The following is a 57,671-nucleotide window of genomic DNA, read 5'->3' as shown; positions in this document are numbered from 1 at the left end:
ACGGCCGGATCGTCGGCGTTCAGGATCACCACGCCGGAAGCCGGAACAGACTGTGGCAGTTCGGATTTGGTTTGGGCAATGGCTTCGCGTGAGCCGAACTCGCCCAGGTGCGCGGTCCCGACGTTGAGGACCACACCGATTGACGGTGTGGCGATTTCGGCGAGCGCGGCGATGTTTCCGGGATGGCGGGCCGACATCTCGAGAACCAGGTAATCGGTGTCGGCCGTCGCGCGCAGCACCGTCCAGGGGTGCCCAAGCTCGTTGTTGAACGACCCGGGCGGGGCCACCACCTCACCCAGCGGCGCCAGCACGGCGGCCACCAGGTCCTTGGTCGAGGTCTTCCCCGAAGATCCGGTGATGCCGACGATCCTCAGGCCGCCGGCCACCAATTCGGCGGCGACCACCCGGGCCAACTTGGCCAGCGCGCTCAGCACCGCCGCGCCGGACCCGTCGACGTCGTGCTCGAGCACCCCGGCCAGCCCGCGGTCCCGGTGCGCCACCGGCGGTTGCGGGGGCACCACGATGGCCGGGACCCCGACCGGTCGCGCCGCGAGTACGGCGACCGCACCGGCGGCGACCGCCGAATCCGCGAAGTCATGCCCATCGGTGCGCGCTCCCGGCAGCGCCAGGAACAGCCCGCCCGGCTTGACGGCGCGTGAGTCGAATTCCACCGTCGAGGTGACGTGACGCTGCGCGGCCTCGTGCGGGGAGATGTCGGACAGGGTGCCCCCGACGATGTCGGCGATCTGGGAGACGGTCAGGTCGATCACCGCTGTACCCCGTCGAGATCCCGCAACGCCTCTGCCAGCTCCACCCGGTCGTCGAAGGGGCGGGTGTGTCCGCCGGCGCGCTGCCCGGTTTCGTGGCCCTTGCCCGCGATCAGCACCACATCACCGGGACCCGCCCAGGCGACCGCGTGCCTGATCGCTTCGCGTCGGTCGGCGACCTCGACAACCTCTGCCGCGCAACCACTCTCGATCGCGCCGGCCAGGATTTCCCGGCGAATCGAGGCCGGGTCCTCACCGCGCGGATTGTCATCGGTGACGACGACCAGGTCGGCCAGCTCGGCGGCCGTGGCGCCCATGGGCGCCCGTTTGCCCGGATCGCGCTCGCCACCGGCGCCGAAGACCACCGCCACGCGGCGACCCGGACGCTCCAGCGTGGTCAGCACCGCACGCAAGGCGCCCGGCTTGTGGGCGTAGTCGACCAGCGCCAGGAAGTCCTGGCCGACGTCGATCTCTTCCATGCGTCCCGGCACCCGGGTCTGCCGCAGTCCCGGCGCCGCCTGCTCCGCCGACACCCCCACCGCGTCCAGAAGAGCCAGTGCCACAAGGCAATTGGCGACGTTGTAGTGGCCGGGTAGCGGCACTCCGATCTGATGCCGAGCGCCGGCGGGATCTACGACGGTGAACTGTTGTCCCCCGGCCCCCATCGGGGCCACGTCGACGGCGCGCCAGTTCGCGGGCTGCCCCTCGGCGCTGACGGTGATCGCGTCGCCGGCCCGAGCCGCCATGGCCCGCCCGGCCTCGTCGTCGACGCACACCACGACGCGGCGCGCCCGCAGCGGCGAATCCGGTTCGAACAGCAAGGCTTTAGTGTTGAAGTAGTCTTCCATGGTTGGGTGAAAGTCGAGGTGATCGCGCGACAGGTTGGTGAAACCACCCACCGCGAAGCCGGTTCCGTCCACCCGGCCCAACGCCAGCGCATGGCTGGAGACCTCCATGACGACGGTGTCCACGCCCTGTTCGGCCATGGCCGCCAGCATCGCCTGCAGTGCGGGGGCCTCCGGAGTGGTCAGCGCGCTGGGGACGTCGGCGCCGGCGATGCGAAGGCCGATGGTGCCGATCAGCCCGGCCGTGCGGCCGGCCGCCCGCAGACCGGATTCGACCATATAAGTGGTGGTCGTCTTGCCGGACGTGCCGGTGATGCCGATGACGGCCACCCGTTCGGACGGATTCCCGTACACCGCGGCGGCCAGCCCGCCGAGCACGCTGCGCGGGTCGGGGTGCACCAGCGTCGGGACAGTCGGGGTGCCGGCCGCGGTCATCTCGGCGACTCCGCCGGGATCGGTGAGTACGGCGACCGCGCCGCGTTCGATCGCGTCGGCAACGTAGCGGGCTCCATGGGTCGTCAGACCGGGCAGTGCGGCGAACAGGTCACCGGGCAGCACATCCTGGGCGCTCAACGTCACCCCGGTGATGGTCACGTCGGGCACGGCGGTGCCCTGACCTGGACCGCCGGCCGCCGACGCGACCTGTTCGGCGAGCGCGGGCAGCTGCGCGCCCGCGGCGGCGCTGGGGCGCAACCCAGTGGGCACCGGCACCACTTCTCCTCACACCTCCCTCCGACGCTGCGTCATCCTCATGATCGGCCATGACACCCTACCTAGCCGCAACGGCCATGAGGCGATCCGCGCGCCGATGGAGCCGGCGGGCGGCGCGACGGGGGTTTAGCGCCCCGGCTGTCTGGCGGCGACCCGCTGCGCCCGGCTCCGCCGCCCTGGCGATCGCCGCTAGGTGGCCTGCAATGTCAGCGGCGGGCCAGGGTCGGGCGACAGCGGCACGTTCTCGCGCTGCATGAGCCAGCCGGCGATGTTGTGGAACAGCGGGGCCGCCGAGTGACCCGGCGTGCCGTCGGCGTTGCGCTCCGGGTTGTCCATCATGATTCCGATGACATACCGGGGGTTGTCGACGGTGGCCATTCCGGCGAACGTGATCCAGTAGACGTTGTCGAAATAGCAGCCGCAGGCCGGGTTGATCTGCTGCGCGGTGCCCGTCTTGCCGGCCATCTGATAGCCCGTCACCGCGCCTGCGGACCCGGTGCCCTGCTGGTAACCCATCGGGTCCTTTTGCACGACGGCACGCAGCATGTTGCGCACGGTCTGCGCCGTCTGCGGCGACACCACCCGCACGCCTTCCGGACGCGGCTCTTCGGTGCGCGTGCCGTCGGGGGCGATGGTGGCCTTGACGATCCGTGGCGGTACCCGCAGCCCGTCGTTAGCGATCGCCTGATACATCCCGGTCATCTGCAACAGCGTCATCGAAAGACCTTGCCCGATGGGCAGGTTCGAGAAGGTGCTGCCCGACCACTGGTCGATCGGCGGCACCAGTCCGGCGCTCTCACCCGGCAGGCCCACGTTGGTGCGTTGCCCCAGACCGAATTTGCGGACCATGTCGTAGTAGCGCTCCGGGCCGACGCGCTGCGCGAGCATCAAAGTGCCTACGTTGGAGGACTTTCCGAACACGCCGGTGGTGGTGTAGGGCATCACGCCGTGGTCCCACGCGTCGTGGATGGACACCCCGCCCATCTGGATGGTGCCGGGAACCTGCAACACCTCATCGGGATTGGTCAGGCCGTACTCGATGACCGACGACGCGGTGATCACCTTGTTCACCGAGCCGGGCTCGAACGGCGAGGACACCGCCAGGTTGCCCAGCTGTTTGTCGCCCTGACGCCCGATGTCCTGGGAGGGATCAAAGGTGTTGTCGTTGGCCATGGCCAGCACTTCGCTGGTCTTGGCGTCGAGCACGACAGCCGAAACATTGTGCGCGCCAGACACATTCTTGGCCTGCTGAACCTGCTGCTGCACGTAGAACTGGATGTCGTCGTCGAGGGTCAGCTGGACCATCGAGCCGTTGACCGCCCGATGCCGGTTGCGGTAACTGCCGGGGATGACCACACCGTCGGATCCGCGGTCGTAGGTGACCGATCCGTCGGTGCCGGACAGCACCGAGTCCATCGCCTCTTCCAGTCCCAGCAGGCCGTGACCGTCCCAGTCGATGCCGCCGACGATGTTGGCCGCCAGCGACCCGCCCGGATACTGGCGCAGATCCTGGCGTTCGGAACCGACCTCGGGATATTTGTCCGAGATCGCGCTGGCGACAGCGGGATCGACGGCGCGCGCCAGATAAACGAAGTTGTCGTCGGTTTGCAGCTTCTTCAAGACGGTCGCCGAGTCCGGCTTGTTTCCCAGGCGGCTGGAGACCTCTTTGGCGATATCGCGCAACCGCTGCTGCGGATCGGGGGCGGTCGAGTTCTTGGCTTTGGCTTCCTCCAGTTGTTTGCGGATCCGTTTCGGCTGAAACGTCAGCGCACGCGACTCGATGGTGAAGGCAAGCTGGTCTTTGCGGCGGTCGATGATGCTGCCGCGCACCGCTTTCTCCACATCGGTGACCTTGAGCTGACCGGCGGCCTGGGCGCGCAGCGACGGGGCGTTGGTCACCTGCAGGACGAACAGCTGGGCGGCGGCCATCAGCATCAGCACCAGGATGACCACGTTGCCGGCCCGATGCCGGAAGACGAATGACCCGCCGCGGCTGGTCAACTCCACGATCTGGCGAGTGCGACGCTCCCGCGCCGAGTGTCCGGCCGCCACCTCGACGTTCTTGGCTTGCTTGGCTTTCCGGAATCGCTTCCGCTCGCGAATGTCTCGGCTGACGTCGGCTTGCTGAGGCTTCACGCGCCGCTTGGGTTGCCGTACGCCCTTGGCCTCCATGTCCTTACGGGGACCACGTGTCGGACGCGCGGACTGCGACCGTCGTGCCCGCGGGGATTCACCGCGGCTCACCTGGGCGCACCTGGCGGCGCGACGACCGCAGGCCCGGGCAGGCCGTTAGCCGGCGCGCCGGGAGCAACCGGTTGAGCCGGCGCCGCCGGACGACCCAACTGCAACGGGACCGGAATCTCGGCCGGCAACGGCGCGGGCACCTGGCCAGGAGCCGGAATCGGCAGCCCGCCCAAGGGAATCGGTACTTCGGCCGGGGCTGGAGGGGTCGCAGGTCGGGCCGGCACGGGTAATCCCGGCGTCGGCAAACCCGGCAGCACACCGGGTGCGAGTCCGGTGACCGGGCCGGCGGGTGCAGCGGTGGCCGGTGCAGCGGGCATGCCGGGCAATGCACCCGTCGCCGGTCCGCCTGGCATGCCGGGCAGCGTACCCGTCACCGGCAGCCCGGGGGCGGCAGGCGCGCCGGGCACCGGGGGCACCGCCGGCGCTAGGTGTTGACCGCCCACCGTCGACGCACCGTCGGGAGCGCGCAGCAGCGCTTCGGGCCCGGACCTGGCCGGGGCGGGTCCGCCGGGGACCGGCTCCGCCCGGGTCGAGACCTCCGGGGGAGCGGCCGGTGGCTTGGGAGGCTGCGGCGCTTCGTCGGGAAGCTTGCTGTTCAGCGGCGGCGGCGGAACGCCGTCGGCCGGCTTGGGTGTGCCGACCACCACCCAATTCCCGGACGGGTCCTGGACCAGGTGCGCAGTGTCCCGGCTCGGGATCATGCCCTGCTTGCGGGCCGCCTCCGCCAGCGCCGGGGCGGCCTCCGCCTCGCGCACGTCGCGCTCCAGCGCTTCCTTCTGCTGCTGCAGCAACCGGGTCCGCTCCCTGGCATGGCTCAACTTGTAGGAGCGCTCGGCGGAATCGGTGGAGAGCCACAGCGTGAGCCCCAGGCCGACGCCCAGCGCACCGATGATCAGGACGACGAACGGAACCTTGCTGGCCAAAGTCCGCGGCCGCAGGTCGATCGATGCCAGGCGGGCGGCCAGCCGTTCGGTCAGGCGAGGACGAACCACCTTGGGCGCTTTGGCTTTCCGCGCCTTGGCACGCGCCTTGGCCTGGCTGGCGCTCTTGGGCCGCGCCTGCCGCTCAACCGGCCGGGCGATAGGGCTGGTCTGCGGTCCGGACTTGGGCGCGCGGGCTTCGCGCGCGGGCGCCGAGCTCCGGCCGCTTCGGGTGCGCCGCGCCGATCCGGATTCGGCCGCCGAACGAGTGCCCCGCCGGGCAGAACCGTCGCGTCCGCCCCGACGGTCGCCGCCGCGGCGTTTTGACGTCTCGCGTTCTGCTCTCATGCGTCGCCTTTCCCGCTAGCCTGCTCTGATTGCATTCGTTGCAGCGCCCGCAGCCGCACCGCGGCACTGCGTGGATTGCGTTCGACCTCGGTGCCGTCGGCGCGTTCGGCGCCGTGTGTGAGGGACCGGAATCGCGGCTCATGGCCGGGAAGCTCGACCGGCAGGTCCACCGGGGTGCGCGACGCGACCGCCTGGGCGAAGAGCCGCTTGACGATCCGGTCCTCCAGCGATTGGTAGGCCATCACCACGATGCGCCCGCCGACGTCCAGCGCGTGCAGGGCGGCCGGGAGCGCGCGGCGCAGCGTGTCCAGTTCGTCGTTGACCGCGACCCGTAGCGCCTGGAACGTGCGCTTGGCCGGATGTCCGCCGGTGCGCCGGGCCGCGGCCGGAATCGCTTCGTAGAGCAGGGCCACCAGGTCCGACGTCGACGTGAACGGGTCACGGGCACGTCGGCGCACGATGTGCGCGGCGATGCGACGTGCGAACCGCTCCTCGCCGAAGCGGTGCAAGATGTTCGCCAGCTCCGCCTCGTCGTAGGTGTTGACGATGTCGGCCGCGGTCAGCGGCGACGAGGGGTCCATCCGCATGTCCAGCGGTGCGTCCTGGGCGTAGGCGAAGCCCCGCTCCGCGCGATCCAGCTGCATGGACGACACCCCAAGGTCGAACAGCATTCCATCCACTGATTCGGTTGCCGCATAACCGGATTGGGCCAACGCCGCCGCGATGCCGTCGTAGCGCGTGTGCACCAGCGTGACCCGGTCGGCGAAGCGCGCCAGCCGTGCCCGGGCGATGTCCAGCGCGCTGGGATCGCGGTCGAGTCCGATCAGCCGTAACCCCGGCAGGTCGGCGAGGAACCGTTCCGCATGCCCGCCCGCGCCCAGGGTGGCATCGAGCAGCGTCGCCCCCGACCCGTCGGTGTGGTGACGGGTCAGCGCGGGTGTGAGCAGTTGGACGCAGCGTTCCAGCAGGACGGGGACATGCCCGTAGTCGTCGGAGCTCGAATTCTCATTCACCGCAACGCCTCCACGGATCTGCCGGCACCCGTCGGCCCCCCGGACCCCCATGAGACGGGTCCTCGCACCGCTTCGGGTTTGTGCCGCCCGGACGGGCCTTACCAGGTGCGGCGCCCCTGCATCGAGGTCTCTGACCGAAGACGCGAACCTGGCGTTGGGGAAGTACGCCAGGGTCGGTTCGGGCAGAGGCCACGTTGCACGGGCATGCGCCTCAGATAATGTCGCCGAGTGCTTCATCGCTGGCCGCGGAGAAGTTCTCTTCGTGGGTCTGCTGGTAGTCCTGCCAGGCCTGCGCATCCCAGATCTCCAGGTTGTCGATCGCGCCGATGACCACGCAGTCCTTCGAGAGGTTCGCGTAGCGCCGGTGATCGGCCGACAACGTGATCCGGCCTTGCGCGTCGGGATGCTGCTCGTCGGTGCCGGCCGCGAGGTTGCGGAGAAACGCCCGGGCCTCGGGGTTGCTCCGCGAGGCCTTGCTCGCCCGGCGGGCCAGTTGCTCGAATTCCGCCCGCGGATAGACGGCGAGGCTGTGGTCCTGGCTCTTGGTGACCATCAACCCCCCTGCCAGTGCGTCGCGGAACTTGGCGGGCAGCGTCAGCCGCCCCTTGTCGTCGAGTTTGGGCGTGTAGGTGCCGAGAAACACCAGCTCACCTCCCCTATGGGGTCACCCAAACACTGCAGCCACCATACCCCACAATCCCCCACTCCGCCCCATTTCTGAAGTGTCGTCGGGCCATTTTCAGGGTTATCCGTCGTCAGTGCCCCGTCAAGGTGTCGCGTGGGGTGTGTCGAGGGCATGCCCGGGCGTGTTTCGCGCCATCAGGAGAACCACTCGTACCAGGCAAAACGCGCATTGTGGGGCGTAGTGGGGAACTCTAGTGGGGCGCGGTGGGGCATGAACGCTGCGACGCGCCTCGGTTAGGGCTCTATTGAGCCGCAAAACGGCATCGACGGTTGCGTACGCTTCAGAGGCGGACGTTAGACGCCACCGAGCCCTGGAAAAACAAATCGAGGCAGCCGGTGGCTACCCCGAATGTGTGAATGCGCCTAGTCGTCGAAGCGGCGGCGGAACCGATCCTCCATGCGGCTGGTGAACGAACCCCCGCCCTTGTTGCGGCGCTGACGCAGCGAAGTGGGAGCCGGCCCGGAATGATCGGCCCTGCCGGACAACCGGGGACCCGTGATCGCGAAGATCACTCCGCCGAACATGACGATGAACCCGAAGACGCTGAGAATCGGGAAGTTTCCGATCATCGTCGCCCTGAACGCCACCCCGGAGACCAGCATCGCCAGACCGATGACGAACATTGCCACGCCCTGCAGCCGCCGACGGGCGGTAGGTGCGCGAAACCCTCCGCCGCGAACACTTGACGCGAATTTGGGGTCCTCGGCGTAGAGAGCGCTCTCGATCTGATCGAGCATCCGCTGCTCATGATCGGAGAGTGGCATTCGTCCCTCCTTGCCGGCGGTGTGGCACGTGACTATCGGTAACACGCGGATGCCCGTTGCGGGGGCAACTAATTGAATGATACGAGGTCAATCTGCCCCATACCACTGGTTCGCCGCCGATTCTATCCCGGCCGCCTCGCGGCGCTCGGCCAGACCGGAACAGCCGTGCGCTACAACCGGCTTCCCGAACTGGGACGGTTCGCCGGTCCGGTGCCACGACCGCCCGTCCGGCCGTCGCACATGGGTCCGATAATGGGCAGTAGGAGCCCGGTCAACAGCGACCACACCGAGGCGCCGCATGAGCCTTGATGACCGACGAGGAGGGAACCGCGAGTTGGCGATATTCCTCATCGATCTGCTTCCCAACGACATGGAGCGTCGCCTGGGTGACGCCCTGACGGTGTACGTCGATGCGATGCGCTACCCACGGGGCACCGAGAACCAGCGCGCCGCGATGTGGCTCGAACACATTCGGCGACGGGGCTGGCAGGGCGCCGGCGTCGTCGAAACCCAGGAACCCGAAGACGCAGGCGCACAACTGCCCGCTGCGGAAGACTTGGCCAGCGCGCGGCTGCTCGGGGTGGCCTACGGCTACCCCGGCGCGCCCGGGCAATGGTGGCAGCAGCAGGTCGTGCTGGGTATGCGGCGCGGCGGCTCGCCGCCCCAGGAGATCTCCAGGCTGATGGACAGCTACTTCGAGTTGACCGAGTTGCACATCCATCCCCGCGCCCAGGGCCGGGGTCTCGGCGAGGCGTTGGCGCGACGGCTGCTGGCGGGTCGCGCCGAGCAGAATGTGCTGCTCTCCACGCCGGAAACCAATGGTGAGCCCAACCGCGCCTGGCGACTGTACCGGCGCCTGGGTTTCGCCGACGTCATCCGCGGCTACCACTTCGCCGGCGACCCGCGGGCGTTCGCGATCCTGGGCCGCAAGCTTCCTCTCTAACACCCGAAGTCGGCACACATCGGAAGACTCCACCTAAGTGGCACATCGGATCTGGCACGATGACCTGGTGCGAGCCAGCTCTCCCCCGTCCCGCCGCCGAGGATCCCGAGTGTTTCGAGCTCGGCGGCGCCGCCTGACGGCCATCGCGATGTTGCTGCTGCTGGTGCCGCTGGCCACCGGATGCCTGCGGGTCAGGGCTTCGCTCACCATCTCCCCCGATGACCTGGTGTCCGGCGAGATCGTCGCCGCCGCCAAACCCAAGACCTCCAAAGACACCGGTCCACAACTGGACAGCAATAACCTGCCCTTCAGTCAGAAGGTGGCGGTGTCGAACTACGACAGCGACGGCTACGTCGGCTCGCAGGCGGTGTTCTCCGATCTGACGTTCGCGGAGTTGCCGCAGCTGGCGAACATGAACTCCGACGCCTCCGGGGTGAACCTGACGCTGCGCCGCAACGGCAACCTGGTGATCCTGGAGGGCCGGGCGGACCTGACCTCGCTGACTGACCCCGAAGCCGACGTCGAGCTGACAGTGGCCTTCCCCGGCGTGGTGACCTCCACCAACGGCGATCGGGTCGAACCCGACGTGGTGGCTTGGAAGCTCAAGCCGGGCGTGGTGACCGCCATGTCCGCCCAGGCCCGCTACACCGACCCCAACACCCGGTCCTTCACCGGAGCGGTGGTGTGGCTGTGCATCGCGTCGTTCGCGGCCGCGGGCGTGGTGGGCCTCTTGGCCTGGGTCAGCCGGGACCGGTCACCGCGGTTGACCGCGCCGCGCGACCAACCGCCGCCCGGCTAGCTGGCCCTGCCGAGCGGCGACCAGTAGGCGAGCATCTCCGCGAACGTCTGGAAGGCCGGCCCGGAATTCCCGTAAGTCGCCTCGAGATGGATGCTCAGCGGGAAGCCGAGCTCGGCGACCCCGTCGATGACGCGCTTGTAGAGGTCGACCATCTGCTGGCGCTTCTGCGCCGGTTCGCCGGCTGCCAGCGTCTTGACGAACTCCTGCTCGCCGGCCACCGCCGGATTGCCGGGATCCTGAATGAGCCAGTTGATCAGCCCGACCCGGCTCTCCATCTTCGGCACGAAGCCGAACGACAGCAGGATCTCCGGCCGGTGGTCGGTCGTTTTGGCGAATTCCCTCAGGAAGCCGACGATCGCGTCGGAGTACAACAGCTGGGTCATACCGTAGGTGGCGCCCTGGTCGCACTTGAAGTTGAACCGCCCCTGTTCGCCGTCTCGGGTGGGGATCAGGATGACGCCGCGGTTGGTCACCAGCTCGCGGTAGATCGACAGGGCGTCGGTGGGGGCCACGCCGGAGCCCTCGCCGTCGTTCATGGTGCGCGGCACGCCGACGAAGACAACGCCTTCCATGCCGGCCGACGTCAGCTCGGTCAGCCGCGCGCGCAGCGACGGCTCGTCCATGAACGCGGTGACCTGCGTGCACAGGCCCTTGATTCCGGGCAGTTGCGGCTTGACGACCGACCAGAAGTCGAGCACGTCCAACTTAGGCTTCATCTGAATGGGACGGTCGTCGTCCTCGGCGATGATCCCCGGAATCATCACGTGCCGGATCCGGCCGTCGAGGCCGGACTCGGCGGAATTCCGCACCACTTTCTGCGCCTCTTCGAGTGCCCGCTCCCGACCTTCGTCGGCGTTCGGCGGCACCAGCTCGAGCGCAATGGTGTTGAGGGTCACGCGGCTTCTCTCCATCTGACGACTATTGGCCCGGGCGCCGGAGTGGCCGCGCAGATTCCGCGCGAGCCCCAGCGCACCCGCCAGCATAGGGGCGGGTTAATGAGGCAGGCGAAGCAACTGGGTCCAGCGGTCCGGGTCATGTGCGAGGCAGCACAGGTGGCGCGGCGAATACACTGATCGGGCCTTAACACCCAGCCAGCCGAGCAGAAAGGGGTGCCGCGCTGAGCCTAGGAGCTTCAGAAGCAGCGGCAACCGTCGAGTTGACCGGCGCCATCACCGACCAATTGCGGCGGTACATGCATGACCGGCGCACCGAGACCGCGTACATCGGTGACGACTACGGCGGTCTGATCGCCGCGCTGGAAGATTTCGTGCTGGGCGGGGGCAAGCGGCTACGACCCTTGTTCGCCTATTGGGGCTGGCGCGCCGTGACCACCGAAGCCCCCGATGAGCAAGTGCTGCTGCTGTTTTCCGCACTCGAGTTGCTGCACGCCTGCGCGTTGGTGCACGACGACGTGATCGACGACTCTTCGACCCGTCGGGGCCGGCCGACCACGCACGTGCAGTTCGCGAAGCTGCATCGCGACCGGCACTGGCAGGGCTCGCCGGAGCAGTTCGGCATGTCGGCCGCCATCCTGCTCGGTGATCTCGCGCTGGCCTGGGCCGATGATGTCATCTTCGGTGTCGAATTGACGCCACAGGCGCAAAGGCGGGTGCGGCGGGTGTGGGCCAACATCCGCACCGAGGTGCTCGGCGGGCAGTACCTCGACATCGTCGCCGAGGCCAGCGCGGCCGCCTCGATCGCCTCGGCGATGAACGTCGACACCTTCAAAACCGCCTGCTACACGGTGTCCCGGCCGCTGCAGCTCGGGGCGGCCGCCGCGGCCGACCGGCCCGACGTCCACGACGTCTTCAGCCAGTTCGGGACGGACCTGGGGGTGGCGTTTCAGCTGCGCGACGACGTCCTGGGGGTTTTCGGTGACCCCGCGATCACCGGTAAGCCGTCCGGGGATGATCTGCGATCGGGCAAGCGCACGGTGCTGCTGGCCGAGGCGGTGGAGTTGGCGGAGAAGTCAGACCCCGTGGCGGCCAAGCTGTTACGGACCTCGGTCGGGGCCCGACTGACCGACGCGCAGGTGGATCAGCTGCGCGACGTCATCGAGGCGGTGGGCGCCCTGGCCGCGGCCGAACAACGGATCGCGGCGCTGACCCAGCGGGCGCTGGCCACGCTGGCGGCCGCACCCATCAACACCGCTGCCAAGGCGGGACTGTCCGAATTGGCCAAGCTGGCCACGAACCGGTCCGCCTGAACCGATGACGACGCCCACCGACACCCCGGCAGCGGATTCGCCGGCAGCCAAACCCTCTCGCGGCGAATGGCTTTCACAGCTGAAGGCATTCGTCGCCGCCGGCGATTCCCGTCCGGCGAAGCTGGGCTTGCTGGGATCGGTGCTGATCACCCTCGGCGGCCTGGGTGCCGGCAGCACCCGCCAGCACGACCCGCTGCTCGAGTCAATGCACATGTCCTGGTTGCGTTTTGGCCACGGCCTGGTGCTGTCGTCGATCGTGTTGTGGACCGGCGTTGGCCTGATGCTGATCGCCTGGCTGGGCCTGGGCCGTCGGGTGCTGGCCGGCGAGGCGAGCGAGTTCGTCATGAAAGCCACCACCGGCTTCTGGCTCGCGCCGCTGCTGGTGTCGGTACCCGTCTTCAGCCGGGACACCTACTCGTATCTGGCGCAGGGCGCGCTGCTGCGCGACGGCCTGGATCCGTATGCGGTCGGTCCCGTCGCCAACCCGAATAGCCTGCTGGACAACGTCAGTCCCATCTGGTCGATCACGACCGCGCCTTATGGCCCGGCGTTCATCCTGGTGGCGAAGATCATCACCATCATCGTGGGCAACAACGTGGTCGCGGGCACCGCGTTGCTGCGGCTGTGCATGCTGCCCGGCCTGGCACTGTTGGTCTGGGCGACGCCCCGCGTGGCGCGGCACCTGGGCGCCGACGGTTCGACGGCGCTGTGGATCTGTGTGCTCAACCCCTTAGTGCTCATTCATCTGATGGGCGGGGTGCACAACGAGATGCTGATGGTGGGCTTGATGGCCGCCGGTGTCGCGCTGACGTTCGGTGGGCGCCCCGTTGCGGGCATCACGCTGATCACGGTCGCCATCGCGGTCAAAGCCACCGCGGGCATCGCGCTGCCATTTTTAGTGTGGGTGTGGATGCGGCATCTGCGCGATCGACGGGGATATCGGCCGGTGCCAGCGTTTTTCACCGCGACCGCGTTATCGCTGTTGATCTTCGCCGTGGTTTTCGCGGTCCTGTCGGCGGTGGCCGGCGTCGGCCTGGGCTGGCTGACCGCGCTGGCCGGATCGGTGAAGATCATCAACTGGCTGACGGTACCGACCGCGGCCGCCAACCTGATCCACGCGATCGGCAGCGGGTTCTTCCCGGTGAGCTTCTATCCGATCCTTCGCGTCACCAGGCTGGTCGGCATCGCGGTCATCGCGGTTTCGCTGCCGCTGTTGTGGTGGGGGTTTCGCCGCGACGACCGGGCCGCGCTGACCGGCATCGCCTGGTCGATGCTGATCGTGGTGCTGTTCGTGCCGGCCGCCCTGCCCTGGTACTACTCATGGCCGCTGGCGATCGTGGCCCCGCTGGCGCGGTCCCGACGGTCGGTCGCGATCATCGGCGGCTTGTCGACCTGGGTGATGGTAATCTTCAAACCCGATGGCTCGCATGGCATGTACTCGTGGCTGCACTTCTCGCTGGCCACCGCCTGCGGGCTGATCGCGGGGTACAGCCTGTACCGCGCTCCGGCGCGGCAAGCCGAGCCAGCCGACGTCACCGCCGGATGAGCCAACGAGCTCAGTAGGCCATCGCTTGCGCCCGGCGCACGACTTCCCGCGCCTGGTGGGCGTGCAGGGCGTCGACGGGACGGGCGTTGTTGAGCGCATCCCGGCTTCCGTCGCGGGTGACCGTCAACGAGGGGTCCCGGGTGAACAACCAGCGCACGATCTCCGTGTCGTGATAGCCGCCGTCGTGCAGGATCGTCAACAAACCCGACAGGCTTTTGACCACCTCACCGGATTTGGTGAACAACACCTGCGGTACCACCAGTCCCTCGTCGCGCCGGACCGCAACCAGGTGCCCCTCCCGGAGTTGCTGATGCACCTTGGTGACCGGCACCCCCATCAATTCGGCGACCCGCTTCAAGTCATAAATCGGCTCGTCGGGCTCGAGCACATCGTCGCCGGCAGGAATACCGCTCATCCGGGCAAGTGTATGCCTAGATGCCCGCCTTGATCCGCTGTTCTGCCGGGCAATCCTGGGGGCGCACTTACGATGGCCCCGTGGCCAAAGCTGAATCGCGCGGCCCTTCCCCGCGAGGGGGCGGGACCCCCGCCTCGGGCCGGGCCGGTCCGCACGGTCGCCGACCCGAAGCCGGGTCGGTCGATCCGTTGGACAACGCTTTGCTGGACGGCCGCTACCGGGTTCAGTCCCGGATCGCCAGCGGCGGCACGTCGACGGTGTATCGCGGCCTGGACACACGGCTCGACCGCCCCGTCGCGGTGAAGGTGATGGATTCCCGCTACGCCGGCGACGCGCAATTCCTGACCCGGTTCCAGCGTGAGGCCCAAACCGTGGCCCGGCTCAAGGATCCCGGGCTGGTGGCGGTCTACGACCAGGGCCTGGACGCCCGCCACCCGTTTCTGGTGATGGAGCTCATCGAGGGTGGCACGCTGCGCGAGTTGCTGGGCGAACGCGGACCCATGCCGCCGTACGCGGTGGCGGCGGTGCTTCGTCCGGTGCTCGGCGGGCTGGCCGCCGCGCACCGGGCCGGCATGGTGCATCGCGACGTCAAGCCCGAGAACGTGCTCATCTCCGACGACGGCGAGGTGAAGATCGCCGACTTCGGGTTGGTCCGGGCCGTCGCGGCGGCCGGAATCACCTCTAGCAGCGTGATTTTGGGTACCGCGGCCTACCTGTCGCCCGAGCAGGTGCGCGACGGCGACGCCAGTCCGCGCAGCGACGTCTATTCGGCGGGGATCATGACCTATGAGCTGCTGACCGGGCGCGCGCCGTTCACCGGCGACTCGGCGTTGTCGCTTGCCTACCAGCGGCTGGACACTGACGTGCCCCCGCCCAGTGCGGCCATCGACGGTGTGCCCGCGCAGTTCGACGAATTCGTGGAGCGTGCGACGGCCCGCGACCCGGCCGAGCGCTATGCCGACGCGACAGAGATGCGCGCCGATCTCGATGCGATCGCCGAAGAGCTTGCGCTGCCGGACTTTCGGGTGCCGGCGCCACGAAACTCCGCACAACACCGGTCGGCTGCGCTGCAGCGCAGCCGGACCACCCAGCGCCCGGCGACTGTGCAGCAGCCGGCGCCGACCGGCCCGGGGCCGGTGCGCCAGCCCACTCGCCAGATGTCGCGGGGCCCCGAGGAGTGGTCGGAGCCGCAACGCCCCGGGCAGACCGACGACGAGCCCGAGGATGACTACGAATATGACCCTGTCACAGGCGAATTCGCGGGCATCCCGATCAGCGAATTCGTGTGGGCGCGCCAGCACCGCCGGCGCATGGTGTTGGTCTGGGTGGCGCTGGTGCTGGCGATCACCGGGCTGATCGCCACCGCGGCGTGGACCGTCGGGAGCAACCTCGACGGACTGCTGTAGCCGACCAGCGCGCGAAGATCAGTCGCGCAGCATCTCGGCGACGAGGAAGGCCAACTCCAGCGACTGCTGGGTATTCAGCCGTGGGTCGCAGGCTGTTTCGTAACGGCCGACCAGGTCGGTGTCCGAAATGTCTTGCGCCCCACCCAGGCACTCGGTGACGTTCTCGCCGGTGATCTCGACGTGGATGCCGCCCGGGTGGGTGCCCAGCGCGCGGTGCACCTCGAAGAAGCCCTGCACCTCGTCGACGATGCGGTCGAAGTGGCGCGTCTTGTAGCCGTTGGACGACTCGTGGGTGTTGCCGTGCATCGGGTCGCACTGCCAGATCACCTGGTGACCGGTAGCCTGGACCTTCTCCACGATCGGGGGAAGCAGATCGCGAACTTTGTTGTTGCCCATCCTGCTCACCAAGGTCAGCCGGCCGGGCCTGTTGTGCGGGTCGAGCCGCTCGACGTATTCGACGGCCAGCTCGGGAGTGATCGTCGGGCCGATCTTGACGCCGATCGGGTTGGCGATCACCTCGGCGAAGGCGATGTGCGCGCCGTCGAGCTGGCGGGTCCGCTCGCCGATCCACACGGTGTGCGCCGACAGGTCATACAGCTGCGGTTCGCCGCTGTCGCTCTCGGACAGGCGCAGCATCGACCGCTCGTAGTCGAGCACCAAAGCCTCGTGGCTGGCGTAGATCTCGGCGGTCTGCAGGTTACGGTCGGCTACGCCGCAGGCGCTCATGAAGCGCAGGCCGCGATCGATCTCGGTGGCCAGCGCCTCGTACCGGGCGCCGGCCGGCGAGGTCCGGACGAATTCCCGGTTCCAATCGTGCACCAGATGCAGCGAGGCCAATCCCGAAGACGTCAGCGCCCGAACCAAGTTCATCGCCGCGCTGGCGTTGGCGTAGGCACGCACCAACCGCGACGGGTCGTGCTCGCGCACGGCGGCGTCCGGGGCGAAGCCGTTGATCATGTCGCCGCGGTAAGACTTCAACCCCAGCGCGTCGATGTCGGCCGATCGCGGCTTGGCGTACTGCCCCGCAATGCGGGCCACCTTGACCACCGGCAGGCTCGAGCCGTAGGTCAGCACCACCGCCATCTGCAACAGGGTGCGCACGTTGGCGCGAATGTGGGGTTCGGTGTTCTCGGTGAACGTCTCCGCGCAGTCGCCGCCCTGCAGCAGGAAAGCCTCACCCCGCGCCACCTGGGCCAACTGCTCTTGCAACCGGACGATCTCCGACGGCACCGTCACCGGCGGCACGCTCTCCAGGACCGTACGCATCGCCGTCGCCTGGTCGGCGGGCCAGCTGGGCTGCTGGGCTGCCGGTTTGGCCAGCGCGGCATCTAACCGCGCCCGCAGATCGGTCGGCAGCGGCGGCAGCGGCGGCAGCTGATCGATCGGTATGTCGACGGTCCAGTTCATCGGTTCATCTTAGCTGGGGCGCGGACGCCCCAGGTCAGGGCTGATCTGCGCGAACGTGACTCGGCGGGCGCGTTCCGCCCGCGGTCTCAATCCCCGGATGTGATGAGCCGGTATCTGCGGAGCTGATCGCGCGCGTCGACCAGCGCGTCGTGCGCATCGGACGGCCGCGGCGGCATCCGGGGGCTGCCCCGGTCTTCCCATAGTTGCCGCAGTTCGCGGGTGAAACGGGGGATGGACCGCGGCAACTCCGGCATGGTTCCCCACAACTGGCACAAGGCCACGTGATCGTAGGCCGCCACCCATGCCCACAGCTCGATCGGCTCAGGGGCCGCCCCCCCAGAATTCAGGCCGAAGAAGCCCTCCAGGTCTTCCCGGATCTGCCGGCGGGAGCGCCACAGCTGCGACGCCGGCGGCGGCAATTTCGGCAGCACGTTGGCGCGCACCCAGGGCCCGGCGCGCTCGGGGTCGAATTCCGTGGATATCGCGTAGTACTCACGGCCGTCTTCGGCGGCCACCCCGATCGAGATCAGCTCGATGGTGCGGCCGTCCTCGATGAATTCGGTGTCGTAGAAATACCGCACCCGGGGAAGCCTAGACCGGCGACGCCGAGCGCCGGAACGGCGCGAGCGAGGACCCGGGGCATCGGCTTAGGCCGCAGACTATCGACTGATCAGGATGGGCCCGGTGGGCGCCGGCGCGGGGTGGACCTCGTGGTCGAGCGTGGCGTCGACGGTGCGTTCATCGGGCAACTTTGGCGTGCCGGCGATCGCGCATTGCAAGTACAACTTGGCCCGCACCACCGGGCGGCGCAGTCTCCGCTCGCGTTGCAGCGCGCGGCGCATCTTGTCCGGTTGCGTGGAGTATCGCCACCGGGCCCACGGGGCGTGTGGGCGCGACAGCCGGATTGCGCCGATGACCAGCAGGATGACCAGGAACATGCCCAGCAGGCCGGTCCACACCTTGCCCTTGAGCACCACCACGACGGCCAGCGGCAACGTCAACGCCATGGCGCTGGCCACCACTGCCCGCAGCGGAGTCGAATCGGCGTTGTGCCAGATCGGCAGGAAGAACATCAGCGGGTGCAGGCCCATGATCAACAGGCCGGCCACCGCCACCGCGGCGAACACCGCGTCCACCGAGGTGCGGCCGTCCTCGGACCAGTAGACGTCGGACAGGTGCAGGATCAACGCGTACTCATCCAGGACCAGGGCGGCGCCGATCCCGAAAAAGGTTGCCGCAATGGTGAATTCGGGCTCGTGGCCGTCGATGGACAGCGTGACCAGAGTCAGGCCGGACAGCAGGGTCAGCACCACCCCGAAGGTCACGTGGTGGATGTGCACTCCCCCGACGTGGACGTTGCGCGGGTGCCACCACCGGGCGGGGTGGCTGGTATCGCCGCGGCGACGGATGAAACGGACGAACGTTCGCGTGACGAAAAACGTCAGGATGAAGGCCACCAGGCAGCACAGCAGCGGCAGGTGGCCGCGGTCGTAGACGTCATGTGCAAACCATCGGGTCACCTCGGTCACGAACGAATGGAGCACTCTTGAAACGTACGCCTGTCTGCGCCCGCGCCGTGGGACCCGCGCTGCATCAGGCGGGTCGGGGCCCGGGCACCCATTACGCTGTTGGGCGACATGAGTAGACCGCAGGCGCCCGGCGTGGGCAATCGACCCGGGTGGGTGCTGTGGGTGCTGGCCTGGCTGGTGGCCGCCGCGGGGCTGAGTTACGCGGCGTGGCAGCTGTTCGGGCACACTCCCTATCGCATCGATATCGACGTCTATCAGATGGGCGCGCGGGCCTGGATGGACGGCCAGCCGTTGTATCGCGGGGATGCGCTGTTCCACACACCGATCGTGGATCTGCCGTTCACCTATCCGCCGCTGGCGGCCATCGTGTTCTGCCCGTTCGCCTGGATGCACATGCCCACCGCCAGCGTCGCGATCACCGCCTTGACGCTGGTGCTGCTGGTCGTGTCGACCGTGATGGTGCTGACCCGCCTGGACGTCTGGCGGACGTCGACGACGCTGCCCGGGCCGCCCTGGCTACGCCGGTGGTGGCTGGCGATCGTCGCCGCGGCGGCGGCGGCGATCTGGCTGGAACCGATCAGCTCGAACTTCGCCTTCGGACAGATCAACGTCGTGCTGATGACGCTGGTGATCGCCGACTGTGTGCCGCGGCGCACGCCGTGGCCGCGTGGGTTGCTGTTGGGTCTGGGCATGGCGTTGAAGCTGACCCCGGCCGTGTTCCTGCTCTATTTCCTGTTGCGGCGTGACAACCGCGCGGCGCTGACCACGCTGGCGTCCTTTGTGGGAGCTACGCTGCTCGGTTTCGTTCTGGCCTGGAACGACTCGTGGGAGTACTGGACTCACACCGTGCATCACACCGACCGGATCGGTTCCGCGTCGTTGAACACCGACCAGAACATCGCCGGCGCCCTGGCCCGGCTGGGGCTGGGCGAGCAGGAACGGTCCCTGCTCTGGGTGGCCGCGTCGCTGCTGGTACTCGCGGTGACGGTCTGGGCGATGCGACGGGTGCTGCGCGCCGACGAGCCCACGCTTGCGCTGGTGTGCGTGGCGCTGTTCGGGTTGGTGGTTTCGCCGGTGTCCTGGTCGCACCACTGGGTCTGGGTGCTGCCGGCGGTGCTCGTGACCGGGATCTTGGGCTGGCGGCGCCGCAACGCGGCGCTGATGGTCGTCTGCGTTATCGGAGTGGCGCTGATGCGCTGGTCGCCGATCGACCTGCTGCCCAAGCATCACGAGGCCAGCGCGGCCTGGTGGCGTCAGCTGGCCGGAATGTCCTACGTGTGGTGGGCGCTGGCCGTGATCGTCACGGTCGGAGTCACCGTCACCGCCCGCGGGGTCGCGCGGGATGCGGCTCCGCAGCAGTTGACGCCGGTTACCGCGGCCGGCTAACCGGCGGCGGTCTCGGGAATCCGAACGGCCTCGCCGTTGGCCGCGTCGCCGCTACCGCCCTTTTTCAGGCTCGCCGCGTAGATGTCGACGTATTCCTGGCCGGACAGCCCCATCAGTTCGTAGATCACCTCATCGGTGACGGCCCGCTCGATGAAGCGGTTGCCGGCCAGCCCGTCGAACCGGGAGAAGTCCATCGGCTTGCCGAAGCGGACGGTGACCCGGCCGAACCGCAGCATGTTCGTCCCGGGCGGGTTGACGACGTTGGTGCCGATCATCGCAACCGGGATCACCGGAACACCGGTCTCCAGGGCCAGCCGCGCCAGTCCCGTCTTGCCCTTGTACAGCCGCCCGTCCGGCGACCGCGTGCCCTCGGGATACATGCCCAGCAACTTGCCCTGGCTCAGCACCTGCTCGGCGGTGTTCAGCGCGGCCTGGGCGCTGTCGGCGTCGGTGCGATCGATCGGCACTTGGCCGACGGCGGTGAAGAACCACCGCTGAAACCAGCCCTTCAAACCGGTGCCGGTGAAATATTCCGACTTGGCCAGGAACGTGATTCGGCGCCGCACCACCAGCGGAAGGTAGAAGCTGTCCATCACCGCCAAGTGGTTGCTGGCCAGTATCACCGGCCCGGAACTCGGAACGTGTTCTAAGCCTTCAACTTTCGGCCGCCCCAGCAGCGACAGCGGCGGGCCGATGAGCACGTACTTGAATAGCCAGTACCACATGGCGCTCCCTCTCGGCTGTACCGCTGATGTTCTGCGCCAACTGTACCCATCCCCATCGGCAGGGACCACCTGCGACGCAGCCCGCTCACTCCTCGAGCGTGACCGGGATGGTCTGATAGCGCGTCCGCGGCGTGGCGTCTTTGGCGTCACCCGGCGCGGCGGGCCCGCCGCCGGGCGAACCGTTCGGCGGTTCCGGTGTCGGCTTGGCGGACCGGTCGATGTCGTTGACGATGTCGCGGATCACCTCGAGCAGGGCGACGCTGTGGTCGGCGATCGCGGTGAGCAGCGGGTGCTGGTCGCCGGTTGCCAACGCGGCCAGCGCGCACACCGGGCACCAGATCTGCTGACACTTGCCGGTGCCGACGCCCGCGCCGGCCGTCAGCGCCGCCGCCGCGCGCACTGCGGGGTCGATGCCGTCCAGGATCGTCTGGGCGAGCCTGCGCAGTTCCGGACCGATGTCGGAATGAGCCTCACTCACTTCGGCCACACCTCCGGATCTGGTCGAAAACGCACCGTCAGTTCGCTACCCCGCAGATGTGCGTCCAGCACAACGCACCGCCGAAGTACTGATGCCAACCTAACCCTGCGCCGCAATCCCCCGGCACTGATGATCAGATCGTCATCGGCGCGGCCCAACGTCAATGCCGACGGATCGAGTTGCGGCAACGCTAGCCGCATGCGGTAGATGGACCCTAGTCCCGTCCCGGACTCGAGGTCCACGGTGGGCCGCAGCGGACCAGGTGGCGCCGTGCCGCCCCGCCGCCGAGCAGCGTCGAGCAGTCCGCTCAGCGCCTTCGCGCCGATCGGCTCGCCGGACAGATGCGGGGTCATCACCAGCGCCACCTCACCGATGGTGGCGTCGAGTTCGTCGAGCACACCCTGCTGCTCGGCGATGCGCTCGGTGTACCAGTAGAAAGCCGGGTGTTCGGGCAGGTTGCGGTACTCGTATGAGTCGTCTTGCAGCAGAACCTGGTTCACGATCAACTCTTCGACGCGGACCCCCATCAGGGCCAGCGAGCCCAGCGTTCGGGCCGCCTCGGCCGCGACCACCCGCTCCGGGGTCAGCACCAGGTGCGCGCTGACCAGATCGCCGTCGGTGAGCAACGCGCTGAGCGACTCCACATGAGAGCTGATCCGCTCCAGCAGTGCGACCACCGCCGCCGACCCGGCATCATCGGTGGTGACGGACAGCCGGCGATGCCGCGGCCACGCCCGCTCGACATAGAGCCCGAAGGTGGCGGGCAACGTCAACATCCGCAGAGCATCGGCGGTCGACGCGCAGTCGACCACCACGCGGTCCCATTCTCCCGAGCGGGCCAGCTCACCGACGGCGTACAGACCGAGCACTTCCTGAACACCCGGTAGGGCCGAAAGTTCTTGGGGTGCAATGGTACTCAGTTCCGAGCCGGGAAAGCGCCGGTCCAGTGTGGCGACCACGTCATGCCACCGGACCTCGAGCAGGGCCAGCGTGTCCAATGCCAATGCGTCGAGGAACCCGCCGCCGGCCTCCGCTTGCCTGGTTTCCAGGTCGGCAAGCACCCGCACCGGTTCGCCCTGGCTCGGCGAGACGGCGATGCCCAGGACATCACCCAGCGAGTGCGCCTGGTCGGTAGAGACCACAAGCACTCGCTGCCCGGCGCTCGCGGCACCGACGGCGGTGGCGCAAGCCAGGGTGGATTTTCCTACCCCGCCTTTGCCGACGAAAAGGCTGATCCGGGCCGGGGCAGGCGCAGCGGACTCACTCAGCCTCGACTCGTTTCTTGAGATCCTTCAGCGCGGTGTCGGTCAACCGGCGCTCAGCCTTGCGCTTGAGCAGACCGATCATCGGCATGGCCAGGTCGACGGACAGTTCGTAGGTGACTTCGGTGCCAGATCCCTTGGCCGCCAACCGATATGAGCCTTCAAGGGAGCGCAGTAAAGAGCTCGACACCAGCGTCCAGCTCACCGATTGGCGATCCTTGGGCCACTCGTAGGCCATCACCATCGTGTCCTTGATCACCGTGGCGTCCATGACGATCCGCGCAACTTTGGGGTAGCCGTCGGCGTCCTTCTCCTGGACCTCGGCTTCCTTGTACTCCGAGATCCACTGCGGGTAGGAATCGATGTCCGCGATCACCTGCATGACGGTGCCCGGGTCGGCTTCGATATAGATGGTTTGCGTCGTCTTCTCCGCCACCTGGTTGCTGCCCTCTCTCCCGCGAACGGATCGACCCCTCCGATGTGGGGGACCCCGCGGGTCTCGGTCCGACACGGTACTCTCTGCGCGGACCTGACCCGGCTAAACTACCGGAGAAACTCCGACCGGACGTGACCGTTCCAGTGTCGCCTTGACCTCGAAGGCCATTTTCTTGCCCGCCACCCGACGGCGGTGCGTCATCTTCGCCAAGTTCAGCTTGGCCAGCTGCCAGGCCGCCACCCCGGTCGGCTCGGCGTGCAGGAAGTAGTGCAGCACGACGCCGTCCAGCGACGGCTCCAGCCAGATCTCCATGGTCCCGGTCAGCGCGCCGGTGACCGCCCACCGGATGCCCCTTTCCCCGCGATCCTCGACGACCTGCAGCCGCAGGTCCGGCCACCAGCGGCGCCAGTTCGCCTGATCGGCGACCGCGGCACCCACCCGTGCGCCGGCGGCGGCGACGAACGTCTCATCCGCGATCTGGATGCTGTTCACGACCACAGCTTCACACACCGGCCCGCGGCGCCCCGCCGAGGGCGCTCCCCGACGTCGCGGCGGGCAATCGCGGTGCCGGCCTGACCCAGTCTGGCCGTGCTGGCTCAACGCGCGGATTAGGCTGGTCAACGTACAACCCGGCTCCCGGGAACCTTCACGAGGTCAATCGAGGTCACAAGAGTGCGTGAGTACAGCGTCCCCGCCCGCTTTCCCGTCGGCGAACAGGACAACATCGCGGCGATGGTCTTCGAACACGAGCGCGACGACCCCAGCTTCGTCATCTACCAGCGTCAAGTCGACGGTGAGTGGACCGACGTCACCTGCGGCGAGGCGGCTGATCAGATCCGCTCCGCCGCACTCGGTTTGATTTCCCTGGGCGTGCGGGCCGGCGACCGGGTGTCCATCTTCTCTGCCACCCGCTACGAATGGGCAATCCTCGACCTGGCGATCCTGTCGGTGGGCGCGGTCACCGTGCCGATCTATGAGACGTCGTCGGCCGAGCAGGTGCGCTGGGTGCTGCAGGACTCCGAGGCGGTGCTGGCGTTCGCCGAAACCGACGAGCACGCGGCGATGGTGACCGAGCTGACCGCCGAACTGCCCGCGCTGCGCCGGGTACTGCACATCGACGGTTCGGGCCCCAAGGCGCTCGACCAGCTGGTGGAGGCCGGCGCGTCGGTGGAACCGGCCGAGCTGACGTCGCGTCTCGAGGCGCTGCGGGCCAAGGATCCGGCGACACTCATCTACACCTCGGGCACCACCGGGCGGCCCAAGGGCTGCCAACTGACACATTCGAATCTGCTTTACGAGACCCGCGGCGCTAAGGAGAGCCTGCCGACGCTGCTCGACGAAGGACAGCGGCTGCTGGTCTTCTTGCCGCTGGCTCACGTGCTGGCCCGCTCACTCACGTTGTCCGCGTTCGCCAACAAGGTCACCGTCGGCTTCACCAGTGACATCAAGAACCTGGTGCCGCTGTTCGCGGTGTTCAAGCCGACCGTGGTGGTGTCGGTGCCGCGGGTGTTCGAGAAGGTTTACAACACCGCCGAGCAGAACGCCTCCAACGACGGCAAGGGGCGGATCTTCGCGACGGCCGTCCAAACCGCCGTCGACTGGAGCGAGGCGCAGGACCGCGGCCGCCGCGGGCCTGTTTTGCGCGCCAAGCACGCCTTGTTCGACCGGCTGGTGTACAACAAACTGCGCGCCGCGCTGGGCGGCGACTGCCACGCGGCCGTCTCCGGCGGCGCGCCGCTGGGCTCGCGGCTGGGGCACTTCTACCGCGGCGTGGGTCTGACCATCCACGAGGGTTACGGCCTGACCGAGACCAGCTCGGCGATCACGGTCAACCAGGTCGGCAACGTCAAGATCGGCACCGTCGGAACGTTGGTGCCCGGCAACAGCATGCGTATCGCCGAAGACGGCGAACTGCTGGTGCGTGGCGGCGTGGTGTTCAGTGGCTACTGGCGCAACGAGCAGGCCACCGACGACGCCTTCACCGATGGCTGGTTCAGGACCGGCGACCTGGGCGTGCTCGATGAAGACGGCTTCTTGAAGATCACCGGGCGCAAGAAGGAGATCATCGTGACCGCCGGCGGCAAGAATGTCGCGCCGGCCGTGCTGGAGGACCGGCTGCGGGCGCATCCGTTGATCAGCCAGGCGATGGTCGTCGGGGACAACAAGCCGTTCATCGGCGCGCTGATCACCATCGACCCGGAAGCGTTCGACGGCTGGAAGCAACGCAACCAGAAGGGGGCCGGCGCGTCGGTGAGCGATCTGACCACCGATCCCGACCTGGTCGCCGAGGTGGACGCGGCGATCAAGGACGCCAATCAGGCGGTGTCGCACGCGGAGTCGATTCGCAAGTTCCGCATCCTGCCGGTCGATTTCACCGAAGACACCGGTGAACTGACGCCGACGATGAAGGTCAAGCGCAACGTGGTGGCCGAGAAGTTCGCCTCCGATATCGAGGCCATCTACCAGAAGGACTAATCGTCCAGCGCCGAGCTGGCGGCACCGCCGTTCAGCCGAGCAGCGTGCCCAACCGCGCCGCCAGGGTGTCCCAGCGCCATTGTGCCGTCACCCAGTCGCGCCCGGCCGCGCCCATCGCGGCGGCCCGGTCGCGATCGGTGAGCAACTCGGTGACGGCATCGGCGATTTCGTGCACCTCGCGGCCGTCGACTACCAGCCCAGTCTTGTTGTGTTGCACAGTTTCTGGCGCTCCCCCGGATTTTCCGGCGATCACCGGCACGCCGGTCGCCGACGCCTCGAGGAATACGATGCCCAACCCCTCGACGTCCAACCCGGCGCCGCGGGTGCGGCACGGCATCGCGAACACGTCGGCCAGCGCGTGGTGCGTCGGCAACTCAGCGAGCGGTACACCGCCGGTGAAGATCACATCGTCGGCCACCCCGCACTCGCGGGCCAGTGCGCGCAGCGAGTCCGCATACGGGCCGCCGCCGACGATGACCAGCGCGGCTCCCTCGACGCGTCGCCGGATCAACGGCAGGGCCTTGATGAGCATGTCCTGGCCTTTTCGCGGCACCAGCCGGGACACACAGACCACGGTCGGCCGCTCCCCCAGCCCATAGCGGTCACGCAGCTGCGCGCGGCCCGCCGGATCGGGCCGGAACCGGTCGATGTCCACTCCGGACGGCACGTATTCCAGCGAAGCCTTGGGACCGAAGGCCGGCGCGAACCGGGAACGGGTGTAGCGGCTGACGAAGGTGACGACGTCGGTGTCGTCGCCAATGCGGCGCAGCACCGAGCGCGCGACCGGGAGCATCGACCACCCGACCTCGTGGCCGTGCGTGCTGGCCAGCACCCGGCTCGCCCCGGCCCCGCGGGCACGCTGGGCCAGTAGCGCCAGCGGCGCGGCCGCGCCGAACCAGACGGTGTCGATGTCCTGGTCGGCGATCAGCCGCCGCATCCGGGTATCGACCGCCGGGCCGGGCAGCATCAGCGTGCCCGGGTGGCGCACCACCCGATATTCGGCGGCCTCGTCGTATGCCTTCGCACCCTTCCATTGCGGCGCGTACACGGTCACCGCGTGCGACCCGGCATCGACCAGCCGGCCGACTAACTCACCGAGGTACGACTGGATGCCGCCCGGGCGGGGCGGAAAGTCGTTGGTTACCAGCAGGACCCGACTCACCTGCGTCAGGCTAGCTGGGCCGCAACGCGCACGGTGCACACGGTCTGAGCTGGGCCGCGGCCGCGAGCCGGGCGGGCCGGCCCTAGTGGGTCAGCCACTGTTGCCAGCGCGTGAGCAGGCCCGCCGGGCTGGTTCCCAGCACGTCTTGGCCGGCGGCGGCCACGTCGGTGTGCCGGATGCCGCAGGTGGCCAGGTAGAGGTCGCGCAACTTCGGCGGCCCATAGGCGTCGGCAACGAATCGGGCGAACCACCAGGCGCGGTCATAGGCCAGCGAGCGCTGTGCCCCCGGCTCGTCGAGGTCGCTGTCGGTGGGCAGCGTCATGGGTAGCAAGCTGTCGGCGGGCACCGGCGTGGGTGGGCGGCCGACGAAGTCGGCCACCCCCTCGGTGAGCCAGCGGGGGGCATCCGCGACGGTGTCGGTGCGGGCGGCGTAGTGAAACAGCTCGTGGGCCAACACGATTCGCAACGATGCGGCGCTCATTCCGGCAGCGCCCGGCGCGAACACGATCCGTTGGCCGACGGCAACCCGGCGAACGGGATCGAGGCGGTCGACGACCGTCACGGCCGCGATATCGGCCCACTGGGACGCCGGTCCCCCACCGGCGGCGGCGCGGAATTCCTCGTCCGTACCAGCCGCGACCACAGAGATCTCGTGGGGCCAGTCGACGCCCCAGAACGACTCGACCGCGGTGATCGCCGCACCCATGTTCGCGGCCACCCGGGCCAGCAACCGGTCACTGGCGGGCCCGCCGAGGCCCAACAGCCGCACGGTGCGATCGCCGACGGTGATCGACTTCGTTGACGCACCGATTTGGCTGCGGGCGGGCATGACCAGCTGTGCGGGTCGGATCCGGCTCTCACGCACGGCGTCGAACGGCACGGCCGCAACCACGAGCAGTTCGACGACGAACAGCCAAGCCAGCAGCATCGGGAGCCGCCGGCGCGGCCGAAGTTCTCTAGTAACGGCGGGCGTCGTAAATCGGGCCGGAGGAGTTCATCGGCACCACCCGTACCGGGACGCCGTAGGTGGACGAGTGGATCATCATGCCGTCACCGATGTAAAGCCCGGCGTGCGACGCGTCGGAATAGAAGGTCAGCACGTCACCGGGCTGCAGATCCGACAGCGACACCGCCTGACCGCCGTGGGCCATCGCCTGGCTGGAGTGCGGCAGCGAGATACCCGCCTGCTGGAACGCCCACATCACCAGGCCGGAGCAGTCGAATCCGCCGGGCGCGGCGCCACCCCACACATAGGGTGAACCGACCTGGGTCAGCGCGGCCTGCACGACGGTGGCGCGGTCGCCGCCGCCGACACCGTCGGGGGCCATACCGGGCATGCCGGGTATCCCGCCGGGGGGCGGAGCCTCACCCGGCGCCTGCCCGGGAGGCGTGCCCGGGGGCGCCGCTTCCGGCGCCGGGGCGCCGGGGCCGGGTGCGGCCGCCGGGGCGGCCGGTCCGGGATTGGCCAGCGCGGTGCGCTGATCGGCAGTCAAAGAAAGGTATTGCGACTTGACGACGGCGATCTGCACCTGCAGCTGACTCTGCTTGGACTGCAGGCTCGCCCGGACCGCGGCGGCCTGCTCGGCCGCGCTCTTGGCGTCGGCAGCCGACTTGGCGGACTCCTTCTCGGCCTTGGCGGCCTGGTCCCCGGCGATCCGGTAGCTCTTCATCTGGCTGGCCATCTGCGCGGCCATCACCCGCTGCACCGCCAGCTTGTCGATCAGGCCCTGTGGCGAGCCGGCGGTCAGGATGGCCTCCATGCCGTCGACGTGGCCGCCCATGTAGGTCGCGGCGGCCAGCTTGTTGACCGAGTCCTGATACGACGACAGATGCGCCTTGGCCGCATCGACCGCGGCCTGGTCGTCGTTGTGCTTCTTGTCCGCGGCGCGCTGCGCGGCCAGCTTGTCGTTCAGATCCAGCTGGGCGCTGTGCATGGCCTCGGTGGTCTGCTCGGCCTGGCGAGACAGTTCGTTGAGTTTCGCCGTGGCGTCTTCGGCCGGGTCGGCCCACGCGGGGGCGGTCATGACGCCGGAGAAGATCGCGAAGCCAGCTAGTGCCCCTATGGCCGAACGTGTCAGGACACGCGCAACCGGGTTCCTAGAGTCAAGCTTCAAGATTTGCTTCCTTAAACGGCCATCGACGAATAGGTCGTCGAGCTGGTTTAGGTCTCAAACAGGTTACGAAACGATATCGGCGTTTGTCCAAAGCAAGCGGTTAAGAAATTAGAAAGAATTCTGTCATTTCTATGTGAATCATTTCGCGTGCCCGAGGACCTTTGTGGGACAAGGCAATTACGCTACACCAGATCCGCGATCCCGACGAATCGGTACGAGACGAAGTCGCGGCGCCAAGCCAACCTCGGCGAGAACTTCCAAAGCCGCTCGTTCATCCTGCAATAAAGTATCCGGGACCCCGAGTATCACGCTGACGACACAGTCGCGGCAGCCGGGGCCGCGCACCGCGCACTCGTCGCAGTCGATCACCACCGGCGTCCCCGGCTCCGGCGGCGTCATGCCGATGTCGGTCGGTCCAGTTCTTGGTGCCATCGGATCGGTCCTCTCGCTCTGGCTTCGGCGAATGTCACGCCGCACTGCCCGAACGGTAACCGCGGGCACCGACAGGTACCGTCCCCGCATTCCGGCCGCGCCCGGCGTGGGAGCCGCGCCGGTGTCGGTCGTCACCCTTAACGTCACCGCCGTGGCTTCCCGGGGTGCGACTCAGCTGAGCTTCGCCGACGTGGGGTCGCCGTTCACACCCGACGAGCTCTCGCTGCGCGAAACGACCTTCGTCGTGGTCGACCTGGAGACCACCGGCGGGCGCACCAAGAGCTCCGGGGGCACCGTTCCTGACGCCATCACCGAAATCGGGGCGGTCAAGGTGCGCGGCGGCGCGGTGCTCGGCGAGTTCGCCACCCTGGTGGACCCGCAGCGCAGCATCCCGCCCCAGATCGTGCAGCTGACCGGCATCACCACCGCGATGGTTACCGACGCACCGACCATCGACGCGGTGCTGGCGATGTTTTTGGAGTTCGCCGGCTTCGACCGCGGAGCCGTGCTGGTCGCCCACAACGCAGGGTTCGACGTGGGCTTCCTGCGTGCCGCCGCGCAGCAATGCGATATCGCCTGGCCGCGGCCGCAGGTGTTGTGCACGGTCCGGCTGGCCCGCCGGGTGCTCAGCCGCGAGGAAGCCCCCAGCGTGCGGCTGGCCTCCCTGGCGCGCCTGTTCGCCGTGGCCACCCAACCCACCCACCGCGCCCTCGATGATGCGCGCGCCACCGTCGACGTGTTGCACGCCCTCATCGAGCGAGTGGGCAATCAGGGCTTGCATACCTACGCCGACCTGCGCGCCTATCTGCCGGACGTGACGCCCACTCAGCGCCGCAAGCGGGTGCTCGCCGAGGGCCTGCCGCGCCGGCCCGGCGTGTATCTGTTCCGCGGGCCGGGGGGCGAGGTGCTGTACATCGGCACCGCAATTGATCTGCGACGAAGGGTCAATCAGTACTTCACCGGCGCCGACCCCCGCGGCCGCATGAAGGAGATGGTCGCGCTGGCGGGCGCCGTCGACCACGTCGAGTGCGCCCACGCGCTGGAGGCCGGCGTGCGCGAACTGCGGCTGCTGGCCGCCCACGCGCCGCCGTACAACCGGCGGTCGAGGTTCCCCCACCGATGGTGGTGGGTGGCGCTGACCGAGGAGGCATTCCCCCGCCTGGCGGTGGTGCGGGCGCCCCGGCACGACCGCGCCCTCGGCCCTTTCCGGTCCCGCGCCGACGCCGCCGACACGGCCGCCCTGCTGGCCCGGTTCACCGGGCTACGAACCTGCACCAACCGGCTGGGGCGCTCGTCGTTGCACGGGCCGCTGTGTGCCGAGGCGGAGGTGTCGCCCTGCCCGGCCGCGCGTGACGTCACAGCTATCCAGTACGCCGCAGCCGTGGCGCGGGTCGCGGCGTTGATCGACGGCGTCGACAACACCGCGCTGAGCGCGGCCGTGGACCAGGTCAGTGCGCTCGCCGAGCGGCATCACTTCGAGAGCGCCGCACGACTGCGCGACCGCACCGTCACCGCGGTCGAGACGCTGTGGCGCGGTCAGCGGCTGCGTGCCCTGGCGGCGTTGCCCGAGCTGATCGCCGCCGCACCCGATGGCCAGGGTGGCTATCAGCTGGCCGTCATCCGACACGGCCAACTCGCCGCGGCGGGCTGCGCCAGGCGCGGGGTGCCGCCGATGCCGGTCATCGACGCGATCGTTGCTGGGGCACAAGCGATTTTGCTCGCACCCGCCCCCCTGGGCGGCGCACTGGTCGAAGAGACCGCACTCATCATGCGCTGGCTGACGACGGCCGGGGTGCGCATCGTTCGGGTCGCCGAGGGCGGCTGGGCCTCCCCGCTGCGGTCGGCCGGCGCCTGGTCGGCGTGGGCCGCGTCGGCGCGCTCGGCGCGACTGGCCGCCGAGCAGGCCCTCCAGCAATCAGACCTGCTGGCCGAACCGCACCCATCGCGCGAGCAGTTGTTCGGCCGCACCGGAATCGATGGCCTTGCAGGCGCGGGCCAACCCGTCCTCCCACGCCGGCAACCATTCAGCGCGGCTGGATAACCCCGCGTGGGCGACGATCGCGCCGCCGGCATTGAGGACGACGGCGTCGCGCACCGGGCCCTTGCCACCGGCCAGCACCGCACGCACCTCGGCCGCGTTGGCCCGCGCGTCACCACCCAGCAGGTCCTCGAGATCGGCCCGGGGAAAACCGAATCCGGCCGGATCGAACGTCAGCTTGTCCACCGTGCCGGCCTGCACCCGCCAGATCGTGCTGGTGGTGGTGGTCGTCAGCTCGTCGAGTCCGTCGTCGCCGTGCACCACCAGCACGCTGGACCGGCGGGCTGCGAACACACCGGCCATCACCTCGGAGAGGTCAGCGAACGCGCAGCCGATCAACCCGGCCCGCGGCCTGGCCGGATTGGTAAGCGGCCCAAGGAGATTGAACACCGTCGGCACGCCGATCTCGCGGCGCACCGCGGAGGTGTGCCGGTAGGACGGGTGGAACAGTGGCGCGAAGCAGAACCCGATGCCGACCTCGGCGAGACTGCGTGCGACATCTTCGGGCCCGAGGTCGATCCTGATGCCGAGCGCCTCGAGCGTGTCGGCGCCGCCGGACAGCGAAGAGGCCGCCCGGTTGCCGTGTTTGACCACCGGCACGCCGGCGGCCGCGACCACGATGGCCGCCATCGTGGACAGGTTCACGGTGTTTTTGCCGTCGCCACCGGTACCGACGATGTCGACCGTGTCGTCGCGGATGGCGCCGACCGGAATCGGCAGCGCGTGGTTGAGCATCACCTCGGCCAGCTCGATGACTTCGGCCGAGGTGGGAACCTTCACCTGCATCGCCACCGCGAAGGCCGCGATCTGGGCGGGGCTGGCGTCGCCCGCCATGATCTGGTCCATGGCCCAGGCGGCCTGCCCACGCATCAGGTCCTTACCGCCGGTCAGACGAGACAGGACCCGCGGCCATGATGTTGCGGACGCGCCGGACGGCGAAGCCTCAGATGACAAAGCCACGCGCCGATGGTCCCACGCGGACCACACCAGCCCCAACCGTCGCCGCGAGGCGCCCGCTCCGCGCGCCACCGCGACGCGCCAGACATTCAAATGCCGCCCCGGGTGGAGTTCAACAACTACAAAGCGTCATACTTGCGTATGTGACCAGCGCTGCCGGGACTTCGGGTACTGCAATTACGTCGCGGGTGCATTCGCTGAACCGACCCAACATGGTCAGCGTCGGCACCATCGTTTGGCTTTCCAGCGAGCTGATGTTCTTTGCTGGCCTCTTCGCGATGTACTTCACCGCTCGCGCCCAATCGGGCGGGAAGTGGCCGCCACCGCCGACCGAGCTGAACCTATACCAGGCCGTCCCAGTCACATTGGTGCTGATCGCGTCGTCGTTCACCTGCCAGATGGGGGTGTTCGCGGCCGAGCGCGGCGACGTGTTCGGGCTGCGCCGCTGGTACGTGCTCACCTTTCTGATGGGCCTGTTCTTCGTTTGCGGCCAGGGCTACGAGTACTACCACCTGATGTCGCACGGGACCACTATCCCCGGGAGCGCCTATGGCAGCGTGTTCTACCTGGCGACCGGGTTCCACGGCCTGCACGTCACCGGCGGGTTGATCGCCTTCATCTTCTTGCTGGCCCGCACCGCGATGACCAAGTTCACGCCGGCGCAGGCTACCGCCAGCATCGTCGTCTCGTACTACTGGCATTTTGTCGACATCGTGTGGATCGCGCTGTTCGCCGTGATCTATTTCATCCGATGAGCAGGCGCTGGACGAACAGGAGTGCTCGGTTGAAGAAACTGGGATCTACCCGACCCGGTGCGGCCGGGCCGCCACAGGGGCAGCGCGACCGTTCGCGACGGCGGCTGCGTCGCCGGCTGTCCGGCGGTCTGCTGCTGCTGATCGCGCTGACCATCGCCGGCGGTTTGGCCGCCATCCTGACTCCGCAGCCGCAGGTGGCCGTCGCCGACGAGTCGAACTCGGCACTGCTGCGCACCGGCAAGCAGCTGTTCGACACGTCGTGCGTGTCCTGCCACGGCGCCAACCTGCAGGGTGTCCCCGACCGCGGGCCGAGCCTGATCGGCGTCGGCGAGGAAGCCGTCTACTTCCAGGTGTCGACCGGCCGGATGCCGGCGATGACCGGTGAGGCCCAGGCGCCGCGCAAGGAACCGATCTTCGACGAGGGTCAGGTCGACGCGCTGGGCGCTTACGTTCAGGCCAACGGCGGCGGACCGACCACGGTGCGCAACCCGGACGGCAGCCTGGCGATGCGCTCGCTGCGCGGCCAGGACCTGGGCCGCGGCGGCGACCTGTTCCGGCTGAACTGCTCGTCGTGCCACAACTTCACCGGTAAAGGCGGGGCGCTGTCGTCGGGTAAGTACGCGCCAGACCTGGAGCCCGCCAACGAGCAGCAGATCCTGGCGGCCATGCGGACCGGCCCCCAGAACATGCCGAAGTTCTCCGACCGTCAGCTGTCTTTCGAGGCCAAGAAGGACATCATCGGCTACATCAAGGCGGTGACCGAGGAGCGCCAGCCGGGCGGCTATGGCCTGGGCGGATTCGGGCCCGCGCCCGAGGGTATGGCCGCCTGGATCATCGGGATGGTCGCCGCCATCGGGCTGGCACTGTGGATTGGGGCGCGAGCATGAGCCGCGCAGCGAAGATGCAGTGGGGGTCCCCCCAGCCGCGCAGCGGCGAGGGGCCCGAAGCGACGAGTAGGAGCGGCGCAAGATGAGCGACGCCTTGGATCGGAGAGACGGTCGCGGCTCTGACACCGGCGGGAGCCCGCACGGCGTCGGCGAGAGGGAGCCCGACGACGCGGCCCTGGCCGCCATGTCGCAGCAGGAACTGGTAACGCTGGGCGGCAAGCTGGACGGCGTCGAAACGGTGTTCAAGGAACCCCGTTGGCCGATCGAGGGCACCAAAGCCGAAAAGCGCGCCGAGCGTGGCGTCGCCCGCTGGCTTTTGCTGGGCGGCTTTTTCGGGCTGGCACTGCTGCTGATCTTCTTGTTCTGGCCGTGGGAGTACAAGCCCAAAGAAGAGGCCGGGAGCTTCCTCTACGACCTCGCCACCCCGCTGTACGGCCTGACCTTCGGGATGGCGATCCTGTCGATCGGGATCGGCGTCGTTCTCTATCAGAAACGCTTTATCCCCGAAGAGATTTCGATCCAGGACCGCCACGACGGCGCCTCGCGCGACGTCGACCGCAAGACGGTGGTGGCGAACCTGGCCGACGCGTATCAGGGCTCCACGGTCGGGCGGCGCAAGCTGATCGGCCTGTCGCTGGGGATGGGGCTGGGCGCCTTCGGCCTCTCCACCCTGGTCGCGTTTGCTGGTGGATTGATCAAGAACCCGTGGAAGCCGGTGGTGCAGACCGCCGACGGCAAGAAGGCCGTGCTGTTCACTTCCGGGTGGACCCCGCGCTACCACGGCGAGACCATCTATCTGGCACGCGCCACCGGCTCCGCCTCCACGTCGCCGTTCGTCAAGATGCGCCCCGAAGACCTCGACGCCGGCGGCATGGAAACCGTCTTCCCGTGGCGGGAGTCCGACGGAGACGGCACCACACCGGAATCGCAGGAAATGCTGCGGGCCATCAACCAGGGTGTACGAAACCCGGTGATGCTCATCCGAGTTCGGCCCACCGACATGGACCGCGTGGTCAAACGGCAGGGCCAGGAGAGCTTCAACTTCGGCGAATTTTTCGCCTACACCAAGGTCTGCTCGCACCTGGGTTGCCCCGCCTCGCTGTACGAGGAGCAGTCCTACCGGATTTTGTGCCCCTGCCACCAGTCGCAGTTCGACGCGCTGCACTTCGCCAAGCCGATTTTCGGGCCGGCCGCGCGTGCCTTGGCGCAACTGCCGATCACCATCGACACCAACGGGTATCTGGTCGCCAACGGTGACTTCGTCGAGCCCGTCGGACCGGCATTCTGGGAGAGGACGACAACATGAGTCCGAAATTCAGTCCCCCGAAGATCGGCGATGTCCTGGCCCGTCAAGGCGAGGACATCGACACGCGCTACCACCCGTCGGGTGCGGTCCGCAGACAGCTCAACAAGGTCTTCCCCACCCACTGGTCGTTCCTCTTGGGTGAGATCGCGATGTACAGCTTCATCGTGCTGCTGCTCACCGGTGTGTACCTGACACTGTTCTTCGATCCATCGATGGGTGAGATCACGTACAACGGCGCCTACCAGCCGCTGCGCGGCGTGGACATGTCGAAGGCCTTCGCATCGACCCTCGACATCTCCTTCGAGGTGCGCGGCGGCCTGTTCGTCCGGCAGGTCCACCACTGGGCCGCACTGATTTTCGCCGCGTCGATCATGGTGCACCTGGCCCGCATCTTCTTCACCGGCGCCTTCCGGCGGCCGCGTGAGGCCAACTGGGTCATCGGTTCGCTGCTGCTGATCCTGGCCATGTTCGAGGGTTACTTCGGTTACTCGCTGCCCGACGACCTGTTGTCGGGCATCGGGTTGCGTGCCGCGCTGTCGTCGATCACGTTGGGCATGCCGGTGATTGGCACCTGGTTGCACTGGGCCCTGTTCGGCGGTGACTTCCCCTGCGGTGGCGTCGGAAACGAATGCGCCACAGCGGGTTACATCATTCCGCGGATGTATGCCCTGCACATCCTGCTGCTGCCCGGCATCATCTTGGCGCTGATCGGGCTGCACCTGGCCATGGTGTGGTTCCAAAAGCACACCCAGTTCCCCGGACCCGGTCGCACCGAGCACAACGTGGTCGGCGTGCGAGTGATGCCGGTGTTCGCCGTCAAATCCGGCGCGTTCTTCGCCGCGATCGTCGGCGTGCTGGGCCTGCTGGGTGGCCTGCTGCAGATCAACCCGATCTGGAACCTGGGCCCCTACAAGCCTTCTCACGTCTCGGCCGGTTCGCAGCCGGACTTCTACATGATGTGGACCGAAGGCCTGGCGCGTATCTGGCCGCCATGGGAGTTCTACTTCTGGCACCACACCGTCCCCGCTGCCGTCTGGGTGGCGTTGATCATGGGTGGGATCTTCGGGCTGCTGATGGTCTACCCGTTCCTGGAGAAGCGGTTCAGTGGTGACTACGCGCACCACAACCTGCTGCAGCGGCCGCGCGACGTGCCGGTGCGTACGTCGATAGGCGCGATGGCGATCGCGTTCTACATGTTGCTGACGCTGGCGGCGATGAACGACATCATCGCGTTCAAGTTCGACATCTCGCTGAACGCGACGACGTGGATCGGGCGCATCGGCATGGTGATCGTTCCGCCGGTCGTCTACTTCATCACCTACCGGTGGTGCATCGGACTGCAGCGCAGCGACCGCGCGGTGCTCGAGCACGGTATCGAGACCGGCATCATCAAGCGGCTGCCGCATGGCGCCTACGTCGAGCTGCACCAGCCGCTGGGCCCCGTCGACGACCACGGCCACCCGCTGCCGCTGGCGTACCAGGGCGCAGCTCTGCCCACGAAGATGAACAAGCTGGGCTCGGGCGGATCTCCGGGCAGCGGCAGCTTCATGTTCGCCGACCCGGTGTCCGAGGATGCGGCGTTGCGGGAGGCGGCGCACGGCTCTGAGCAGCGCGCCCTGACCGCACTGCGCGAACACCAGGACGGCCTCAACGGTTCGACAAACGGTTCGACGAACGGCGAGGGCGGCGAGCACTAGCCCGGACAGGCTGGCTCCTCATCGGCCCCCGGGACGACGGAGGAGCCAGGCAATCAGCACGGCTTGCGTCAGCGCACCGGCCGGGTGTGACCGCGAGACATAAATCACGGCGACGTTGCCCGGCGTGTCGTCTGCGTGGTTTATATGTCGATGGCAATACGGCGAAAAGTCAACGCCGTGACGTCGCGGTGGCTACTGCTCCGCGATAACCTGGCGCAGCTGGCGAATGTGCAGCCACTCCACCGCCGGCATGGCCGCGGTGATGACGCCGGCGAACCCATATCCGACCCACGACGCGCCATCGTGACCGACCGCCATCAGGTAGGTCGCCGCTGCGCACGCGATCAGCGCCGCGCCCATGGTGCCGGCGAGTATCACGGTGCCGCGCAACCAGACTCGGTCCACCGCCTCGCCTGACCACTCGGCCCCCGAGGGCGGCGGCGCCGTTTGAACCGTGGCGGTTCCGGTGCGCAGGGCGCCGGTCCCAAGCCGTACCGACGGCCTTGCCGGTCCGCGCGCCGGCGCCGTCATCGCCTGGGCGGCCGGCTCGGACTGCGACATCCGGCGGGCGCGCAACAGAATGGGGATCGCGGCCGCGATGATCAGCGCGGAAACGATGATGACGGCGTACAGCACCCAGGTGGTGTGCGGGCTGCTGGCCGCCTTGTGAAAGCCCCTGCCCAGATCCGCCAGCGCAACGGCCGCCGCCACGCTGACGCCCAGCAGCACCAAGTAAATGGCGGCGCACGCGCCGATCAGGATGCGGTCGACGACCTCGGGCGCGATGGTGTCGTCGCCCACGCCGCCCCGATAAGCCGAATATTTGCCGACCATCAGCAGCTCGTCTGCGGCGAGTCGTTGCTGTTCGACGAGAGCACCGTTCCATCGCTGGTCGTGATCGAGCAATTGAGCCTGCTGACCCGGAACAGGCTGGACGCCTCTACCGAGCCCACGTCGGATTGCGAGATCGGGGTGACGGTCATCGACCACGGGATGTACACGTTGTGCTGCGTGCGCCGCCGGCCGGACGCGTCGACATAGGTCACCGAAATGATGTCGCCCGGGGCTTTGCTGCCGGTCACCGAGTAGGTCACCTGACGCGGGCCGGCCGGCGTGGTGGGCGGCGGGGGCGCGGCAGCCGTGGACGTCGCCGGCGGTGGCGCCGGAGCGGGTGCGGGCGGGGGCGGCGGTGCCGGAACAGGCGTCACCGTCACAGTCTGGGTCTCCGTTGCTGTCGGGGGCGGCGGTTCCGTGGTGGGTGGTGGCGGCGGCGGGGGCGGTTTGGTGGTCGTGATCTCGTCCTGCAGCGGCGGCGTGGACGGGGTGGTGCTGGTTGCGGGGTTGGCAAGCTTGGTCGTATCGGTGCGCGCGAACAGCAGCGATACCGACACGACGAGCGTGATCGCGGCCACGATCGCGGCGATCCCCACCACCCAGGGCCAGCGCGCCGTGCTGCGCTGGTGGTCGGCATCGGAGGACTCGTCGAAATCGTCGTAGTCGTAGAGCCGCAGATCGGCCGGCATGTAGGGACCGGTGAAATGCTCGGACTCCGGAGCCGAGTAGGCCCGCGAGTACGCGTCCGTCTCGTCGGTCTGATTCGCGACGCCCTGTTCGGCGCTGTCCTCGGGGGGTTCTGGCTCGCCCTTGACGTCGCCGCCGGCGCCGAGTTGCAGATCGTCGCCCGGCACGCCGCCGGGCCCGAGGTCATCGGCCGGCTCGTCGCCGGAATGTGGTTCGTGGCTGATCGGGTCGGCAGGGTCGGGTTCGTCAGGATCCCATCCCGGGGGTCTCGACCCGCTCATCTCTGCCTTTGCCTACCCTGTTCGACTGCCTCACCTGCGCGCAAGACTCCGCGATCACATCGTTGCGGGCGCGCGGGGAAATTCCTCGTTTGCCTGGGCAAAACACTACCGAACCCCAAAGGGGCAAAGCCGTCGTGGCGAACGGCCCACCAATCACGTGATCTGATTGTGACCTTTATGCCGCGAATCAGTGCTTCTCGGGACCGAGGTAGTACTCGAAGACCAGCCCGGCCACCGACGTCAGGACGAACATCACCCCGGCGACGATCAGCCACGGCAACCACAGCGCGATGCCCACCGCGATCACCGAGCCCGACAGCGCTACCAGAATCGGCCACCAGCTGTGCGGACTGAAGAAGCCCAATTCGCCTGCTCCATCACTGATCTCAGCGCCCTCGTAGTCCTCCGGCCGGGTGTCCAGCCGGCGCGCCACGAAGCGGAAAAAGGTCGCCGTGATCAACGCCAGGCCACCGGTCAGCACCAGCGCGGTGGTGCCCGCCCACTCCACACCTCCGGTGGCGAAGACCGCGGTCAGCGCCCCGTAGAGCACCGCAACCACGATGAAGAACCCGGCGATGAATTCGAATAGCCTGGCTTCGATATGCATTTGGTGTCCTAACCTACTGGCTTCCGGCCAATTGACCGCGCTTGGTGTCGAACGGGTGGGTGGTCACCGCGAGCGGGGGCTGCCCGATCGCCTGCAACGCCTCGGCGTTGCTCTTTCCATCCATCCGCTGCTGCAGGTAGGCCTTGAAGTCGTTGGGCGCCACCACCCGAACCTCGAAGTTCATCATCGAGTGATACGTGCCGCAGAACTCGGCGCAGTGACCCACGAACGCACCCGGCGTCTGGATCTCTTCGGTCTGGAAAACGTGCACCGAGTTGTTCGCGTCGGCGTTGGGGATCACGTCGCGCTTGAACAGGAACTCCGGCACCCAGAACGTGTGAACCACGTCCGCGGACGCCAGATCGAATTCGATGCGCTTGCCCGTCGGCAGCACCAGCACCGGGATCTCGTCGCTGGATCCCAGCGTCTCGACCTTGTCGAAGTTCAGGTACTGGCGGTCCGAGGTGTTGAACCCGCGAACGGCCCCGACCCGCTCTTCACCGCGGGCGTCCTTGCCCTCCGGCTTGGACAGCATGGCCTTCTTGCGCGCCTGGTCCGTGCCGTCGTAGATCAGCGTGCCGTCTTTGAAGGCGACGCGCTGGTAGCCGAACTTCCAGTTCCACTGGAAGGCCGTGACGTCGATCACTACTTCGGGGTCCTTGGCCAGGTGCAGCATCTTCTCCTGCACCACCACGGTGAAGTAGAACAGCACCGAGATGATGAGGAACGGCGTCACGGTGAGCGCCAGCTCCAGCGGCATGTTGTAGCCGAACTGGCGCGGCAGCTCGGTGTCGGTGACCTTCTTGCGATGGAAGGCCGACGCCCAGAAGATCAGCCCGAACACGATGCCGCCGACCACGAGCGAGGCGATCACGGCGCCGATCCACAGTTCGCGGTTGAGATGCGCCTCCGGGGTGATGCCGCGCGGCCAGCCCAGCGCCAGCGCGTCCGCCCAGCTGCTGCATCCGCTCAGGAACAGCGCCAGCACGCCCAACGTCATGGCCAGCGCGAAGGGCCGAAGACGACGGGAAGGACCCTTCCCCGTGCCCCCGGAATGGCGCCGAAAGCTGCCCTGCGACAAACGTTGCGAACGGTCCTGCTCGCGAGGGGTCACGTTAGCGCCTCCTGCTCGGATATCGAATACTACGCAGCGTAGACCACGCGCCTGAGCCGGGCGACGAAACCCCGGCCCGCCAGGCTGCGCGGCCATTCGCTTACGTGCCGGGTGCGACGCCAACGCACGTCCCCCAAGTGCGGCATACTGGGGCGCCGTGTGTGGTCTGCTGGCGTTCGTTGCCGCCCCGGAGGGCTCGGATGAAGAAGCGGCCGCCGCCCGAGCCGACGATGCCGTCGCGCGCGCGTCGCATTCGATGCGCCACCGCGGGCCTGACGAGCCCGGCACCTGGGTGGACCCGGACACCGACGGCTCCGCCGTTTTCGGCTTCAACCGGCTGTCCATCATCGACATCGCGCATTCGCATCAGCCGCTGCGCTGGGGGCCGCCCGAGGCACCCGACCGCTACGTGCTGGTGTTCAACGGCGAGATCTACAACTACCTCGAGCTGCGCGACGAACTGGCCACCCGGCACGGCGCCGTCTTCGCCACCGACGGCGACGGCGAGGCAATCGTCGCCGGCTACCACTACTGGGGCACCGACGTCTTGACACGGCTGCGCGGCATGTTCGCGTTCGCGCTGTGGGACACCGAGACGCGTGAATTGTTTTGCGCCCGAGACCCTTTCGGCATCAAACCACTGTTCATGGCGACCGGTGCCGGCGGCACCGCCGTGGCCAGCGAGAAGAAGTGCCTGCTGGACCTGGCCGAGCTGATCGGATTCGACACGGGGATCGACGCGCGGGCGGTGCAGCACTACACGGTCCTGCAGTACGTGCCCGAGCCCGAGACGCTGCACCGGGGGGTGCGCAGGCTTGAATCGGGCTGCTACGCCCGGATCCGTCCCGACCGCCTGCAACCCGAGGTCACCCGCTATTTCGCGCCGCGCTTTGCCGCGGTGCCAATGACCCGTGACACCGAGCAGGCCCGCTACGACGAGATCACCGCGGTGCTCGAGGACTCGGTGGCCAAGCACATGCGCGCCGACGTCACCGTCGGGGCCTTTTTGTCCGGGGGGATCGACTCCACCGCCATCGCGGCGCTGGCCATCCGGCACAACCCCCGGCTGATCACGTTCACCACCGGTTTCGAGCGCGAGGGCTTCTCTGAGATCGACGTCGCGGTGGCCTCGGCCGAGGCGATCGGCGCCCGCCACATCGCCAAGGTGGTCAAGCCCGACGAGTTCGTCGCCGCCCTGCCCGAGATCGTCTGGTACCTCGACGAGCCGGTGGCCGACCCCGCCCTGGTGCCGCTGTTCTTCGTCGCCCGGGAGGCCCGCAAGCACGTCAAGGTGGTGCTGTCCGGCGAAGGCGCCGACGAGCTGTTCGGCGGCTACACGATTTACCGCGAGCCGCTGTCGCTGAAACCCTTCAACTATTTGCCGCGCCCGCTGCGGCGGTCGATGGGCAAGGTGTCCAAACCCCTGCCTGACGGGATGCGGGGCAAGAGCCTGCTGCATCGCGGGTCGCTGACGCTCGAAGAGCGCTATTACGGGAATGCCCGCAGCTTCTCCGACGCGCAGCTGCGCGACGTGCTGCCCAACTTTCGCGAGGAGTGGACCCATACCGACGTCACCGCGTCGGTGTACGCCGAATCAGCGGGCTGGGATCCGGTGGCCCGCATGCAACACATCGACCTGTTCACCTGGCTGCGCGGCGACATCTTGGTCAAGGCCGACAAGATGACCATGGCCAACTCGCTGGAGCTTCGGGTGCCGTTCCTGGATCCCGAGGTGTTCGCCGTCGCCTCGCGGCTGCCGGTCGAGGCCAAGATCACCCGCGCGACGACGAAGTACGCGCTGCGGCGCGCATTGGAGCCGATCGTTCCGGCGCACGTGCTGCACCGGCCCAAGCTCGGGTTCCCGGTGCCGATCCGGCACTGGCTGCGTGCGGGCGATCTGCTGGAGTGGGCTTACACGATGGTGGACTCGTCGCAGGCCGGTCGCCTGGTCGACAAGGCCACCGTGCGCCGGATGCTCGACGAGCATCGCAACGGCCTCAGCGATCACAGCCGCCGGCTGTGGACTCTGCTGATCTTCATGCTCTGGCACGCGATCTTCGTCGAGCACAGCGTGGTGCCGCAGATCAGCGAGCCGCACTATCCTGTGCAGCTCTAGAGTGCGGTCTTCGAGTGTGCAGGCTGGGCGCGGGCTTTCGGCGTGTCGCCGCCGTCAGCTCACATTCGACGCCGTGAGTTCACACTCGATGCGGCCGGGCGGGGCGTCGCTCTAGGCGAGGACCGCCGCGATCTCGGCGGCCGCCTCGTCGCCGTAGGCGTCGGCCAGCCGGGTCTTGGCGACCGCGGAGTCCCACGTCCACTCCTGGGTTCCGGTGGACTCCAGCACCAGGACGGCGACCAGCGAACCCAGCTGAGCCGACCGCTCGAGGCTGAGCCCGGCGGTGCGGCCGGTGAGGAAACCGGCCCGGAACGCATCGCCGACGCCGGTGGGGTCGGTCTGGCTGGTCTCGGGCACCACGCCGACGTGGGTGATGGTTCCGTCGCGCTCGACGATGTCGACGCCCTTGGCGCCCAGCGTGGTCACCCGCAGGTCGACCTTCTTCTGCACGTCGGCCTCGGACCAGCCGGTCTTAGAGAGCAGCAGTTCCCACTCGTAGTCGTTGGTGAACAGGTAGGCGGCCCCATCGACCAGCTTGTCGATCTCCTCTCCGGACAGGCGCGGCAACTGCTGCGACGGGTCGGCGGCGAACGGCAGGCCGAGCTTGCGGCACTCCTCGGTGTGCACCACCATCGCGTCCGGGTCGTTGGCCCCCACGATCACCAGGTCGGGCTTGCCCGCGGACGCGAGGTCGGCGAGCTTGAGGTTGCGGGCCTCCGACATGGCACCGGGATAGAAGGATGCGATCTGGGCCATGTCCAGGTCGGTGGTGCAGACGAAACGCGCGGTTTTCGCGGTCTGCGAGATCAGCACGTGGTCGCAGTTGACGCCGTGCGACTGCAGCCATTCGCGGTACTCGCCGAAGTCGTCGCCGGCCGCACCCACCAGCGCCACGTCGCCGCCCAGGACGCCGATGGCGAAGGCGATGTTGCCGGCCACGCCGCCGCGGTGAATCACCAGGTCGTCAACGAGAAAACTCAGGGACACCTTCTGCAGGTGCTCGGCCAGCAGGTGCTCGGAAAACCGGCCGGGGAACCGCATCAGATTGTCGGTCGCAATCGAACCTGTCACCGCGATCGTCACGAAAACTCCATCCTTCATTAGTAAGGTTATCTAGCTTACTCACGCGTCTCGACCGTCGCTGTTTGCACGGTCGGCGCGAGGCAGTGCGCTAGCCTCCCTAGGGAACTCACTCAAGTCGCCGGGATCACATTGCTCGGGCCCGCAACCCGCTTGCAGTCCCGTCTACCACCGTAGGAGAACCACGATGGCAGGTCCGCACTCGCCGAACCACACCGTCGGGGGCGGCAGCGGCGGACCGAGCGGACATGAGCCCCCAAGCGAATCCCAGCCACTCGAGTTTCCGGATGACCCCAACACCGGTGGCCCGGGCTTCGCCCCAGCTCCGCAGGCAGGGCCCGCTTCCGCCAATTATGCCGGGCAGCCCCCGGGCCCGCTCCCGTACCCGCCGCAGCGGTCCAAGCGGCGGCTGATCGTCGGCATCGTGCTGGCCATCGTGCTCGTCGCGGTGCTGACGGTGGCCATCGTGTACGGGGTCCGCACCAACGGGGCCAACACCGGCACGACGTTCTCCGAGGGCGCGGCGAAGACGGCCATCCAGGGCTATCTGGACGCGCTCGAGCACCGCGACATCGACGAGATCGCCCGAAACGCACTGTGCGGCCTGTACGACGGCGTCCAGGACAAACGATCCGACCAGGCCTTGGCCAAGCTCAGCAGCGACGCATTCCGCAAGCAGTTCTCCGAGGTCGAGCTGACCTCGATCGACAAGATCGTGTACCTGTCGCAGTATCAGGCCCAGGCGTTGTTCACCATGCGGGTGTCCCCGGTGAGCGGCGGCCCGATGCACCGGCAGGTGCAGGGCATCGCGCAGCTGCTGTTCCAGCGCGGCCAGATCATGGTCTGCTCGTATGTGCTGCGCACCGGCGGCTCGTACTAGACACACCGTCAGCCGGACTGCACGGTCCGGCTGACGGATTTGCGGGATTTAACCGATCAGTTGAACGAGTCGCCGCAGGCGCACGATCCGCCGGCGTTGGGGTTGTCGATGGTGAAACCCTGCTTCTCGATGGTGTCCACGAAATCGATGGACGCGCCTTCGACGTAGGGCGCGCTCATCCGGTCCACCGTCAGCTTCACACCGCCGAACTCCGCGCTCAGGTCGCCGTCCAGCGCCCGGTCGTCGAAGAAGAGGTTGTAGCGCAGGCCGGCACACCCGCCCGGCTGCACCGCGATGCGCAGCGCCAGGTCATCGCGGCCCTCCTGGTCCAGCAGGGACTTTGCCTTGGTGGCGGCGGCCTCGGTCAGGATCACGCCGTGGGTCGTCGTGGCGTTCGACTCGTTTTGCACCGTCATTGCTTTCTCCTACATGCCTCATCGTTGGGTGGGTCGATCAAGCCCGAAATCGCCGGCTTGCGCCGGGCGATCCGGACCGCCCGAAAGTCCACTCCATCAACGGTACCTTGCAGGACCGCTATTCCCGAGTCGCGCCGCAACTACGGATGCCAGCCCCATGAGCTGGTTGGCCGCGTCGGCCTGCGCCAGGCGCACCGATCCGGCGTGCTCGGCGATGGATAGCGCGGCCATGATTCCCGCCGAGCGCACCGTCGCGTTGTCCAGATCGACCTGGCCGGCCAGCACGACCACCGGAATCCCCCGCGGCCGGGCCGCGTCGGCGAGAAATCCCACCACCTTCCCGTGCAGGGATTGCTCGTCGAACCGGCCCTCACCGGTGACGATCAGCTCCGCGGTGTCCAGGTCGTCGGACAACCGGGTGTGCTCGGCGATGATGGCCGCCCCGGACTCACAGCGTCCGCCGAGCGCCAGCAGCCCGGCGCCGATGCCGCCGGCGGCCGCGGCGCCCGGCTCGGCGCTCACGTCCCGCCCGGCCACCGCCTCCAGGATTAGCGCCCACGCCTGCAGGCGAACTTCCAGTGCCGCGACGGTGGCCGTGTCGGCGCCCTTCTGCGGTCCGAACACCCGGGCCGCCCCCCACGGTCCCAGCAGCGGGTATTCGGTGTCGGAGGCGGCGATCAGCTCCACATCGCCCAATTTCCGGCGGGCGGTGTCCAGGCCGCCGAGTTCGGCGATCATGCCCTGCCCGCCGTCGGTGCAGGCGCTGCCGCCCAGCCCGACCACGATACGGGTCGCCCCGACCCGCAACGCCTCGGCGATCAGCTGCCCGACGCCTTTGCTGTGCGCGGCCATCGCGGTCTCCGGGGTGGGTGCTCCGCCGATCAGCGCCAAACCGCACGCTTGCGCGCACTCCAGGTAGGCGGTGGCCGAGCCGCGATCGAACACCCAATCGGCATCGACCATGGCTTTCAGCGGTCCGGACACCCGCAGGCGCCGCGTCTCCCCCAGCCGGCTGGCCAGCACCTCGACGAAGCCGGGGCCGCCGTCGGATTGCGGGGCGACGATGAACCGGTCGCCGGGACGCGACCGCGTCCAGCCGGTCGCGATGGCGGCGGAGGCTTCGAGGGCCGACATCGTGTCGGCATAGCAGTCCGGGGCCACCAGAACTTGCATGGCGGGCAATTGAAGACGGCCGGGGGCCAGGCCGGGACCATCATCAGAGTCCATTGACCCGTTGCCCATCAAATGCAGCCGTTCATCTCGTGTAAGAGTAGGGCCAAGTGAGGCGCTCAGCAGGTCTAATAGAAAGGCATTCCAGGCGAATTCCGGCCCGAGTCGTCCGCGAAGTAACCTGGCCACTGTGAAGCTGTTGGGCCGCAAGAAAGGCCAGGACCCCGACCTCGACGAGAGCGCCGCCGCCCCGGCCGCCGCCGGCGTTGCCGGCGCCTCGGGCGACGCAACCCGCGAGGCGCAGCGGACGGGGCCCAAGGGACGGCCCACACCCAAGCGCAACGAGGCCCGCCGCAACGCCAGGAAGGGACCGATCGCGCCCGCGCCCATGACGGCCTCCGAGGCTCGGGCCCGGCGCAAAACGCTCGCCGGTCCCAAGCTGAGCCGCGAGGAGCGCCGGGCGGATAAGGTCGCCGGCCGTGCCCGCATGTCGGATCGCCGAGAGCGGATGATGGCCGGCGAAGAGGGCTACCTGTTGCCGCGCGACCAGGGACCCATCCGCCGCTACGTTCGCGACGTGGTGGACTCCCGGCGCAACCTGCTGGGGCTGTTCATGCCGTCGACCCTGTTCTTGATGTTCGTCATGTTCGGCGTGCCGCAGCTGCAGCTGTGGGTGTCGCCGGCCATGCTGGCGCTGATGGCCGTGATGAGCGTCGACGGCCTGATTTTGGGCCGCAAGGTCAGCAGGCTGGTCGACGCGAAATTCCCGAGCAACACCGAAAGCCGTTGGAAGCTAGGTCTTTACGCCGCCAGCCGGGCGTCTCAGATGCGCCGGATGCGGACGCCGCGGCCCCAGGTCAAGCACGGCGGCAGTGTCGATTAAAGCTCACCGGAAGGCGGGCTGACACCGGTGCGCACCCTGGTGCTCGGCGGGATCAGGTCAGGCAAATCGCAGTGGGCGGAGGAAACCATCGCCGACGGGCTGCCGGCCGGACAGGCGATTCACTACCTGGCGCCCGGGCCGGCCGGCCACGACGATGCGGCCTGGGCACAACGGATCGCCCAGCATCGCAGCCGCCGGCCCGCGCATTGGTCGACGATCGAAACCGACGACATCGCAACGCACTTGCGTCAATCGCCGGATACCCCGACGCTGGTCGACGATCTGGGCACCTGGCTGACCGGCGCGCTGGACCGCACCAACGCCTGGGATGACGGCTCGGTGGCCGCCCCCGTCGATGACGTGCTGGCCGCGGTCGGCGACTTCCCTTCCCCACTGGTGCTGGTCAGCCCGGAGGTCGGGTTGACGGTAGTACCCGCAACCGCCTCCGGACGCCGGTTCGCCGACGAACTGGGCAGCCTCAACCAGCGTCTCGCACGGCTGTGCGACCGGGTGGTGCTGGTGGTGGCCGGGCAGCCGGTACCGATCAAACCGTCGGGGACCTGATGGAATTCGCCGCCGTCTCGCCGCCCGACGCGGGGGCCGCCGCCGCCGCCCGTGCCCGCCAGGACACCCTGACCAAGCCCAAGGGCGCGCTGGGCCGCCTCGAGGATTTGTCGGTGTGGGTCGCGTCGTGTCAAGGACAGTGCCCGCCAAAACAATTCGAGCGCGCCCGGGTGGTGGTGTTCGCCGGTGACCACGGCGTCGCCCGCTCAGGGGTGTCGGCCTACCCGCCGGAGGTGACCGCACAGATGGTCGCCAACTTCGATGCCGCCGGAGCCGCGATCAACGCGCTCGCCGACATCGCCGGGGCGACGGTGCGGGTCGCGGACCTCGCGGTCGACGCGGACCCGCTGACCGAACGGATCGGCGCCCACAAGGTGCGACGCGCCAGCGGCGACATCCGGGTTGAGGACGCGTTGAGCGACGACGAGACCGCGCGGGCGCTCGAAGCCGGCGCCGCCATCGCCGACGAGGAGGTCGATGCCGGAGCCGACCTGCTGATCGCCGGCGACATGGGGATCGGAAACACTACAGCCGCAGCGGTATTGGTGGCCGCGCTGACGAACGCCGAGCCGGTCGTGGTGGTGGGCTTCGGCACCGGGATCGATGACGCCGGGTGGGCCCGCAAGACGGCCGCGGTGCGCGATGCCCTGTTTCGGGCGCGGCAGGTGCTGCCGGATCCGGTCGCACTGCTGCGCCGCGCCGGCGGCGCCGACCTGGCCGCGATGGCCGGCTTTTGCGCGCAGGCCGCGGTCCGGCGCACGCCGCTGCTGCTCGACGGCATGGCGGTGACGGCGGCCGCGCTGGTCGCCGAGCACCTGGCACCCGGCGCCCGGTTGTGGTGGCAGGCTGGTCACCGGTCCACCGAGCCCGCTCACACGCTGGCGCTGACGGCGCTGGATTTGGAGCCGATTCTCGACCTCCGCATGCGGTTGGGCGAGGGCACCGGCGCTGCGCTCGCGCTGCCGGTGTTACGCGCCGCGGTGGCCGCCCTAGCGTCGATGGCGACCTTCACCCAAGCCCGTGTGTCCAACCGCACGGACAGTCCCGATCAGGCCGCCCCACCATCGTGATCCGTTCTCTGGCAACGGCTTTCGCGTTCGGGACGGTGGTGCCCGTCCCGGGGGGCGGCAACGCGCCGATGGGCCGCGGCGCCATGACCGCGCTGCCGGTGGTGGGCGCCGCCCTGGGGGCGTTGGCCGCGGCCGTGACCTGGGGTGGGGCTCACGTGTTCGGACCGCCCGGCGCGATGTCCAGCCCGCTGCCCGGTCTGCTCGCGGTCACGGTGCTGCTGCTGATGACCCGCGGCCTGCATCTCGACGGTGTCGCCGATACCGCCGACGGCCTGGGCTGCTACGGGCCGCCGCAGCGCGCGCTGGCGGTGATGCGCGAAGGATCGACCGGGCCGTTCGGCGTCGCCGCCGTGGTGGTGGTGATCATGTTGCAGGCGCTGGCGTTTGCGGCGCTGGGGGCCACTGGCCGGGTGGTCCCCGGGGCGGCCGCGGTGGCCGTGGCGGTTTTCGCGGGCCGGGTGACCGCGGTGCTCGCGGGCCACCGCTCGGTGCCGGCGGCCGACGGCAGCGCCCTGGGTGCCCGAGTCGCCGGAAGCCAGCCGACTCCGGTGGTGGCGGCCTGGGTCGCGGTGCTGCTGGCCGTTTCGCTGGTGGCCGGGCCGCGGCTGTGGCAGGGACCGGTGGTGGTGCTGGTGGGCCTGGGCTGCGGCGCGATCCTGGTGCGGCACTGCGTTCACCGATTCGGCGGCATCACCGGTGACGTGCTGGGCGCCGCGATCGAACTGACCGCGACGGTGGCCGCGGTGCTGCTCGCGGGTCTGGCGCGGTTCTAGCTGCGAGCGCCCGGCAGGCCGGGCATTCGGGCGCGACCGCCCGGCTCGCCAGGCGGTCAGGCGAGAGGCTCAGCCCAGCTTTGCCATCCAGCCGTGGGTGTCGGCGAAGGTGCCGCGCTGAATCCCGGTCAGGGTGTCGCGCAGCGCCATCGTCACCTCGCCGGGTTGGCCGTCGGCGACGGTGAACTCGGCGTCGCCGTACTTCACCTGCGAGACGGGGGTGATGACCGCGGCGGTGCCGCAGGCGAACACCTCGGTGATCTCCCCGGCCGCTGCCTTCTTCTGCCATTCGTCGATATCGATCCTGCGTTCCTCGATGGCGAACCCGGCGTCAATCGCCAGCTGCAGCAGAGAGTTTCGGGTGATGCCGGGCAGCAGCGAGCCGGACAGCTCCGGTGTGACCAGCCGCGCCGAGCCGCCGCTGCCGAACACGAAGAAGATGTTCATCCCGCCCATCTCTTCGACGAAGCGCCGTTCGACGGCGTCCAGCCACACCACTTGATCGCAGCCGTTGGCCGCGGCTTCGGCCTGAGCCGACAGGGAGGCCGCGTAGTTGCCCCCGAACTTGGCTGCGCCGGTCCCACCGGGGCTGGCCCGCACGTACTCCGTCGACACCCACACGGTGACCGGGGTGATACCACCCTTGAAATAGGCGCCGGCCGGCGAAGCGATCAGCAGGTAGCGGTAGCGCTTGGACGGCCGCACCCCCAATCCGGGCTCGGTGGCGATGACGAACGGGCGCAGGTACAACGCATCCTCGCCGCCGGCGGCCGGGACCCACGCGTTGTCGACGGCGATGAGTTGTCGCAGCGATTCCATGAACAGCTCTTCGGGCAGCTCCGGGATCGCGAGCCGGCGCGCCGAGGACCGTAGCCGGGCGGCGTTGGCCTCGGCGCGAAACGACACGATCGAGCCGTCGGCCCAGCGGTACGCCTTGAGTCCCTCGAAGATTTCCTGCGCGTAGTGCAGCACGATCGCCGACGGGTCCAGCTCGATGGGGCCGTAGGGGATGACACGCGCGTCGTGCCAACCTTCGCCGGTCTCGTCGTAGTCGATCGACACCATGTGATCGGTGAAGTATTTGCCGAAACCGGGCTCGGCCAGGATGGTTTCGCGTTCAGCATCGGTTGCCGGATTTGCCGAGCGCGAAACCGTGAACTCACGGGAGCCACTGGTCATTGGCTGATTGTATATCCGCCTACCGAATCGGATTTCGCCCGCGCACGCGGCGCGGCTAGCGGGTTTTCACCGCGACGAAGGGCGGGCGCACGACTCCACATGCGGCGCGACGGCCGCGGACGTCGACGGTGATCTCCTGACCGTCCTCGACTCCGGCACCGGTGTCGATGAGCGCCAGCGCGATCCCGGCCTGCAGCGTCGGGGAGAACGTGCCCGAGGTGGTGACTCCCACCGGGGTGTCGCCGGCGAGCACGGTCAGCCCGGCGCGCAGCACGCCCCGGCCCACCATCTTCAGCCCGCGCAACAGCCGCGCCGGGCCCGCCTCCTTCTCGGCCAGCAGGGCGTCCCGGCCGAAGAACGCTTCCTTCTTCCAGCCGATAGCCCAGCCGCAGCGGGCCTGTAGCGGGGAAATGTCGAGTCCGAGTTCGTGGCCGTGCAGCGGATAACCCATCTCGGTGCGCAGGGTGTCGCGAGCGCCCAGGCCGGCCGGCTCGCCGCCGGCCGCGCTGACCGCCGCGGCCAGGGCGTCGAACACCACACCGGCGGAGTCCCACGGCGGCAGCAGCTCGTAGCCGTGCTCGCCGGTGTAGCCGGTGCGGCAGACCCGCACCGGTACGCCGGAGAACGACGTGTCCGCGTACGCCATGTAATCCATGTCGGTGGGCAGGCCCAGCTCGCCGAGCACGTCGGCCGATCGCGGTCCCTGCACGGCCAGCACCGCATACGCGCGGTGCTCGTTGGTGATGGTCAGCCCGCTCGGGGCGGCGGCCTGCAGCGCGGCGACCACGGCGGCGGTGTTGGCGGCGTTGGGCACCAGGAAGATTTCGTCGTCGTCGACGTAGTAGGCGATCAGGTCGTCGACGACGCCGCCGGATTCGGTGCAGCACAACGTGTATTGCGCCTCGCCCGGCCCGATGCGATTCAAGTCGTTGGTGAGCGCGGAGTTGACGAACCGCGCCGCCCCCGGGCCGCGGACCAATGCTTTGCCCAGGTGGCTGACATCAAAAAGGCCGACCGCGGTGCGGGTCGCATTGTGCTCGCTGACGGTGCCGGCATACGACACCGGCATCAGCCAGCCGCCGAACTCGGCGAAGCTCGCACCCATCTCGCGATGACGGTCTTCCAGCGGTCCGTGCTCCAGCTCGCTCACGGCGTCCCACCCTAATCCGCTCCGATGCTGGCACACTTGGGCAGGTGTCCGAGTCGTATGACTTCGACGAGCTTGAGGCCGCCGGGATCGCCAACCCGCGTGAACGGGCCGACCTGATCAAGTACCTGGACGACCTTGGCTTCACGGTCGACGACATGGTCGAAGCCGAACGGCGCGGCCGGCTGTTCGGGCTCGCCGGTGATGTCCTGGCCTGGTCGGGTCGCCCGATCTATACCGTGCAAGCCGCGGCCGAGGAACTCGGCATAGCGGCCGAAGAGGTAGCGAATGCGTGGGCTTTGCTCGGCCTGACCGTCGCCGGGCCCGAAGTTCCCGTGCTGAGCCAGGCCGACGTCGACGCCCTGTCGACCTGGGTCGCGCTCAAGGTGGTGGTGGGTGAGGACGGCGCGCACGGCATGCTGAGGGTCCTGGGCGCCGCGATGGCCAGGCTCGCAGAGGCCGAGTCGACGGCGATCCGCGCCGGGACGCCGGACATCCAGATGACCCACACCCACGACGAGCTCGCCACGGCGCAGGCGTACCGCGCGGTCGCGGAGTTCGTCCCCCGGCTCGGTCCACTGATCGACGTCGTGCACCGCCACCACCTGACCGGCGCCCGAACCCACTTCGAGGGCGTCCTTCGCGACACCTCGGCAAGCGTGGTGTGCGGGATCGGTTTTGCCGACCTGTCCGGCTTCACCGTGCTCACCAACGCGCTTACCCCCGCGCAATTGTCGGACCTGCTGAACGAGTTCGCCGGAACCGTCTCAGACGTGATCCTTCGCGATGGCGGCCGGGTGGTGAAGTTCATCGGCGACGAGGTGATGTGGGTGAGCGCGTCGCCCGGGCAACTCGCCAGGGTGGCGGTCGATCTCGTCCACCACCCGCGGGCGCGCGAGGAGGGTCTGCAGGTCCGTGCCGGACTTGCCTACGGCACCGTCCTGGCGATCAGCGGCGACTATTTCGGCGGCCCGGTCAACCTGGCGGCGCGACTCGTGGCCGCCGCGGCGCCGGGACAGATCCTCGCCGACGCAGCGCTGCACGACGAGCTGCCGGACTGGCCCGCGGTCGCCCACGGCCCGTTGATGCTCAAGGGATTTGACGACCCGATGCCGGCTTTCGACCTGAGCGCGGGGACGCCACCGAGCTAAGGCCCTTCCGCGATTGACTAGGGTGATTATGCGTGAGTACCGAACCGGGGTATCAGGCCCCTTCCGTCACTGTCGCCTCCTCGCTGCCACGGCGCGCCGCCGCGTCCACCGTGCTGATCGTGCCGGTCGTCTCGACCGGCGAGGACGACAAGCCGGGTGCGGCCGTTGCGGCGGCCGAGCCGTTCCTGTCGTCCGGGGTGGTCGCTGAGATCGAATCGGGCCTGCGGGCGCTGGAGGCCACCGGGGGCGCCGAACAGGTGCACCGGCTGGTCGTGCCGTCGCTGCCGGTGTCCAGCGTGCTGACGATCGGCCTGGGCAAACCGCGGTCCGAGTGGCCGGCCGACACCATCCGTCGCGCCGCCGGTGTGGCCGCGCGGTCGCTTGGCAAGACCGAATCGGTGATCACCACGCTGGCTGAATTGCCCGGTGCGAGCGTCGCCTCGGCCGCCGTCGAGGGCCTGATCCTCGGCAGCTACCGGTTCACCGAATTCCGCAGCGACAAGACAGCCCCCAAAGACGAGGGGCTGCGCAAAATCACGGTGCTCGCCACCGCGAAGGACGCCAAGAACGACGCCGCGCACGCCGCCGCCGTGGCGACCGCCGTCGCCACCGCGCGCGACTTCGTCAACACCCCGCCCAGCCACCTCTTCCCCGCCGAATTCGCCAGGCGTGCAAAAGCTTTGGGTGAGTCCGTCGGCCTCGAGGTGGAAGTGCTGGACGACAAGGCGCTGCAGAAAGGCGGTTACGGGGGGATCATCGGCGTCGGGCAGGGCTCGTCGCGTCCGCCACGGCTGGTGCGCCTGACCCACCGCGGTTCGAAGCTGGCCAAAGCGAAGAAGGGCAAGGCGGTAAAGCGAGTCGCACTGGTCGGCAAGGGCGTCACGTTCGACACCGGCGGCATCTCGATCAAGCCGGCGGCGGGGATGCACCACATGACCTCGGACATGGGCGGTGCCGCCGCCGTGATCGCGACCGTCGCACTGGCCGCGCAGCGCAAACTTCCGATCGACGTGATCGCCACCGTGCCGATGGCCGAGAACATGCCGTCGAGCACGGCGCAGCGCCCGGGCGATGTGCTGACGCAGTACGGCGGAATCACGGTCGAGGTGCAGAACACCGACGCGGAGGGCCGGCTAATCCTGGCCGACGCCATCGTTCGGGCGTGCGAGGACAACCCCGATTACCTGATCGAGACGTCCACGCTGACCGGCGCGCAGACGGTGGCGCTCGGCGCCCGGATCCCCGGGGTGATGGGCAGCGACGAGTTTCGCGACCGCGTCGCGTCGATCTCGCAGCAGGTCGGTGAAAACGGCTGGCCGATGCCGCTGCCCGACGAACTCACCGAAGACCTGAAGTCCACGGTGGCCGACCTTTCGAACATCAGCGGGCAGCGCTTCGCCGGCATGCTGGTGGCGGGGGTGTTTTTGGGTGAATTCGTCGCCGACGGCGTGAGCTGGGCGCACATCGACGTGGCCGGACCGGCTTACAACACCGGCAGTCCGTGGGGCTACTCGCCCAAGGGCTCCACCGGCGTGCCGACGCGGACCATGTTCGCGGTGCTCGAGGACATCTGCGAAAAGGGCTAGCGAGTCAGCCGTTTGATCACGGCTCGGCCCAATTTGCGGCGTGGCCAGCCGGTCGCGCCGTCGGCGGCCAATGCGGCATTCGCCGCGTTACGCCCGCAGGCACCGTGTACCGAGCCACCCGGCGTCGCCGATGCGCTGCCCAAATAGAGGCGCTCGACCGGTGTTTCGGCTCGACCCATGCCGGGCGCGGGGCGGAAGACCAACATCTGCTGCAACTGCGCGGTTCCGCCGTTGAGCGCCCCGAGATGCAGGTTGGCGTCGCTGGCCTCGAGATCCGACGGCCGCTGCACGAACCGGTCGATCACCGCCGAACCGAAGCCCGGCGCATGCTCTTCGATGACCCGGTCCACCGCCGTGGCCAGCCGGTCCGCAGAAGCGTCGTCAGACACATTTCGCGGCAAATGCGTGTAGGCCCAGACACTTTCGGTGCCAGCGGGCGATCTGCTGGGATCCGCAGTGGTGGTCTGGCCCAACAACATGAAGGGATGCTCGGGTATGACGCGGGTGTTCAAGTCGGCCATCCAGCGAATCAGCCCATCCCCGTCGGCTCCCAAGTGGACGGTGCCCACCGACCGCAGGTTTTTGGCTCGCCACGGAATCGGTGTTGCCAGCGCATAGTTGACTTTCACCACCGGCGGATCCCACTCGTAGTGTTCGAGATCGCGGCGCAGTGCGGCCGGCACTGCGTCCGCCGGCAACATGTCGCAGAACAATCGCGGCGCCGTCACGTCGGCCACCACTGCACGGCGGGCGGTCACCGATCGCCCCTGTGCCGTGGTCACGCCGACTGCCCGGCCGCCCCGTACCTGGATGCGAGAAACGTTCTGATTACATTCGATTCGTGCTCCGGCCGAGCAGGCCCGTTTCACCAGAGCCGCGGTGAGTTGGCCCGATCCACCGACCGGCACCGGCCAGCCGTGATCCTGGGCCAGCATCGTCATCAGGAAGCCCATGGCGCCGCTGACGGGTGCATCCGGGGGGACGTCGGCGTGCATTGCATTGCCCAACAGCAACACTCGCGGCGCCTCACCCTCGAACAGCTGACTGGCCATGGCGTTGGCCGGCTGCACCAGCAGACGCGCGACCCGGACCGCTTCCGGCGTGCCGAGTTTGCGCAGCAGCCCCAGCAGCGGGCGCACCGGGGGGAAGGGCGCCAGCATGGCGTCGAGCAGTGGGGCCTTGATCTTGTTCCACAGCTCGACCAGACGCCACCAGTTCTCGCCGTCGGCGGGCGTTCGCCGCGCGAATTCCGCTGCCGTCTGGGCGGGATCGTGGTACACGATGGGCGGGTCGTCGTCGGCGGCATCGCGCGGGTGACCAACCACCGTCGGCGCATGCGACCATCGCAGCCCGTGGTCCTCCAAGTGCAGGGCCGTCATGGCCGGGGAGGCCACCGTCATCGGGTAGTAGGAGCTGAACAAATCGGTGATGTAGCCCGGTGTCAGCTCGGTGCTGCGCACCGCGCCGCCGGGTTCGGGCTGGGCTTCCAGCACCAGCACGTCCCAGCCCGCGTCGGCCAGCATCGACGCCGCCACCAGTCCGTTGTGTCCCGCCCCGATCACGACGGCATCGGCGGTGTCGCCCACGGTCACTTCACCTGGCTCGGCTCCAAGCGTTCCGACAAAGCCGCCAGCCGCCACAGGCACTCCTTGTTACGCGGATAGGCCGCCGCCAGCGCAAGCGAATCGGGAACGGCTCCCATCGGACCTTCAACGGGCACCTCGATCATCTCGATCCGGCAGCCCCCTGGAATCTCGTGCAGCAACATGGTGATTCGCGCGGCGCCCAGCGGACCCAGCCGGGCAAGCAGCACCAGCTTGTGCGGCGGTTCGCATTCCTCGACGATGGTCGCGTCGTTGATGACCAGCGGCCAAATCCCGATCGAGTGCCTGAGCGAGGAGCCGGGCTCCGGCCAATTCGGATCGACGGCCCGCGTGCGGCTGTTGCCCACCACCCACTGGGTGTAGGTCCAGCCCTGGGCAAGCACCTCCCACACCCGCTCACACGATTCGGGCACTTCGCGCGTTGCAGTGATCACTTAAAAACCCTCCATGTCTCGGCTACCTCGCCGGATACCCGGCAATCGAGGGGTTATTCGGCCTCAACCACGGGTTTACCGGCGGTGGACTGCGGTTAATCTCCCTAGCGGTCGAAAACCCCGACGTGGAAAGGGCGAAGCCATGACGACGCGACGGTTGATCCTCGGTGTGGGCGCCGTGCTGCTATTGGCCGGAATCATCGGACTGCTCGCGCCGGTGTCGGTTTCCGACAGCAATGGCCATTCGGTCGGATGCGGAAACGCCGTGGCGACGGACCTTTCCGCGGCCAGAAGCGCCAACAACAGCAGCGGGGCGAACATCCCGATTCTGAATCAGATCATCCCGCACACCGACTACGTCGCGCAGTGCCAGTCGTCGGTGGGCGGCCGGCGCGCGTGGGCGATACCGCTGGCCGTGCTCGGTGTCATCGCGATCGGCGCGACGTTGCTGACGGGACGTCGCGGAGCGGCACCGGGCGTTTAGCCCGCCTCAGATCACCCGCATCCGCGCGGCGTTGCGCAGCCCCTGCGGCGCCAGGCGCGAAAGGCCGTACAGCGCATAGGCTTCCGGCGCCACAGGACGAATCGGCTTCTTCTTTTTGACTGAAGACAAGATCGCGTTGGCGACCTTGTCGGGGCCATAGTGCCGCAGCGCGAACATCTTGCCCAACTGCCCGCGGCGACCGTCGACGGCGTCGGATTGCCTTCCCGCGGGCGCGTCGAATCGGGTGGAGTTGATGATGTTGGTGTCGATGACGCCCGGGCAGATCGTGGTCAGGCCCACGCCTGCGGCGTCGAGTTCGGCGCGCAGGCAGTCGGAGAACATGTAGGTCGCCGCCTTGGACGTGCAGTAGGCGTTCAGCGACTGCAGCGGGGCGTAGGCCGCCATCGACGACACGTTGACGATGTATCCGCCGGTGCCGCGTTCCACCATTCGCCGGGCGAACGACCGGCAGCCGTTGACCACACCGCCCAGGTTGATGTCGAGCACCCGGTCGAACTGCTCGGCCGGCGTGTCCAGGAATCCGCCCGCGTGCCCGATGCCGGCGTTGTTGACGACGATGTCCGGCACGCCGTGTTCGGTGCTGACCCGTTCGGCGAACGACTCCACCGCCTGCGCATCGGACACGTCGAGCACATAGGCGTGCGCGACGCCGCCCCGGGTGGCGATCTCGGCCGCGGTGGCCTTGACAGCGGCTTCGTCGATGTCGCTGATCACCAGCTCGGCGCCTTCGCGGGCGAAGGCGAACGCGGTCTCGCGGCCGATTCCGCTGCCGGCTCCGGTGACCGACACCAGGGTGTCGCCGAACGATCCGCGGGGACGCCCCACCTGCGCGCGCAGCAGTGCGCGGCTGGGTTGCCTGCCCTCGGCCTGGTCGGCGAACTCGCGCACCGCTGCCGCCATCACCTGGGGATGCGACATCGGCGAGAAGTGAC

General features: G+C 68.4%; 54 protein-coding genes and 1 pseudogene (1 of these 55 running past the window's edge). 21 read left to right on the top strand and 34 right to left on the bottom strand.

Annotated elements, in window-relative coordinates:
- The 7 genes from VFW69_RS11825 to VFW69_RS11795 form a co-directional block, all read right to left on the bottom strand.
- On the bottom strand, positions 1-770 hold the start of the coding sequence (locus VFW69_RS11825; protein ID WP_526501381.1) for a UDP-N-acetylmuramoyl-tripeptide--D-alanyl-D-alanine ligase. The gene continues 793 nt to the left of window position 1, outside the view; only the first 770 of its 1,563 coding nucleotides appear in the window; the start codon lies at positions 768-770; the stop codon falls past the left edge of the window.
- Complete coding sequence (locus VFW69_RS11820) at positions 767-2,326, bottom strand: UDP-N-acetylmuramoyl-L-alanyl-D-glutamate--2,6-diaminopimelate ligase (RefSeq protein ID WP_526501379.1); 1,560 nt, start codon at positions 2,324-2,326, stop codon at positions 767-769. The genes VFW69_RS11825 and VFW69_RS11820 overlap by 4 nt, the downstream gene beginning before the upstream one ends.
- A gap of 186 nt (positions 2,327-2,512) precedes the next feature.
- Positions 2,513-4,495 (bottom strand): peptidoglycan D,D-transpeptidase FtsI family protein, encoded by a 1,983-nt coding sequence (locus tag VFW69_RS11815; protein ID WP_526501395.1) that lies wholly within the window; start codon positions 4,493-4,495, stop codon positions 2,513-2,515.
- Positions 4,496-4,563: 68 nt separating this feature from the next.
- Positions 4,564-5,835: a cell division protein FtsL gene (gene ftsL / locus VFW69_RS11810; protein ID WP_526501377.1), complete on the bottom strand. Its 1,272-nt coding sequence runs from the start codon at positions 5,833-5,835 to the stop codon at positions 4,564-4,566.
- Entirely contained in the window at positions 5,832-7,085 is a 1,254-nt protein-coding gene (rsmH, locus tag VFW69_RS11805) for a 16S rRNA (cytosine(1402)-N(4))-methyltransferase RsmH (RefSeq protein ID WP_526501375.1), read from the bottom strand. The genes ftsL and rsmH overlap by 4 nt, the downstream gene beginning before the upstream one ends.
- Positions 7,060-7,491, bottom strand: a complete 432-nt coding sequence (gene mraZ, locus VFW69_RS11800; RefSeq protein ID WP_067352892.1) for a division/cell wall cluster transcriptional repressor MraZ — start codon at positions 7,489-7,491, stop codon at positions 7,060-7,062. The genes rsmH and mraZ overlap by 26 nt, the downstream gene beginning before the upstream one ends.
- Before the next feature lie 404 nt (positions 7,492-7,895).
- Positions 7,896-8,297, bottom strand: coding sequence for an SCO2097 family morphological protein (locus VFW69_RS11795; RefSeq protein WP_526501372.1), 402 nt, complete (start codon positions 8,295-8,297; stop codon positions 7,896-7,898).
- A 334-nt stretch (positions 8,298-8,631) separates the two neighbouring features.
- Here VFW69_RS11795 and VFW69_RS11790 point away from each other — a divergent pair, with 334 nt between their 5' ends.
- The gene (locus tag VFW69_RS11790) at positions 8,632-9,240 is read left to right on the top strand and encodes a GNAT family N-acetyltransferase (RefSeq protein ID WP_526501393.1); all 609 of its coding nucleotides are present in this window, start codon (positions 8,632-8,634) and stop codon (positions 9,238-9,240) included.
- A gap of 109 nt (positions 9,241-9,349) precedes the next feature.
- Complete coding sequence (gene lppM, locus VFW69_RS11785) at positions 9,350-10,039, top strand: lipoprotein LppM (protein ID WP_526501370.1); 690 nt, start codon at positions 9,350-9,352, stop codon at positions 10,037-10,039.
- On the opposite strand, the gene VFW69_RS11780 is transcribed toward lppM, so the two are convergent.
- Complete coding sequence (locus VFW69_RS11780) at positions 10,036-10,935, bottom strand: mycobacterial-type methylenetetrahydrofolate reductase (protein WP_526501391.1); 900 nt, start codon at positions 10,933-10,935, stop codon at positions 10,036-10,038. The two genes, lppM and VFW69_RS11780, sit on opposite strands and share 4 nt — an antisense overlap.
- A gap of 260 nt (positions 10,936-11,195) precedes the next feature.
- Here VFW69_RS11780 and idsA2 point away from each other — a divergent pair, with 260 nt between their 5' ends.
- Together idsA2 and VFW69_RS11770 are read left to right on the top strand one after the other, a co-directional pair.
- Positions 11,196-12,245 (top strand): bifunctional (2E,6E)-farnesyl/geranyl diphosphate synthase, encoded by a 1,050-nt coding sequence (idsA2, locus tag VFW69_RS11775; RefSeq protein ID WP_526501368.1) that lies wholly within the window; start codon positions 11,196-11,198, stop codon positions 12,243-12,245.
- Positions 12,246-12,249: 4 nt separating this feature from the next.
- Positions 12,250-13,791, top strand: a complete 1,542-nt coding sequence (locus VFW69_RS11770) for an alpha-(1->6)-mannopyranosyltransferase A (protein ID WP_526501366.1) — start codon at positions 12,250-12,252, stop codon at positions 13,789-13,791.
- Positions 13,792-13,801: 10 nt separating this feature from the next.
- Here VFW69_RS11770 and VFW69_RS11765 read toward each other — a convergent pair whose 3' ends face one another.
- Complete coding sequence (locus VFW69_RS11765; RefSeq protein ID WP_526501364.1) at positions 13,802-14,206, bottom strand: Rv2175c family DNA-binding protein; 405 nt, start codon at positions 14,204-14,206, stop codon at positions 13,802-13,804.
- 188 nt (positions 14,207-14,394) lie between these two features.
- Here VFW69_RS11765 and VFW69_RS11760 point away from each other — a divergent pair, with 188 nt between their 5' ends.
- A complete protein-coding gene (locus tag VFW69_RS11760) occupies positions 14,395-15,612 on the top strand; it encodes a protein kinase domain-containing protein (protein ID WP_526501389.1) in 1,218 nt (405 codons plus the stop codon).
- Between the two features lie 18 nt (positions 15,613-15,630).
- On the opposite strand, the gene VFW69_RS11755 is transcribed toward VFW69_RS11760, so the two are convergent.
- From VFW69_RS11755 to VFW69_RS11745, 3 genes are all read right to left on the bottom strand, one after another.
- A complete protein-coding gene (locus VFW69_RS11755) occupies positions 15,631-17,019 on the bottom strand; it encodes a class II 3-deoxy-7-phosphoheptulonate synthase (protein ID WP_526501362.1) in 1,389 nt (462 codons plus the stop codon).
- Positions 17,020-17,105: 86 nt separating this feature from the next.
- On the bottom strand, positions 17,106-17,600 hold the full coding sequence (locus VFW69_RS11750) for a polyadenylate-specific 3'-exoribonuclease AS (protein WP_526501360.1): 495 nt from the start codon (positions 17,598-17,600) through the stop codon (positions 17,106-17,108).
- A 78-nt stretch (positions 17,601-17,678) separates the two neighbouring features.
- Entirely contained in the window at positions 17,679-18,548 is an 870-nt protein-coding gene (locus VFW69_RS11745) for a hypothetical protein (protein ID WP_526501387.1), read from the bottom strand.
- A gap of 108 nt (positions 18,549-18,656) precedes the next feature.
- Between VFW69_RS11745 and VFW69_RS11740 the strand changes: the two genes are divergently transcribed.
- Positions 18,657-19,934 (top strand): glycosyltransferase 87 family protein, encoded by a 1,278-nt coding sequence (locus tag VFW69_RS11740; protein ID WP_526501358.1) that lies wholly within the window; start codon positions 18,657-18,659, stop codon positions 19,932-19,934.
- Here VFW69_RS11740 and VFW69_RS11735 read toward each other — a convergent pair.
- From VFW69_RS11735 to VFW69_RS11715, 5 genes are all read right to left on the bottom strand, one after another.
- Positions 19,931-20,659, bottom strand: a complete 729-nt coding sequence (locus tag VFW69_RS11735) for a lysophospholipid acyltransferase family protein (RefSeq protein ID WP_526501356.1) — start codon at positions 20,657-20,659, stop codon at positions 19,931-19,933. The two genes, VFW69_RS11740 and VFW69_RS11735, sit on opposite strands and share 4 nt — an antisense overlap.
- Before the next feature lie 85 nt (positions 20,660-20,744).
- Entirely contained in the window at positions 20,745-21,137 is a 393-nt protein-coding gene (locus tag VFW69_RS11730) for a hypothetical protein (RefSeq protein WP_526501354.1), read from the bottom strand.
- Positions 21,134-22,405: an ArsA family ATPase gene (locus tag VFW69_RS11725; protein WP_526501385.1), complete on the bottom strand. Its 1,272-nt coding sequence runs from the start codon at positions 22,403-22,405 to the stop codon at positions 21,134-21,136. Before VFW69_RS11725 ends, VFW69_RS11730 begins: the two co-directional genes overlap by 4 nt.
- Complete coding sequence (locus tag VFW69_RS11720; RefSeq protein ID WP_526501352.1) at positions 22,398-22,835, bottom strand: SRPBCC family protein; 438 nt, start codon at positions 22,833-22,835, stop codon at positions 22,398-22,400. Before VFW69_RS11720 ends, VFW69_RS11725 begins: the two co-directional genes overlap by 8 nt.
- Positions 22,836-22,937: 102 nt before the next feature.
- Positions 22,938-23,327 carry a polyketide cyclase / dehydrase and lipid transport gene (locus tag VFW69_RS11715; RefSeq protein ID WP_526501350.1) on the bottom strand — a complete coding sequence of 130 codons (390 nt, stop codon included), beginning with the start codon at positions 23,325-23,327 and terminating at the stop codon, positions 22,938-22,940.
- Positions 23,328-23,507: 180 nt separating this feature from the next.
- On the opposite strand from VFW69_RS11715, the gene VFW69_RS11710 reads away from it, so the two are divergent.
- Positions 23,508-25,310: an AMP-dependent synthetase/ligase gene (locus VFW69_RS11710; RefSeq protein WP_526501348.1), complete on the top strand. Its 1,803-nt coding sequence runs from the start codon at positions 23,508-23,510 to the stop codon at positions 25,308-25,310.
- A 31-nt stretch (positions 25,311-25,341) separates the two neighbouring features.
- Here the strand turns inward: VFW69_RS11710 and pimB are convergent, their stop codons facing one another.
- The 4 genes from pimB to VFW69_RS11690 form a co-directional block, all read right to left on the bottom strand.
- Positions 25,342-26,472 carry a GDP-mannose-dependent alpha-(1-6)-phosphatidylinositol monomannoside mannosyltransferase gene (gene pimB / locus VFW69_RS11705; protein WP_526501346.1) on the bottom strand — a complete coding sequence of 377 codons (1,131 nt, stop codon included), beginning with the start codon at positions 26,470-26,472 and terminating at the stop codon, positions 25,342-25,344.
- Between the two features lie 82 nt (positions 26,473-26,554).
- The gene (locus VFW69_RS11700) at positions 26,555-27,400 is read right to left on the bottom strand and encodes a hypothetical protein (protein WP_526501344.1); all 846 of its coding nucleotides are present in this window, start codon (positions 27,398-27,400) and stop codon (positions 26,555-26,557) included.
- Positions 27,401-27,428: 28 nt separating this feature from the next.
- A complete protein-coding gene (ripC, locus tag VFW69_RS11695) occupies positions 27,429-28,586 on the bottom strand; it encodes a peptidoglycan hydrolase RipC (protein ID WP_526501342.1) in 1,158 nt (385 codons plus the stop codon).
- A 177-nt stretch (positions 28,587-28,763) separates the two neighbouring features.
- The gene (locus VFW69_RS11690; RefSeq protein WP_526501340.1) at positions 28,764-29,018 is read right to left on the bottom strand and encodes a hypothetical protein; all 255 of its coding nucleotides are present in this window, start codon (positions 29,016-29,018) and stop codon (positions 28,764-28,766) included.
- On the opposite strand from VFW69_RS11690, the pseudogene VFW69_RS11685 reads away from it, so the two are divergent.
- Positions 28,984-30,996: pseudogene (locus VFW69_RS11685) on the top strand (DEDD exonuclease domain-containing protein); the annotation flags it as partial. The gene VFW69_RS11690 and the pseudogene VFW69_RS11685 sit on opposite strands and share 35 nt — an antisense overlap.
- Here VFW69_RS11685 and trpD read toward each other — a convergent pair.
- Entirely contained in the window at positions 30,934-32,016 is a 1,083-nt protein-coding gene (gene trpD, locus VFW69_RS11680) for an anthranilate phosphoribosyltransferase (protein ID WP_526501338.1), read from the bottom strand. The pseudogene VFW69_RS11685 and the gene trpD sit on opposite strands and share 63 nt — an antisense overlap.
- A gap of 140 nt (positions 32,017-32,156) precedes the next feature.
- On the opposite strand from trpD, the gene ctaE reads away from it, so the two are divergent.
- The 4 genes from ctaE (at position 32,157) to qcrB (ending at position 36,658) form a co-directional block, all read left to right on the top strand.
- Positions 32,157-32,768: an aa3-type cytochrome oxidase subunit III gene (gene ctaE / locus VFW69_RS11675; protein WP_526501336.1), complete on the top strand. Its 612-nt coding sequence runs from the start codon at positions 32,157-32,159 to the stop codon at positions 32,766-32,768.
- Positions 32,769-32,797: 29 nt separating this feature from the next.
- Positions 32,798-33,655, top strand: coding sequence for a cytochrome bc1 complex diheme cytochrome c subunit (gene qcrC, locus VFW69_RS11670; RefSeq protein ID WP_526501334.1), 858 nt, complete (start codon positions 32,798-32,800; stop codon positions 33,653-33,655).
- Between the two features lie 82 nt (positions 33,656-33,737).
- On the top strand, positions 33,738-34,961 hold the full coding sequence (gene qcrA, locus VFW69_RS11665; RefSeq protein WP_526501332.1) for a cytochrome bc1 complex Rieske iron-sulfur subunit: 1,224 nt from the start codon (positions 33,738-33,740) through the stop codon (positions 34,959-34,961).
- Entirely contained in the window at positions 34,958-36,658 is a 1,701-nt protein-coding gene (gene qcrB, locus VFW69_RS11660; protein WP_526501330.1) for a cytochrome bc1 complex cytochrome b subunit, read from the top strand. The genes qcrA and qcrB overlap by 4 nt, the downstream gene beginning before the upstream one ends.
- Before the next feature lie 192 nt (positions 36,659-36,850).
- Here qcrB and VFW69_RS11655 read toward each other — a convergent pair whose 3' ends face one another.
- The 4 genes from VFW69_RS11655 to ctaC all read right to left on the bottom strand — a co-directional run bounded on the left by VFW69_RS11655 (position 36,851) and on the right by ctaC (position 40,181).
- Positions 36,851-37,492, bottom strand: a complete 642-nt coding sequence (locus tag VFW69_RS11655; protein ID WP_526501328.1) for a DUF2561 family protein — start codon at positions 37,490-37,492, stop codon at positions 36,851-36,853.
- Entirely contained in the window at positions 37,492-38,460 is a 969-nt protein-coding gene (locus tag VFW69_RS11650) for an MmpS family transport accessory protein (protein ID WP_526501326.1), read from the bottom strand. The genes VFW69_RS11655 and VFW69_RS11650 overlap by 1 nt, the downstream gene beginning before the upstream one ends.
- A 187-nt stretch (positions 38,461-38,647) precedes the next feature.
- Positions 38,648-39,067, bottom strand: coding sequence for an aa3-type cytochrome oxidase subunit IV (gene ctaF, locus VFW69_RS11645; protein WP_526501324.1), 420 nt, complete (start codon positions 39,065-39,067; stop codon positions 38,648-38,650).
- A 13-nt stretch (positions 39,068-39,080) separates the two neighbouring features.
- Positions 39,081-40,181, bottom strand: coding sequence for an aa3-type cytochrome oxidase subunit II (ctaC, locus tag VFW69_RS11640; RefSeq protein WP_526501322.1), 1,101 nt, complete (start codon positions 40,179-40,181; stop codon positions 39,081-39,083).
- Between the two features lie 157 nt (positions 40,182-40,338).
- On the opposite strand from ctaC, the gene asnB reads away from it, so the two are divergent.
- Positions 40,339-42,297: an asparagine synthase (glutamine-hydrolyzing) gene (gene asnB, locus VFW69_RS11635; RefSeq protein ID WP_526501320.1), complete on the top strand. Its 1,959-nt coding sequence runs from the start codon at positions 40,339-40,341 to the stop codon at positions 42,295-42,297.
- Between the two features lie 111 nt (positions 42,298-42,408).
- Here the strand turns inward: asnB and VFW69_RS11630 are convergent, their stop codons facing one another.
- Complete coding sequence (locus tag VFW69_RS11630; protein WP_526501318.1) at positions 42,409-43,380, bottom strand: carbohydrate kinase family protein; 972 nt, start codon at positions 43,378-43,380, stop codon at positions 42,409-42,411.
- 184 nt (positions 43,381-43,564) lie between these two features.
- Here VFW69_RS11630 and VFW69_RS11625 point away from each other — a divergent pair, with 184 nt between their 5' ends.
- Positions 43,565-44,257 carry an Rv0361 family membrane protein gene (locus tag VFW69_RS11625; protein WP_526501316.1) on the top strand — a complete coding sequence of 231 codons (693 nt, stop codon included), beginning with the start codon at positions 43,565-43,567 and terminating at the stop codon, positions 44,255-44,257.
- Between the two features lie 56 nt (positions 44,258-44,313).
- Here VFW69_RS11625 and VFW69_RS11620 read toward each other — a convergent pair whose 3' ends face one another.
- Together VFW69_RS11620 and VFW69_RS11615 are read right to left on the bottom strand one after the other, a co-directional pair.
- Complete coding sequence (locus tag VFW69_RS11620; RefSeq protein ID WP_526501314.1) at positions 44,314-44,673, bottom strand: HesB/IscA family protein; 360 nt, start codon at positions 44,671-44,673, stop codon at positions 44,314-44,316.
- 96 nt (positions 44,674-44,769) lie between these two features.
- A complete protein-coding gene (locus VFW69_RS11615) occupies positions 44,770-45,846 on the bottom strand; it encodes a glycerate kinase (protein WP_526501312.1) in 1,077 nt (358 codons plus the stop codon).
- A gap of 187 nt (positions 45,847-46,033) precedes the next feature.
- Here VFW69_RS11615 and VFW69_RS11610 point away from each other — a divergent pair, with 187 nt between their 5' ends.
- From VFW69_RS11610 to VFW69_RS11595, 4 genes are read left to right on the top strand one after another with little or no spacing between them, the layout of a single operon-like run.
- Positions 46,034-46,726, top strand: a complete 693-nt coding sequence (locus VFW69_RS11610) for a DUF3043 domain-containing protein (RefSeq protein WP_526501310.1) — start codon at positions 46,034-46,036, stop codon at positions 46,724-46,726.
- A 27-nt stretch (positions 46,727-46,753) separates the two neighbouring features.
- On the top strand, positions 46,754-47,290 hold the full coding sequence (locus tag VFW69_RS11605; protein WP_526501308.1) for a bifunctional adenosylcobinamide kinase/adenosylcobinamide-phosphate guanylyltransferase: 537 nt from the start codon (positions 46,754-46,756) through the stop codon (positions 47,288-47,290).
- Positions 47,287-48,360 (top strand): nicotinate-nucleotide--dimethylbenzimidazole phosphoribosyltransferase, encoded by a 1,074-nt coding sequence (cobT, locus tag VFW69_RS11600; RefSeq protein ID WP_526501383.1) that lies wholly within the window; start codon positions 47,287-47,289, stop codon positions 48,358-48,360. The genes VFW69_RS11605 and cobT overlap by 4 nt, the downstream gene beginning before the upstream one ends.
- Positions 48,357-49,133 carry an adenosylcobinamide-GDP ribazoletransferase gene (locus tag VFW69_RS11595; RefSeq protein ID WP_526501306.1) on the top strand — a complete coding sequence of 259 codons (777 nt, stop codon included), beginning with the start codon at positions 48,357-48,359 and terminating at the stop codon, positions 49,131-49,133. Before cobT ends, VFW69_RS11595 begins: the two co-directional genes overlap by 4 nt.
- 69 nt (positions 49,134-49,202) lie before the next feature.
- Here VFW69_RS11595 and VFW69_RS11590 read toward each other — a convergent pair whose 3' ends face one another.
- Entirely contained in the window at positions 49,203-50,312 is a 1,110-nt protein-coding gene (locus tag VFW69_RS11590; protein ID WP_526501304.1) for a branched-chain amino acid aminotransferase, read from the bottom strand.
- 55 nt (positions 50,313-50,367) lie between these two features.
- The gene (gene gcvT, locus VFW69_RS11585) at positions 50,368-51,462 is read right to left on the bottom strand and encodes a glycine cleavage system aminomethyltransferase GcvT (protein WP_526501302.1); all 1,095 of its coding nucleotides are present in this window, start codon (positions 51,460-51,462) and stop codon (positions 50,368-50,370) included.
- Between the two features lie 44 nt (positions 51,463-51,506).
- On the opposite strand from gcvT, the gene VFW69_RS11580 reads away from it, so the two are divergent.
- Positions 51,507-52,610 carry an adenylate/guanylate cyclase domain-containing protein gene (locus VFW69_RS11580; protein WP_526501300.1) on the top strand — a complete coding sequence of 368 codons (1,104 nt, stop codon included), beginning with the start codon at positions 51,507-51,509 and terminating at the stop codon, positions 52,608-52,610.
- 32 nt (positions 52,611-52,642) lie between these two features.
- Positions 52,643-54,196, top strand: a complete 1,554-nt coding sequence (locus tag VFW69_RS11575) for a leucyl aminopeptidase (RefSeq protein ID WP_526501298.1) — start codon at positions 52,643-52,645, stop codon at positions 54,194-54,196.
- Here the strand turns inward: VFW69_RS11575 and VFW69_RS11570 are convergent.
- Complete coding sequence (locus VFW69_RS11570; RefSeq protein ID WP_526501296.1) at positions 54,193-55,788, bottom strand: phytoene desaturase family protein; 1,596 nt, start codon at positions 55,786-55,788, stop codon at positions 54,193-54,195. The two genes, VFW69_RS11575 and VFW69_RS11570, sit on opposite strands and share 4 nt — an antisense overlap.
- Positions 55,785-56,234, bottom strand: coding sequence for an SRPBCC family protein (locus VFW69_RS11565; RefSeq protein WP_526501294.1), 450 nt, complete (start codon positions 56,232-56,234; stop codon positions 55,785-55,787). The genes VFW69_RS11570 and VFW69_RS11565 overlap by 4 nt, the downstream gene beginning before the upstream one ends.
- Positions 56,235-56,376: 142 nt before the next feature.
- Here VFW69_RS11565 and VFW69_RS11560 point away from each other — a divergent pair, with 142 nt between their 5' ends.
- A complete protein-coding gene (locus VFW69_RS11560; protein ID WP_526501292.1) occupies positions 56,377-56,718 on the top strand; it encodes an aminopeptidase in 342 nt (113 codons plus the stop codon).
- 6 nt (positions 56,719-56,724) lie between these two features.
- On the opposite strand, the gene VFW69_RS11555 is transcribed toward VFW69_RS11560, so the two are convergent.
- Positions 56,725-57,671, bottom strand: a 947-nt coding sequence (locus VFW69_RS11555; RefSeq protein ID WP_526501290.1) for an SDR family oxidoreductase, incomplete at its 5' end; no start/stop codon positions are given.

It is taken from the genome of Mycobacterium sp. (genome assembly GCF_036273375.1).
Classification (GTDB): Bacteria; Actinomycetota; Actinomycetes; order Mycobacteriales; family Mycobacteriaceae; genus Mycobacterium.
This window is presented reverse-complemented; position numbering and strand designations above follow the sequence as displayed.

Excerpts from the sequence above, each read along its gene's own strand:
- VFW69_RS11815 (WP_526501395.1), bottom strand. The coding sequence starts at position 4,495 with ATGGAGGCCAAGGGCGTACGGCAACCCAAGCGGCGCGTGAAGCCTCAG.
- ftsL (WP_526501377.1), bottom strand. The coding sequence starts at position 5,835 with ATGAGAGCAGAACGCGAGACGTCAAAACGCCGCGGCGGCGACCGTCGG.
- rsmH (WP_526501375.1), bottom strand. The coding sequence starts at position 7,085 with ATGAAGCACTCGGCGACATTATCTGAGGCGCATGCCCGTGCAACGTGG.
- VFW69_RS11795 (WP_526501372.1), bottom strand. The coding sequence starts at position 8,297 with ATGCCACTCTCCGATCATGAGCAGCGGATGCTCGATCAGATCGAGAGC.
- VFW69_RS11770 (WP_526501366.1), top strand. The coding sequence starts at position 12,250 with ATGACGACGCCCACCGACACCCCGGCAGCGGATTCGCCGGCAGCCAAA.
- VFW69_RS11765 (WP_526501364.1), bottom strand. The coding sequence starts at position 14,206 with ATGAGCGGTATTCCTGCCGGCGACGATGTGCTCGAGCCCGACGAGCCG.
- VFW69_RS11755 (WP_526501362.1), bottom strand. The coding sequence starts at position 17,019 with ATGAACTGGACCGTCGACATACCGATCGATCAGCTGCCGCCGCTGCCG.
- VFW69_RS11740 (WP_526501358.1), top strand. The coding sequence starts at position 18,657 with ATGAGTAGACCGCAGGCGCCCGGCGTGGGCAATCGACCCGGGTGGGTG.
- VFW69_RS11735 (WP_526501356.1), bottom strand. The coding sequence starts at position 20,659 with ATGTGGTACTGGCTATTCAAGTACGTGCTCATCGGCCCGCCGCTGTCG.
- VFW69_RS11700 (WP_526501344.1), bottom strand. The coding sequence starts at position 27,400 with ATGCTGCTGGCTTGGCTGTTCGTCGTCGAACTGCTCGTGGTTGCGGCC.
- VFW69_RS11690 (WP_526501340.1), bottom strand. The coding sequence starts at position 29,018 with ATGGCACCAAGAACTGGACCGACCGACATCGGCATGACGCCGCCGGAG.
- qcrA (WP_526501332.1), top strand. The coding sequence starts at position 33,738 with ATGAGCGACGCCTTGGATCGGAGAGACGGTCGCGGCTCTGACACCGGC.
- qcrB (WP_526501330.1), top strand. The coding sequence starts at position 34,958 with ATGAGTCCGAAATTCAGTCCCCCGAAGATCGGCGATGTCCTGGCCCGT.
- VFW69_RS11655 (WP_526501328.1), bottom strand. The coding sequence starts at position 37,492 with ATGGTCGGCAAATATTCGGCTTATCGGGGCGGCGTGGGCGACGACACC.
- VFW69_RS11650 (WP_526501326.1), bottom strand. The coding sequence starts at position 38,460 with ATGAGCGGGTCGAGACCCCCGGGATGGGATCCTGACGAACCCGACCCT.
- ctaF (WP_526501324.1), bottom strand. The coding sequence starts at position 39,067 with ATGCATATCGAAGCCAGGCTATTCGAATTCATCGCCGGGTTCTTCATC.
- VFW69_RS11625 (WP_526501316.1), top strand. The coding sequence starts at position 43,565 with ATGGCAGGTCCGCACTCGCCGAACCACACCGTCGGGGGCGGCAGCGGC.
- VFW69_RS11620 (WP_526501314.1), bottom strand. The coding sequence starts at position 44,673 with ATGACGGTGCAAAACGAGTCGAACGCCACGACGACCCACGGCGTGATC.
- VFW69_RS11615 (WP_526501312.1), bottom strand. The coding sequence starts at position 45,846 with ATGCAAGTTCTGGTGGCCCCGGACTGCTATGCCGACACGATGTCGGCC.
- VFW69_RS11590 (WP_526501304.1), bottom strand. The coding sequence starts at position 50,312 with ATGACCAGTGGCTCCCGTGAGTTCACGGTTTCGCGCTCGGCAAATCCG.
- VFW69_RS11560 (WP_526501292.1), top strand. The coding sequence starts at position 56,377 with ATGACGACGCGACGGTTGATCCTCGGTGTGGGCGCCGTGCTGCTATTG.